Consider the following 55,741-nt stretch of genomic DNA (forward strand, 5'->3'; position numbering starts at 1 on the left):
CTACACGAGCGGTGTCGCATCTTCGCTCGTTGCCAATCCCAGCCTCGCCAACGTGGTCTTCGGATCGGGGCTGTTCGGGGACCAGCGCCTTCGCGACCTCGTCGGGCGCTACGTCACCACCGACTTGCTGGCGGCGGTGGCGAACGAGCATGCCAAGGGTCGACGTCTCCTGGTCATGACGACGAACCTCGACGCCAAGCGGGCCATGGTCTGGAACATGGGCACCATCGCCGCGAGCGGCGCCCCGAACGCCGCCGCCCTGTTCCGTGACGTGCTCACGGCGTCGGCCAGCGTGCCGGCGGTGTTCAAGCCGCAGCTTCTCGACGTGCAGGCCGAGGGACGCGTCCACCAGGAACTCCACGTCGACGGCGCCGTGGTCGCGCCGGTCTTCATCCTGCCCCAGGCGGCGCTCGTGGGCGACAGGATCCGTGGCGCCCCGGGGAAGGCGGACTTCTTCGTGCTCATGAACGGGCGGATCGATCCCGAGTTCGAAATCGTGCGGGCCGAGACCCTGCCCATCGTCCAGCAGACCCTCGCCACTGGGGCGCAGGCGCGCAGCTCGGCAAGCCTGGCGGCGGCCTACGCCTTCGCCGCCAGCCGCCGGGCTGGGTTCCACCTCGCCTACATCGACGGGTCGGCTCCCAGGCCGACGACGGTGGACGGCTTCGAGGTCTCGTACATGCGAAGCCTCTACGAGGCCGGCTTCGAGAAGGCGCGATCCGGGATCGCCTGGCGCAGCAGGGTTCCGCTGACCCCGCCCGGCGACGTCGCAAGCTCGGTCGGAGCGCCTCGGCGAGGCCCAGGATCAGGGTTCTGAAAGGGCCGATTTTCGGATCGCATCGTTCCGCGATGATTCGCGGTCGATGCCTCACAAAGGGTTCGCCGGACCCAACGCTCTCCTCACGCGAACCGATGTGTTCCAGGGATCACGGAGGATGAGGTCGTCGCCGTCTTCTCGGATTTCCTCACGGATGGACCGCACGGTCGCCCGAAGCGCCGTGAGGCAGGCGGCATCGCGCATGAGGATCTCGAATCCCGCAAGGCCCGCACCTCCCGGCTTTCGCGGTCCGGCCCCGGCGCTTCTCCAGATGTTGGCGGCGATCTGATGATGATACCCGCCCATGCCGTAGAAGCGTGCGCTCGGCACCAGTTCGTTGGTCTGGAAACCGAGGAGCGTCGCGTAGAACCGATCCGCCAGGGCGAGGTCGTCGACCTGGAGATGGACATGCCCGATGCAGCCGTCTGACGGCATCCCAGACCACGGACCGTCCTTGGCCCGCATCAGCTCTCGAAGGTCGAGCCGCTCGCTGCCCATTCGGACGAGGTCGTCGATGACCGTCCAGGTTTCGCTCGGCCGGTCCGCATAGACCTCGACGCCGTTCCCCTCCGGATCGCGGAGGTATACGGCCTCGCTCACGCGGTGGTCCGATGCGCCGTCGATGACGACCCCACCGCGCATCGCGTGATCCAACCATGCCCCGAGGTGCCTCCGCGACGGCAGCAGGAAGGCGGTATGGAAAGGGCCGGCGGAACCCGATGCCGGCGCATCGGCGTCAGGGTCGTGCGTCAGGGACAGAAGGGCCGGGCCCCCGGCGCCGAGGTGGAGCGTCGGCCCCTCGCGGTCCATCGGGGCGAGGCCGATGGTCTCCTCGTAGAAGCGACAGGTTCGGTCGAGGTCGCGGACGATGAGGTCGACGCGCCCGATCCGACCGGGTGCCTTGTCGAGGAGACTGGGTGATCCTTGGTCGTGGTCGGCGGTCTGGTCGGTCAGGGACATGGCATACGGCCCGGGTTGGATGTCGCAGGGGTCTTTCGAGGATCACGAGCGCGGTGCGATGGGCGCCCTGGTGGCGCGGCCCCACAGGACGAAGGCCGAGAGGGTCAGCAGCACGAGGTTGAGCGGCAGCACCGGGATCTCGCCACGCGAGACGTGGAAGGCCATCGCCAGGAGTTGCAGCACCATGCAGCAGAGCGCGGTGACGACCGTCATGCGAGGCAGGATGCGGGTCGCGGCCGGAAGGATAATCCCCAGCCCGCCCACGATGTCGACCATGCCGATCAGGCGGACGAACGCCTCGGGCAACTGCCCGGTCCAGGGCATCATCGCGGACAAGTCGGGGATCGGCGTCGTCAGCTTGGTGAAGCCCGCGAGGACGAACACGAGCGCGACTAAGCCCTGGGCTATCCAGAGACCGATGCGGAGGACCTTGCCGGAGGATTGGTTCGCGGGCTGCAACGAGGGGGAAAGCGTGTTGGACATCGTCGGGGACTCCGATTTGGGTGCTGAGCGCCCCACAACGTGCTAGGTCCCGATCATCGATGAAACCGGGATTGTTTCGATGATCCCCATCGGATCTGACGATGATGATAGATGCCCTCACGCTCGACCAGTTCCACGTCTTCGTGGCGGTGGTGGAGGCCGGCAGCTTCTCGGAGGCGGGGCGAAGGCTCAACCGCGCCCAATCCGCCATCACCTACGCGATCCAGAAACTGGAGGAACAGGTCGAGACCGAGCTCTTCGACCGAACCGTCTACAGGCCTACCTTGAGCCTCGCGGGTCTGGCGCTGTTGCCCCAGGCCCGCCGCATCCTCGATGATGTCGGCCGGTTCCGTATCCAGGCCCGGGAGATCAAGCGGGGGTTGGAGACCGACCTGCATCTCAGCCTCGGCGCCCTCGTGCCGATAAGGCTGCTCGCGCCGGCACTCGCTGCCTTCGCCGACGCCTATCCCAGCGTCCGACTCCGCATCAGCATCCAATCATTCTCGTTGGACGCGAGATACGGCGCGGGTTCGAAGGAATCCGCAGACATCCACATCGTGTTTGGTATGCTGCTCCCGGACACGATGGTGAAGCGGGTAATCGGGGCGATCACGCTCATCGACGTGGCTGCGCCGCTCCACCCCCTGGCGGCCATTACCGGCCCGCTGAGCGCCGACACGTTGCGCGACCACCTTCAGATCGTCCTGACGGAAGGAACGAAAGCCCCCGCCGACAAGGAGATCGGCGTTTCGGCGGTCAACACCTGGCGGGTGACGGACCTGGCGGCCAAGCACGCCCTGCTGCTGGCCGGCATCGGATGGGGCAGGCTCCCCGACGCACTCGTGGCGGATGACCTCGCCGCGGGCCGACTCGTACACATCCCCACGGATGACTATAACGACAACGGTGCGCTGCGCCACATCACGCTGGTCGCGGCCTACCGGCGGGACGAGCCCCTCGGTCCGGCGGGCCGCTGGCTTCTCGAAAGGCTGGGCGGTGACGAGGACGCGCAGCCGTCCAATGCCTGAAGGCATCGGCGGCTGCGCGTATCACCAGCGCTGACCGGGCGCCGGACCCGCGACCCGGCCGAACAGTTGGTCCGCTCGGGGGAAGCCCTGTCTTGAGCGGTAGTCTGGCCCCCACGCACAATCGCCTCGTCACGTCGGTGCTGGCCATGATCGTTCTGGAGTCGTCGGTCCGCGCGGCGAGCTTCAACTGCGCCCTGGCCTCGTCCGAGATGGAGACGCGGATGGTTGTAAGTTCGCGCGCAGGCCGGCACCTGCGAATTTCCCGGCGGCATGATCTGTGTGGGCATTCACCATCGACTTTCACAAAAGCCGAAGAGGGCTGTCCATCGATCCTAATGGGACACATCCTGCTGGAAGCGGGACCACCTCGTGAACCTTGGGGGGCTCCTGGCCTACATCGGGCATCGTCCCGGCCTGGCGTTGAGGGGGAACCATCAGAAGGCGTGGCTCGACGAACTCATGCATAGGCTCGCCATGGGCCTGCTCTGAGCGCCACGGGCGTCTCGCACGCGCGACCCCCTACTGCAGCGGAGTGAACGGGCTCATGGTGGCCACCGTTGGGGCCGGGAGCGGCACGTCGACGGAGCAGCGCAACCCTTCAGTGGCGAAGTCGAGGTCGAGTTTTCCGTCGAGCTCCCGCTCGATGCTCACTGCGATGAGCCTGGTGCCGAAACCGCGTCTCGTCGGCGGCGGCGACGGCGGACCCCCATCCTCGGCCCAGTCCAGCCGCAATCGCCTCGCACCGCCTTCGGACCTGACCACGCGCCAAGTCACGCGGATCTCGCCGTCCGGCACCGAGAGGGCTCCGTGCTTGGCGGCGTTGGTGACGAGCTCGTGCAACGTCATCCCGAGGGAGAGGACGTGGCGCGGCGGCAGGTCCACGTCGGGACCGTCCACGACGAAGGTCGCGTCGCCGCCGCGGTAGGGGCCGAGTTCGTTCTCAAGCACCGCGCGCAAGGGAGCGCCCGACCAGTCGTCCCGCGTCAGGAGGTCGTGGGTCTTCGACAGGGCGAGGATGCGCGCCTCAAGCCGCTCGCCTGGCGCCTCGCCGCCGCGCGTCGATTGCCGTGCCAGGGCCTGGACCGTGGCGAGGGTGTTCTTCACGCGATGGTTCAACTCGTGCAGCATCGTCACCTGACGCTCCTGCATCGCGCGACCGTTGCGGACCTCGTCGCGAAGGTCGGCCTCGTTGCGTTGAAGGCTTCCGGCCATCGCGTCGAGCTTGTTACCGAGGCGGCCGAACTCGTCGGCGCCGTCCAACCCGGTCCGGGCCGCGAGGTCTCCGGCCTGCCATTTCGATGCCGTCCGGAGCAGGCGGTCGAAGGGGCGGCGGATGAAGGCGCGCCCCGCCAGGAACGCGGCGGCGACGGCCAGAACCGCACCCAGCGCGATCAGCACCACGCCCCTGCGGGTGGCGGCGTCCACGTCCGCGAAGGCAATCTGCCGGTCGCGGCCGACCGTCACCCAGGCGGACGACGCCGCGCCGCCAGGCTTAGCATTGGCGAGGATGCGTTCGCGTCCGTCGATGCCGAAGTCGACGCGGACACCCTCGCCACGACTCATCACGATGCGCTGTCGATCCGGCGGCACCGGTTTTCCGACCCAACCACTCTCGTCGGGATAGCGGACCAGGATGATGCCGTCCTGGTCCGCCACCGTCACGGACGTGCTGGGAAGTCTCAGGTTGCGCCTGAGGTAACCGTCGAGCCACCCGAGGTCGACGGCGACGGCGAGCACGCCGACCGTGCGCCCCTCCGCGTCGGGCAGCGCTTGGGCGAAGTGCAGCGAGTCCCTGCGGGAGGCGTTGCCGCGGGCGTAGGTCCCCATCACGAACGTGCCCTCGGCGACGGCGCGACGCTGGTAGACCCGGTCTCGCACGGCGTAGGAGCCGGGCGCGGACCCGAGGCTGTTGCACACGACGGTCCCGTCCGGCCGGGTTAGCGCGAACACCGCGAATTGCGGATTGTCGCGCACGGCCCGGCGGAGGTACTCGGTGCAGCCCGAGGGCTCCATCGCCCGGACCGCCGGGTCCTGAGCCAGGAAGTTAAGGGCTTGGCGGGCAGACTCCGCGACCTGCGATAGATCCTCGGCGACGGTCCGGGCCGTCGCCATCGTATCGGCGCGCACGACCTCGTCGCGCGAGGTGCGCAAGGCGTGCTCGTTGTAGCCCTGGATCGCCAATGCGGGCGCGAGGGCAAGCAGCACGAGGAGCAGGATGCGGGTCGTCAGGGACATGGGGCGCCGGCCGCTTCCGGAAGGGTGAAGCGGAAGGTGGTGCCCTGGTCGGGAGAACTCACGACGGTCAATTCGCCGCCTTGGCGCTCCACGAGGTCGCGGCAGAGCAGGAGGCCCAGCCCGCTCCCGCGTTCGCCCGCCGTTCCGTTCGTCGTGCTGCGCCGGTCGAGCCGGAATAGGTCGGCCACCTTGCCGGCGGGCATGCCGACGCCGGTATCTGAAACCGTAATCTCGACACCGCTCTCGGTCGGCCGACCAGCGACCGTGATCGTCCCTCCAGGCAGCGTGAACTTGACCGCGTTGCTCACGAGGTTGCGCAGGACAGTAGCCAGCATGTCCCGCTGCGCGCGGACCGTGGTCCCCCGGCAGTCGATGGCCAGCGTCAGGCCCTTATCGGCGGCCGCCTCGGCGGCGCCCTGCATGACCTCCGCCGCCACCGTGCCGAGGGCGATGTCGGTGATCGTCACCGCCATCGTATCCATCTGCAGGCTCGCCCAGGAGAACAGGCTCTCCAGCAGCGCGTAGGCCTGCGTCGCGGCGTCGTTGATGCCCTTGGCACGACGCTCGATGGACGCATGGTCCCGCGTCGCCACCGCCTTCCCCAGGACCTCCGACAGTCCGAGCAGCGACTGGAACGGGTTGCGCAGGTCGTGGGCGATGATCGAGAACAGCAGGGTCTTCTGCCGGTTAAGGGTGTCGAGCTCCAGCGACTTCGCCTCGGCCTCGCGCCTAGCTTCGTCGAGCTTCGCCTGGAAGCCGCGGCGCGCCTCCGCATAGCGGATCGCCCGAGCCAGGCTCGACGGGGTCGCCTCCGCCTTGGCGAGGTAGTCGAGGGCGCCGGCCCGCATCAGCCGGAACGCGAGGTCCTCGTCCGCCTCGCCGGTCAGCATCAAGACGGCATGGCCCTCGCCCGGCAGGGCGAGGAGGGAGGCCAGCAAGTCGAAGGTGTCGACGTCCGGCAGGCGGTAGTCGAGCAGGATGCAATCGAACGCGCCCTCCCGCGCCAGCCGCAGCCCGGTCGTGCCGTCGGGCGCCTCGGTCAGGTCGTGCTTCAGCCCCGACTTCTTCAGGGCGCGGCGCACGGACGTCCGGTCGACGGCGTCGTCGTCGATCAGCAGGATGCGGGTGGGGGATTCCACGTGTCTGCCGAGCCCTATTGCGGGAACTCGACCACCTTCCAGAAGTGCTCCAGCATGGAGACCGCCTCCATGAAGGTGTTGGCCGGATCGCGCTTGACGATGTAGCCGGCCACGTTGTGCCCGTAGGCCCGCATGCGATCCTCGTCCGCCTTCGAGGTGGTGATCATGAACACCACGGCGGTGCGCAGGTCCTCGTCGGCCCGGATCTCCTCCAGGAACTCGATGCCGTTCATGCGCGGCATGTTGAGGTCGAGCAGGATGAGGTGGGGCTTCGGCAGCTTCTCCTTGCCGTTCTGGCCCCGCAGGTACTCCAGCGCCTCGATGCCATCGCGGGCGACGGTGATCGGGTTGCCGATCTTGCTCTTCTTGAAGGCGCGCTTCAGCCCTTGGACGTCGACCTCGTCGTCGTCGACCAGTAGCAGGTTAACCGTCGAACCCATCAGTCCCCCCCTTCGCGCCGTCCTTCGGCCACGTGAAATGCACCGAGAGGCCGCGCCCCTCCCGGCCTTCGTTCAGCCAGACCTTGCCACCCTGGCGCTCGACGAGTTTCCTGACGATGGCCAGACCCATGCCGCTGCCCTCGACCTCGTCGCGGGGCCTCAGGGTCTGGAACATGCCGAACACGCGCTCGCGGAACTGCTCCGGGATGCCGGCACCGTCGTCCGTGACCACGAACTCTACCATATCGCCCATCGGGTGCGCATCGACGCGGACGCGACCGCCCCCCGGATGGTCGTGATGCTTGATCGCGTTGCCGATCAGGTTCTGGAGCGCCTGGGTGAGCGGGGCCTTCGCCGCGTTCAGCGTCGGCAGGTCGTCGGCGGCGACGATCTCGAACCCGTCGGGTGGGCTCACCAGCACGGCGAGCTCGTCGACGAGGGCCTTGGTGTCGACCTGCGTGAAGGCCACGTCGGCTCGTCCGGCCCTTGAGTAGGCCAGCAGGTCGTCCAGCAGGCTCTCCAGGCGCCGGACCCGGCTTTTCAGGAGCTCCATGTTGGTCTGGACGTCGCCTGTCAGGGCACCTTCGAGGTCCTCCTCGATCCATCCGACGAGGTTCTCGATGCCGCGGAGCGGCGCCTTGAGGTCGTGCGAGGCGACGTAGGCGAACTGCTCCAGTTCCTCGTTCGTGCGGCGCAGGTCGCGGGCCTTGCCGGCCAGACGTGCCTCCATGCGCTTGCGGTCGGTGATGTCCGTGTTGGTCCCGTACCAGCGGATGACGCGCCCCTCCGCATCGCGAAACGGGTTGGCCAGCGAGAGGAACCAGCGGTACTCGCCGGTGGCGCTGCGGAGGGGGAAGGTGTCGTTCCAAGGCTCGCCGGCCTTGAAGGCGTGCGAGATCCGCTCGACGACCCGATCGACGTGATCGGGATGGTGGACGGCCTTCCAGCCCCATCCCTTCATGGAATCGATGGTCGTGCCCGTGTAGTCGTACCAGCGCTGATTGTACCAGAAGATGTCGCCGTTCGCGTCCGCGATCCAGGCCATCTGCGGCAGGGTGTCTGCGAGGTTGCGGAAGTCGGACGCGTCCGGAGCGGTCGGCGTCGGCGCCACGGCGTCTGTCATGGCGTTTCCCTTGTTTAGTGGCTCACCGGCGTCCGCTCGCGGTCGAACGTGTAGGGCACGTCTTTTCGCGTCCTCGGTGCCCTTGTCCACCCACGTCGGTGATCCGCATCAAGGGATCCACCGGAGGATCCCATCGCACGACGACCGCGCCTGTCTCGGCCGGCCCGGTGCACCAGGCGGCGGACAATGTCCCTCCTGGCTGCGCTGGGTTCGATAGCGCAAGTGCCGCTCCAGCCATGCGACGGAAACGCCGAGTGTCGGCGGCCTAGACCGGAACCGGATCACCCGGGAAGGCCGCGGCGACGCATGCGCCCTCGGGTCCGTCATTCGGCAGCCTCCGGGGCCGGGGCGAGGGTCCGTCCGGCGCGTCGCCGGCCGGCGAGCTCGACGGGCGGCAGGCCGACGATGTCGTAGGTGGCAGACGCGATGCCGATGCCCGCGGCGTCGAGGCCTACCAGCATCTCGCGGCTCATGGCGTCCTTGGCGCCTCGGATCTGGTGGGTGCCGAGGATGAAGCGGACGGTCAGCTCCAGCCAGTTGTCGGTGATGCGGAAGAACACGCGCGGCTCCAGGTCAATGGGCTCGACCCGGAAGCGGTTCTGCAGGTTCGCCTTGGCCTCGTCGGTCATGGCGTTCGTATCCAAGGCGTGCCGCTTCGCCGCCGCGAGCATGATCGCCTCGACCTTCGCCCGGTCGGCCTCGTAGGTGATCGGAATGGACATCTCCTCCCAGATGAACGGGAAGTCGCGGGTGTAGTTGAACACCGGTTCGGAGAAGATCTGCGCGTTGCTCACCGTGACGATGCGACCTGTGAACTGGCGGCTGCGCACCCACATGGCCGGGCTGCTGCCCTGCACCGCCGGCGGCTGGCCCATCTCCATGATCGTGGTCTGGATGAAGCCGAGGCGGAGCACGTCGCCGCGCACGCCACCCATGGTGATGCGGTCGCCCACCGTGAAGGTCGAGCCGCGCAGGATCACGAAGTAGCCTGCCAGCGAGGTGATAACCTGCTGAAGCGCGAACGCGAGACCGGCCGAGAGCAGGCCGAACGCCGTGGCGAGGCGGGCGGGGTCGTTGAACCAGATCGAGAGCAGGCCGAGGACCAACAGCACCGCCGCCAGGAGGCTGATGCCCTGGCGCGTCCAGAACTTGGTCTGGAGCGTGGAATGGTCGGTGCGGTTCAGGACCAGCCCGACGATGGCGCGCAGTCCGACGCTCCCACCGACGATCACGGCGATGAATATCAGGGAGAGCAAGAGCTTCCGCCCGTTTTCGGCATTCACGCCGACCCAGTCGATTCCCAGGAAATGCACGCGTTCGTCCTTCGTGTGGTCTAGGACGCGGTCGCGTCCGAGCCTGAATGTGACGGACCGCCATCGCGAAGTCCGGTCTACGGATGGGTGGGTGTCGTCGGCCGATCAGCTTGTCGGAGACGGCGTCAGCGCGACCGCCTCCATGGCACCGGCGTCGGCGATGGCCAGCTTGCCCCGTACGGTCAGGTCGCTGACGAAGGCGAACTGGTCGCGCATATCGAACGGGTAGGCGCGGAGCTTGTAGTGCGTGCCCCAGGGCTCTTCGTGCAGCACCACGCGGATCGATTTGCCGTAGTTCAGGTACGGGCTGGTCAACGCCACGTCCGTCAGCAAGGCGCGCACGAGGGCTCCGTCATGCCGGGGCAGCAGGTAGAAGTCGGCGACGCACTGCAGGGTCCCGGCGCCGTCGTTCGCGTTGGTGATCCGGTCGGTCCAGATCGTCGAGTGCGGAACCGTGACCGCGTTGTCGTCGGGTGTCTGGAGTAGGATCGCGCGCAGCCCGACGTTACGCACCTCGCCGTAGTCGGAGCCGACCTTGACCCAATCTCCCGGCCGGTAGGGCCGCTCGACCAGGGCCACAACCCCGGCGATCAGGCTGCTGACGTAATCCTTGAAGGCGAAGCCGATGGCGACGCTGGCCGCACCGGCGATGACGAGGAAGTTCTGCAGCGTGATGTTGAAGACGATGGGCACGATCCAGACGATGGCGAGCACCATCAGGAGCAATCGCGCGATGGGCACGGCCGCCAGGAGGTAGAGCCTCAATCGGCTCGGGCCGCGTTCGGCGAGGTAGGGGAAGGTGCTGCGCACCAGCCAGATCGCCGCCCATGTGCCGACGACGATGAGCCCGATCTCCCAGAATCGGATGTCCTGGAGGCTGTGGACGAGCTGCACGCCGCCGTCCTGGACGTCCTGTGCGGTGGCCATGTCGTTCAAACCCGTCCCACGGGAAATCCTGCCGCTTCGATGCCGTCCCGGATCGCCGGGTAGGCCGCCGCCCGGCAGCCGAACCGGTTGCCCTTACGTTCCAGGAAGCCCGCCCTGAGCAGGACGGGCACGACGTTCGGGTCCTCCACGCCTGGGAGGACAAGCAGCAGTTCCTCGCGGGTCAACGGCCCGTGTATCAGCAGCGCGTGCAAGGCATGGAGGGCGGTGCCGTCGTCCGTACCTGGGAGAAGGTACTCGTCGAGGGCGGCCACCCAGAGGGTCTGCTCGCTGGCATCGCCATCCGACATCGCGGCCTTCGCGTCCTCGGCGACGTCAGCGTCGTCACCCGTACGCAGGCTGCGCCGCCAGAGGTGCCAGGCGACCCAGGGTATGCCGAGGCTGCGCCCGGCCAACTTGCGCAGGTAGTCGTTGCGAAGCGTACCCGCCTCGTCGACCGCGAGCACGTCCTCGCCGTCGGCGGGCAGGCGGAACCGCATCGCCCCGGTGGCCTCGGAGGTCGAGAGCTGGACGAACCAGCCATGCAGGCGGACGGCGTCGAACGGCTTGATCGTCACGGCATCGGGCAGGAGGGCGTCGGCGCCGGCCGCCTTGGCGAGGAACGACCAGGCCCAGGCGTTGCAGCCGACGACCACCGGTCGATCCAGTCCGTCGATGGCCGCGAGGAGCGCGCGCACGGCCCTCAGGCCTTCCCGATGCCGCAGGAACCAGTCCTCCAGCCTGGGGATGACCAGGATCCCCGACCCGGTCATGTCCGGCAGGATGGGCTGATCGGCCGCGATGAGCGATTGCCGCGAGGGCGGCACGAGGACCTGGTGTCCCGCCTCCGATGCCCAGGTCTCGATGACCGCGTTCTCGTCGCAGGGCGGCAGCACCACCGTCAGGATGTGCGACGCGCCGGGCTGGCGATCCAGCCACCTGCCCACGGTCGCCCCGATCTCGGCGAGGACCGGGCCGCAGGCGGGGGGAGCAACGATCTCGTCGAGACGCTTCAGCGTCGCGCGGTGCAGCTTGTCGTCCGCGATGAAAGGCTCGGACTTTTCGCGGTGGAACAGGGCTATCAGCCGCCCGAGGTACCTCCGGGCGACCTCATCCCTGGGGACCGGTGGCGTCTGGGCATCGTCGAGTGGGATCAGGAACGCGGGGCCTTCAGTCTTCGACATCGGCGCGCGGCAGTCCACTCCAAGGTCGTCGACAACGTGAACCGCCCAGGTTCGTTGCCGGTGCCGCTGGCATTCACCGGTCACGAAGTAGGCACCTCCGGCCCGGAACTACGACCTGAAGGACGGCGAAGGGTAGGATGCTACCGAGGGCAAATGGCACATCCAACGCCCTTCACGGGACTGGGTGCCCTCGACGCCGGGTCCCCGACTACGGGCGCTGCCGCTATCGGTTGGTTGCCGGTGCATCCTCCGCTTGCAGGCCTCTAAGGGGAGCGTCGATGGTGCACATGACACCTGTCGCCGGATAGGAGAGATCCACCTCGCCGCCGAAGTTGCCGGCAAGTCCGCGCCCGATCAGCCTAGAACCGAAGCCGCTCCGTGTCGGCGCCTTCACGACGGGACCACCTTGCTCCAACCATCGCAGGGCGCAGTGCGGCTCGCCGCCATCCTCGCGAAGCGTCCACTCGACCGAGACCTTGCCCTGGGCGGTCGAAAGGGCCCCATACTTGGCCGCGTTGGTCGCGAGCTCATGCAGCATCAGCGAGAGGGACATCGCGGCCTTCGACCCGATGGTGAAGGTGGGTCCTTTGAGGACGAACCGCCCCGGATTGTCCCGGTGCGTCTGCAAGGCGCTCTCGATCAAAGTCTCGATAGGTGCCGACCCGATCTCTCCGCCAAGCAGGAGATCGTGCGACTTGCTGAGCGCGATCAGCCGACCGGCGAGGACGTCCTTGGCCGCATTCAGGTCGGTTGCAGTGCGCATGGTCTGGGTGGCGATGGACTGGACCATTGCCAGCATGTTCTTCATGCGGTGGCTCAGTTCGAGGTTCAGGGTTCGCTGACGTTCCTCCGCCTCGATCCGTGCCAAGGCCGCGCGGGTCCGGTCCGCGATGTTGTTGGCGAAACTGATCTCCTCGCCCGTCCAGGCGTATGGCTTGGCCTTCAACGCGAACAGCAGTGCGACGAACCGACCGTGCTCCATGAGCGGCAAGTTCAAAAGCGAACGCACGTGGATGGCCGCGAGGGCTTCCGCATCATTCGCCGTCCGGACGTCGTTTGCGACGTCGTCGATGATCACGGCACGGCCGGACTTCAGGTTCTCGATGTACGAGCCGTAGTCCCGGAACGAATGCACCCCGCCGATGCCCGGAATGCCCGGAGCGGTCCAGCCGTCACCGACGGCGATGGTTTCCCGGTCGTGGTCCACCGCCCCGTACCCGGCATGGGATAGCCCGAGGGTGCGGCCAAGGATCTCCGCAGCCACGCAGGCGATCTCCCCCGCATCGTCCGAATTGCGTAAGCGGTCGCCGAGCTCCGCCAGGGCCGCACGCCGGGTCTCGGCCTGCTTGCGGTCCGAGACGTCGATGAACATCGCGGCGAAACGATTCTCCGCTTCACGGTATGCGCGAACCTCGAACACGCGCCCGAGCTGCGGCACCGAAATCTCGAAGACCTCGGGAGTGCCGGTGTCGACCACCCGTGCGTAGGTTTCGATCAGCCAGTCGGGGATGTCGGGAATGGCCTCGCGCACGGTCCGGCCCACTGTCTCGACAGGGAGGCCAGACTGCGCGGCGAAGGCCGGGTTGATCTCCACGAACCGGTAGTCCGTGGCCTTCCCGTTCGCGTTGCGGATGATTTCGCCGCTAAAGAAGCCTTCCTGCATGCCCTCGAACAGGCCGCGCCAGCGCTTCTCGCTTTCGACGATGCGCTGCTCGGAGGCGCGCTGGGCGGTGACGTCGCGCGACACCACCAGAAGCCGCTCCGGCCGTCCATCAGCGCCGCGGATCGGTGTTACCTGCACGTCCCACCACTTCGCCGTGCCCTTGAGCGTTTCGGCCGGGGCCTGGAAATGGCCGGTGCCGCCGGCCAACGCCGCCCAGAATGCCGCCTTTGCGTCCATTTGGGCCCGTCCCTTCCAGAACCCGGTCCAGTCGCAACCCTTCACCTGGTTGAAGTCGTCGGCCTCCATAACGGCCAGCCCGCCCTCGTTCATGAAGGTCAGCCGTGCGTCGGGATCGAGCACCTTGATGCAGTCGGCCGAGGAGGACAGCACGCCGCGCATGAACGCGGCGTCCGCCTGCTCCTTGGCCGCGGCGTTCCGTTGCTCCGTGCGGTCGCGCAGGATCTTGAGGAAACCCTCGTGCCTGTCGTGCTCGTCCCTTAGGGGCATCATCTCGCCGTTGGCCCAGAACCGGCTGCCGTCCTTTCGAACATGCCAGCGCTCGTCGGCGCCCCGCCCGGACAGCAGGGCCAAGGCCATTTCCTGCTCTGGGACGCCGTTCGCGACGTCCTCGTCGGTGAAGAAGACATGGGCGGGCTTGCCACGCATCTCGGCCTCGTCCCAACCCAGGATGCGTTCGGCGCCCGGGGACCAGCTCGTCACTATGCCGGCGAGATCCAGTGAGACGATGGCGTAGTCGAGGGCGCTCTCAAGAATCGCCGTGTTGCGCCGGTCGGTCTCACGACGTTGGCGCAGGGACCGGCGTAGCTCCAGGGTCGTCATGACCTGATGCGCGAGGGTGCGAAGCACGAACGCTTGGGAGGGTGTCAGCTTGTTGGGCTTGGTATCGAGCACGCACAGCGCCCCGAGGGCGACGCCGTCGGCAGTTCGCAGCGGAGCTCCCGCATAGAAGCGGACTTCGGGTCCGCCGGTCACCAGGGGGTTGTCCGACGTACGCGCGTCGAGGGTCAGGTCCTCGATCTCGAACACGTCGTCCTGCTGCACGGTGTAGGCGCAGATCGATTGGGACAGCGGCGTCTCGTTCCGTCCGAAGCCGGTCTCGGCCTTGAACCATTGGCGTTCGCCGTCCAGGAGCGAGATCAGCGACACGGGCATACCGCAAGTTTCCGACGCCACCCTGACGATGTCGTCGAACTCGGTCTCGGCGGGCGTGTCGAGGATGTCGTAGCTCGCCAGTTCGTGCCGGCGAAGTCCATCGACCTGTTTGTTGCCTCCCGCCATGGCCCTCCAGCCGACTTCCGATGCTGTTGCGGCCTACTCCCGACCGAAAAGCGGTCTGCCGTTAAACGCCTCACCGCACAATGGTATTCGAAGGTTCTGGAGCGTCTCCGCGCGACGATGGCCGGATCGTTCGGGAGCGGTTCGTCCAGAGTGCTACGCCCCCGTAGGTGGTGGTTCTCGGCGCCAGCCCAAGACCGCCGCTACTTCTTGAGGGACTCGGGATGTTTTTCCGACGGCAACGTATTGCGGACGTGGTGCCGGACAACCGAGGGACTGAAGGGCTTCGCGATGAACGTCGCCCCGTCCGGCAGGTCTCCGCGTTCGGGTCGTACGTGGCCGGAGGCCACGACGATGGTGATGTGCGGCCACAACTCGGCGGTCCGACGCGCGAGGTCGAAACCGTCACCATCGCCCGGCATCTGCACGTCCGTGAACAGCAACTGCACCTTGCCGTGGTGCTCGTCGAGCACCCTGATCGCCTGGGCCACGTTCATCGCCTCCAGCACCGCGAAGCCCGCATCCTCCAGGATATCGGTAGCATCCATCAGGATCAGGGCGTCGTCGTCGACCACGAGGGCGAAGGGCGCATCGGAAGGGCCAGGCAGGGTCATCAAGGGGTAAGGCCAACCTCGTCCAGAGGTTGCCGGGTAACATAAGTTTGTTTTGGCGTCGCTTGCCGATTCACGGCGCACTGTCGTGGGGACCGAAGCCTCGACATGCTGCGCGGATACGAGCGGGTGAACGACAGGGTCTATCCCGACGGTACTGCGCACGTCGGCGAAAGCCGCTTTCCTGCATGCACGCTCATCGCATCGGCCGGGACATTTCAACTGGGATGCTCAAGAAGGGCAACTTATCGAGCTAACCTGTGTTGCGCTCTCATGTCGACGAAGCGCTCCATGAAAGCCACCGCCGTGCTCGTCGTCGAGGACGACGACCTCGTGCGCCTCTGCGCCGTCGAGATGCTTGAGGATGCGGGCTTCGTGATCGTCGAGGCACGCCATGCCGACGAGGCCTGGTTCATCCTTCACGAGCGTGCGGACATCGGAGCGCTCTTCACCGACGTCGACATGCCGGGCTCGATGTGCGGGGTGACCCTGGCCGGACGCGTACACGACGCCTGGCCCGACATCCGACTGGTCGTGACCTCGGGTCGGCACCGTCTGGCCCATGGGGATATCCCCGATCACGGCCTGTTCCTCCCCAAGCCCTACAGCGCGGACCAGGTCGTAGACGCGATCCACCAAGCTACCTGATGGGGTCAGCTTGACGGTACCTTTTCGCGTTGGGCGAGATTGGACTTCTTTCGGGCTGACACGCGATGAATCGGCCAGATCGGCTCGGGGCGAAATTTCCCGGATCGTTCCGGTAATCCCATCCCGAAGCCTGCCCTAGGTCACCGCAAAATCAAGAGGGGCCCCGAAGGGCCCCATGGGATCACATGCGGTGATGGCGATGACCATGGCCGTGGCGCATCATGTGACCGCGGTGATGATGGTGACGCATCATGTGGCCGCGGTGGTGGTGGTGACGCATGTGATGACCGCGGTGGCCATGCATGCCGTCCATGCGAACGTCGACGATGTTGGTGGTGGCATCGACGGCGCCGATCATGCCGGGGGCGGCCGAGGCGGGTGCGGAAATGCCGATGGCGCCGAGCGCGGCCAAGGCTGCAGCGGCGATCAGGGATTTCTTCTTGGGGGCTTCCTCGTGGGTTATTGGTGGCCTGGACCGGGTCGGGTACCCATCCGGCGTCATCGAGAAACGGCCATGCTTCCAGGACCGTTCCGCGGTGTGCGTACTCACAAGCCGGGCATGGATAAGGGAATGCCTTTCCGTGGAGCCGTCTCGGGAGGGGGCACGGCACGGCGTTGACGCAGGCACCCCGTGGCATTCCTCATGGCGGTCGCCGAGCGATTGCATCGTCGGCCATCCTTCATCCGGGCCGGGTGCGCGCCGAAGCAAGCTTCCGACGCGGTGCGGCGAACCGAGATCATGGCGCCCGCTAAATGACGTAGGTCACCACAATCGCGTCGTTGATGCAGGCGCTCATTGCGTTCGTCGAGGCGAGTTAATGGGACACAACATGCTGTTCAATGGGCCGCCCGGCTCCGGCAAGTCGATGCTCGCCGCGCGACTCCCCTCGATCCTGCCGCCGCTGACGCCGCGCGAGCTGCTTGCGGTCTCGATGATCCAGTCGGTGGCCGGCGAGCTGAAGGAGGGGCGGCTGTCCGACCGGCGTCCGTTCCGGCAGCCGCACCACTCGGCCTCGATGGCGGCTTTGGTCGGCGGCGGCATCAACGCCCGGCCCGGCGAGGCGTCCCTGGCGCATGGCGGCGTGCTGTTCCTCGACGAGCTGCCCGAGTTCACGCCGCAGGTTCTCGATTCGCTGCGCCAGCCGATGGAGACCGGCGAGATCATGATCGCGCGGGCCAACCACCGCATCACCTATCCGGCCCGCTTCCAGCTCGTCGCCGCGATGAACCCCTGCCGCTGCGGGCAAGCGCTGGAGCCGGGCTACGCCTGCCGGCGCGGGCCGAACGAGCGCTGCATGGCGCAGTACGGCGCCCGCATCTCGGGGCCGCTGCTCGATCGGATCGATCTGCGCATCGAGGTCGCCGCCGTCACCGCCGCCGACCTGATCCTGCCGCCGCCGGCTGAGGGCTCGCGCGAGACCGCCCTGCGGGTGGCCGCCGCGCGCGGGCGCCAGACCGCCCGCTACGACGCCGAGGGCTTGCCCGCGGGCACCACCAACGCCACCTGCCCCGCTACCCTGATCGAGCGGGTCGCCGCGCCGGACGCGGACGGCGCCGCGCTGATCCGCACGGCGGCCGAGAGCATGCGCCTCACCGCCCGCGGCTTCCACCGGACGCTCCGCGTCGCCCGTACCCTCGCCGACCTCGACGGCGAGCCGACGGTCCGCCGCCTGCACCTGGCGGAGGCGCTGTCCTATCGCGGGCGGGCGGAGAAGCCGGCGTCGTGAGGCCTAACCGTCGAGTTCGGCGTAGCGCCGGAAGATGCCCTGTTCGTTGAACGGGATGCGCCGCGGGCTGGCGAGATAGGCCGCGATCCGCGGGCGTCGGGCGACCGCTGCGTGGAGCGCGGCCACGCGCGGGTGGTCGGGGAGCTGCGCGGCCATGGCCTTCGGGAAGGCGTAGCGCAGGCCGTCGACGAGCTGAAACAGCGACAGGTCGGCGTAGCTCAAGCGCTCGCCCACGAGATGGGTGCCGCCGTTGCGCGACAGCACGTGCTCGAACCAGGCCAGGAATTCGGGGATGCGGTCGGCGCGAAAATGCGCGGCGCGGCGGGCGGCTTCCGCCTTCTGGTCCTCGTAGGCGAGGCCGACCGCGACCGGATGGTGGGTGTCGTGCGCCTCGGCCACCGTGTCGGCGATGGTGAGCTGGATCTGGTGGGTCCAGATCCGCTCGTCCTCGGTCGCGCCGACGAGGTCGAGCCGAGGGCCGAGATAGAGCAGGATCGCCGCCGTCTGCCCGACGACCCGGTCGCCGTCGCGCAGGAAGGGCGGGGCGAAGGCCGGGCGCGGCTCGTCGAGATCCTCGAGGATCCGCATCAGCGCCGGCAGGCCGAGTCCGTCGGTCTCTGGCTCGCGGGCGACGTCGACGTAAGCCGCGCCGGCCTCTTCGAGGGTGAGGCGCACGAATTCGCCGCGCCCCTGCAGCATCGGCCAGTAGTAGAGTTCGTAGGCCATCGCGGAAGCGCTACGCGAGACCGGTCACTCGCCCGGCGCCTCGTCCGCGACGGCCTTGTCGGCCGCGGGCTCGGCGCTGGCGACGGTCTTGCGCTCCAGCATCGGCTGGAGGCGAAGGGCGAGCTGCTGGTCGAGATGGCGCGCGTAGGCGCCCTTGAAGTACTTGGCGCCGGTGCCGCGGCCGAAGAGGCGGTCGTGCGTTGCGATCATCGCGTCGACCTCGGGGCGGCAGAGGAAGCCGATCACCCCCGCGGCCTGGAACCAGCGGCCGGCGCGGGCGTGGTTCATCGCGCCGGGGTTGGCCATCACCGTCTCGGCGAAGCAATCGGTCGCGGCCTGCTGCAACGGCGCCATCGCCGTGTCGGCATCGGGCTTCTGGCGTTCGCGCGCCGTGGCCGGCGCGAGGGCGAGAAGGAATGCGAGCACACCGAGCAGCGGGGTCTTCATCGCGCGGGAAGCCTCGAACGAGGGATCGATCGAGTGGAGTATTCCCCAGGGATCGTGTCGGGAACAGGGCCATCCACGCTGCGACGCGACCGCGCGCAGCGATCATGGATCACCGTCGCTTCCGAGTCACAGACGAGGTCGCCGGGACGGACGCGCGTTCGCCCGCGAAGGACGCGTTATCCGCGCCGTTCGGCGTTCCAGCGGCCGCTGCAGCCGGGGGCGCCGTCGGTCGACCACGTGCCGGCGCCGGTGCCCTGGCGGCCGAGGCGGCCGACGACGTTGGCGGTGGCCGACCCGTTGGAGATCGCGGCGCGCACGGCGCCGTTGCTCGCCACGCGCCCGCTGATCGAGAAGTCGCCGCCGGGATAGCTGGCCTGACCGCGCTCGATGCGCACCCCGTAGCGGTAGGCCCGGTCGCAGATGCCGGATTCGGTGATGACCTCGATGCTCCAGTTGCCGTCGTAGCGGTTCGGGATCTGGACCTTCTTCCGCGCCGCGTCGGCGGGGCTGAGGCCGCCGGCTGCGAGGATGAGGAGGGCGGCGGCCAGCGTCAGTGCTTTCATCGGATCCCGGTCGAGCGCGCGTGTCGCGAGGCCCGCACGCGCCGTTCGGGCGTGCGGGCCTGTCCGCATCGAAACACGCGACGGCCGGATCGGTTGCCGATTTCCAAACTCAGGCGCGGGCGGCCCGCCGCAGGGCGTCGTTGAGCAGGGCCAGGAGGTCGCCGCCGGCATGCAGGAAGTCGTGGACGCCCGCCGCCTGCAGCGGCTCGGCCAGCTCCGCCGCCGGCTTGCCGGCGAGGTAGGTCGTCCTGGCGCCGGCCGCCTTGAGGGCGGTCGCCGCGGCGACCGCGCGCGCCTCGTAGACCTTGTCCGAGGAGCACAGGCAGGCGAGCGCGGCGCCGGACGCCGTGAACGCCTCGGCGAGGCTCGCCTCGTCGGCGAACCCGTCGTTGCTCAGGGCCTCGATTCCGCCGGCGGCGAAGGCGTTGGCGGCGAAGGTCGAGCGGGCGTTGAACACCGCCACCGGGCCGAGGTTGGCCAGGAACACCTGCGGGCGCTTGCCGCCCTTGGCGAGGAGGCCGTCGGAGGCGTCGCGCAGCGCCTCGTAGGGCTCGGCCAGCCGCTGCGACGGAAGCGCGTCGCAGGCGACCGCGGCCCCGGTGCCGAAGCTCGCGGCCGGCGCGGGCGGCACGGGCGCCACGTCGAGCACCGCCACCGGCTTCTCGGCGAGGTACGGGAACTCGGTGGCGCCTGTCAGCGCCTCGCGCCGGGTCGCGACGTTCTTCGCGCGGGTCTCGCGGGTGGCCTCGATCCGGCGCTGGAGCTTGCCGACGCTGAGCGAGGCGACGATGCCGCCCTCGCGCTCGATCGCCTGGAACGCTTCCCAGCCGGCCTCGGCCAGCTGCGCGGTCAGGCTCTCGAAGCCGCCGGCGCCCGCCGCCGGGTCGGCGACGCGGGCGAGGTTCGATTCCTCGATCAGGACGATCTGGCTGTTGCGCGCCACCCGCCGGGCGAAGGCGTCGGGGAGGCCGAGCGCCTGGGTGTAGGGCAGGGCGGTGACGGCGTCCGCGCCGCCGAGGCCGGCGCCGGTCGCGGCCATCGCGGTCCGCAGGATGTTCACGAAGGGGTCGCGCCGGGTCATCATCCGCCACGCGGTCTCGGCGTGGAGCCGCAGCGGCTTCGGGTCGAGGCCGCAGGCCTGCTCGATGCGGGCCCAGAGCCGGCGCATCGCCCGGAACTTCGCGATGGTGAGGAACTCGTCGGCATCGGTCACGAGCAGGATGCCGACCGCGTCGCGGGCGCGTTCGAGCGTAATCCCTTCCGCCTCCAGCGCCCGGAGGTAGGCCACCGCCGTCGCGAGCACCGCGCCGAGCTCGGCCGCCTCGCCGGCACCGGCCTCGTGGTAGGGTCGTCCGTCGGCCAGGAGCGCGCGCCCGGCAAAGCCGGCTGCGTCGAACTCCTTCACCGCTCGGCCCAGCTTGGGCGCGATCTCGGACCACACCGCCCCGAGGGTGCCGGAGGCGGCGAGTGTGCCGACGGGATCGATGCCGAGGTCGATGTCGCAGGCCGACAGGTCCTCGCCGCGCGCCTTGGCGAGGTCGAGGACGAGGCGGGCGGCCTCCAGCCCGAGCGGGCCGGCGTCGACCCGCAGCCCGATCAGCGGCAGCATGACGCCGGAGAGCGCCGCCTCCAACTCCTCCACGGTGCGGGCGGTGAGGCCGTAGCCGTGGGCGGCGGGCGCGCCGGAGAACACCAAGGTCAGCGCGTCGGCGCCGCCTTCGAGGTCGGCCAACACCTGCCGGTTCGCCTGCTCGATCTCAGGGTGGTCGACGTGCTGGGCGATCCGCCACGGTCCGGGAGCGCGGACCGGCTGCGGCGCCGGCTCGGCCGCCTCGTAGAGCGGTTCGATGCGCAGGCCGTCCGCGGTCTTGGAGACGAGGCGCTTCTCGAAGTCGGCGCCCTTCAGAACGCCCTCGACGAGGCCGAGCCAGCGCGCGCGGGTCGCGGGCTCGAAGAGGTCGGCAAGCGGTCTGTCTTCCATCGCAGCGGGCCTTCAAACGGTGCCGGGATGCGGGTCTTTCGCCCGATCTCCCCATCCGTCTGCCCTCGCACGGCCCCGCTGGCGAGGCAATCGACCGGGATGCGCGTATTTTCTATCCAAAGATGATCAGGCCGGCGAACCCCGCCGAGCCGACGACGATGCGCCACCACGCGAACAGCCAGAACCCATGGCGGGAGACGTAGTCGAGCACCGTCCGCACGACGACCAGCGCCGAGACGAAGGCCACCACGAAGCCGATGGCGATCAGGCCGACGTCGTCGCTGCCGAGGTTCCTGTAGTTGTCGAGCAGGTCCTTGGCGAACGCGCCGGCCATGGTCGGCATCGCGAGGTAGAACGAGAACTCGGTGGCCGAACGCTTGTCGGCGCCCATCAGCATCGCGCCGACGATGGTGGCGCCGGAGCGCGACACGCCCGGGATCATCGCCAGGCACTGGAAGATGCCGATCTTCAGGTCCATCGGCAGGGTGAAGTCGTAGACGTCGGTCTTCTTCACCTCGAGCTCGGTGTCGTCGAGGACGAGCAGCACGAGCCCGCCCGCGACCAGCGTCGCGCAGACGATCCACGGATTGAACAGGTAGGCCTTGATCACCTTCGAGAACAGGCCGCCGACGATCGCCGCCGGCAGGAAGGCGACGAGGATGCCGAGGACGAACTGGCGCGCCTTCGGGTCGTTCGGCAGGGCGAAGGCGATGCCCAGGAGCCGGCGGAAGTACACCGCCAGGATCGCCAGGATCGCGCCGAGCTGGATCAGCACCTCGAAGGTGTTGTTGGGCGAGTGGAACCCGATGAAGTGCCCGACCAGCAGCTGGTGGCCGGTGGAGGAGACCGGGATGAACTCGGTCGCGCCCTCCACGACCGCGAGCACGACCGCCTTCGCGATGCTCATCGCATCCATCATCGCAGATCTCGCATCATCGCTCGCCTCGGCCGCGCACGAAGGCGACCGGCCTGGTGGGTTGGAATCGCCGCCCGGTGCGGCGGCGCGCCCACGGTTCGCCGATCAAGGTGAACGGGCGGTTACCGCGACCGGTGCGGCGTGTTAATGAGGCGGCAACGATCGGGCAATAACGATGCATCCAAGCCCGGTCCCGCGGGGTATCCCGTGCGGCGCGTCCCGCCGGCAGCCCCCCTCGTCCGACAACGGCCTCGATGGCGACGCTCTATCACTTTCCCTTCTGCGCCAACTCCCGCTTCATCCGCCTCGTCCTGGCCGAGATGGGCCTGGAGCCGAGCCTCGTCGAGGAGCGGCCCTGGGACAGGCGCGACGCGTTCCTGCTGATCAATCCGGCCGGCACCACGCCGGTGCTGATGGAGCAGGGCGGCCTCGTCGTGCCCGGCGGCGGCATCATCGCGGAATACCTCGACGAGACCCGCGGCCTCGGGCTCACCGGCCGCCGCTTGATGCCGGACCATCCGGCCGAGCGCGTCGAGGTGCGCCGGCTGATGGACTGGTTCCTGGTCAAGTTCGACGCCGAGGTGACGGGCTACCTCGTGACCGAGAAGATCGCCAAGCGCTTCATGACGAGCGCCACCGGCGGCGGCCCGCCGGACATGAACGCGATCCGCGCCGCCCGCACCAACGTGCGCTACCACCTCAAATACATCGGCTACCTCATGGCCCGCCGCCGCTGGATCGCCGGCGACCACCTGACCTACGCCGACCTTGCGGCCGCCGCGCACCTGAGCTGCGTCGACTACCTCGGCGACGTGCCGTGGGACGAGGACGAGACGGCGCGGGACTGGTACGCGCGGGTCAAGTCGCGGCCCTCCTTCCGGGCTCTGCTGGCCGACCGGGTCGCGGGCATGCCGCCGGCCGGGCATTACGCGGACCTGGATTTCTGAGCGACCGCCGCACCTTCGCCGGCGCCGAGCTGCGCCGCCTCGTCGAGGCCCGCGCCCGCCACCTCGGCTTCTGCGACGTGCAGGTCACCCGCCCGGAGGCGGTGCCGGTGTTGCCCGGCCGCCTCGCCGCATGGCTGGGCGAGGGCGCCCACGGCACGATGGACTGGATGCAGGACCGCGCCGACCAGCGCGCCTCACCCAAGACCTTGTGGCCGGGGGTGCGCAGCATCATCGTGCTGGCCACGAATTACGGCCCCGAAACCGATCCGCTCGACCTTCTGGCGAGGAAGGATCGCGGGGCGATCGCGGCCTACGCCCAGCGCCGCGACTATCACGACGTGGTGAAGGGGCGGCTGAAGGAACTCGGCGGCTACCTCTCGGCCAAGGGCGACGTGCGGGTGAAGGTGTTCTGCGACACCGCACCCGTGATGGAGAAGCCGCTCGCCGCCGCCGCCGGCCTCGGCTGGCAGGGCAAGCACACGGTGCTGCTGTCGCGCCGCCACGGCAACTGGCTGCTGCTCGGTGCGATCTACACCTCCGCCGAGCTGGAGCCGGATGCGCCCGAACCCGACCGGTGCGGCTCCTGCCGCGCCTGCCTCGACGTCTGCCCGACGAACGCCTTCCCGGCCCCCTACCGCTTGGATGCGCGGCGCTGCATCTCCTACCTGACGATCGAGCATGCCGGCCCGATCGCGCCGGAGTTCCGCAAGGCGATCGGCAACCGGGTGTTCGGCTGCGACGACTGCCTCGCGATCTGCCCCTGGAACAAGTTCGCCCACGCGGCGCGCGACGCGCGCATGGCGGCCGACCCCGCCTTCGACGCGCCGCCGCTCGCCGAACTCGCCGGCCTCGACGACGCCGCCTTCCGCACGCGGTTCGCCGGCACGCCGGTGAAGCGCACCGGCCGCGACCGCTTCCTGCGCAACGTCCTGATCGCGGTGGGCAACTCGGGCGATCCCGCGCTGGCCGCCTCCGCCGAGCGAAACTTGGGCGACGCGTCGGCGATCGTGCGCGGCATGGCGGTCTGGGCCTGCGGCGCGCTGCTCGGTCCCGCGGCCTGCCGCCCCCTTTACGAACGTCATGGGCTCGGCGAGACCGACCCGGACGTGCTGGCCGAATGGCGCGCTCTCTTGGACCCGCCGGAGGAGACCTGATCGATGACCCTCTTCGTGTTCGGCCTCGGCTTTTCTGCCCGGCGCTTCGCGGAGGCCGCCCGCGACCGCTTCCCGCAGATCTGCGCCACCGTGACCGACGCGGACAAGGCGCGGGCGCTCGAGGCCGAGACCGGGCTGTCGATGCGCGCCTTCGGCCCCGAGGCAGACGACCCGCGCATCCCCGCCGACCTCGCGGCGGCCGACGCGCTCCTCGTCTCCGTCCCGCCCGACCGCGACGGCGATCCGGTGCTGCGCCGTTTCCGCGACGACATCGCCCGGAGCCGGATCGGCTGGATCGGCTACCTCTCGACCATCGGCGTCTACGGCGACCACGACGGCGCCTGGATCGACGAGGCGACGCCGGCCACCCCGAAGAGCGCGCGCTCGCAGGGGCGGCTCGCCGTCGAGAACGCGTGGCTCGCGCTCGGGGCCGAGACCGGCAAGGCCGTGCAGGTGTTCCGGCTGTCGGGCATCTACGGCCCCGGCCGCAACCCGATCGTGAAGCTGCGGGACGGCCGGTCCCAGCGCATCGTGAAAGCGGGACAGGTCTTCAACCGCATCCACATCGACGACATCGCCGCGACGCTGCTGGCCTCCCTCGACCGCCCGCGCAACGGCGCGGTCTACAACGTCACCGACGACGAGCCGGCCGCGCCCCAGACCGTGACGGAATACGCAGCCAGGCTCACCGGCCTTCCCCTACCGCCTGAGGTCGACTTCGAGACCGCCGACCTCTCGCCGATGGCGCGTAGCTTCTACGGCGAGAACAAGCGCGTGCGGAACCGCCTGATCCGCGAGGAACTCGGCGTCGAACTCGCCTACCCCACCTACCGGGAGGGGCTGCAGGCGCTGAAGGACGAGGCGGCCGGCTGAGGGCGCCGCCCCGTCTTCACGATTTCCGCGGCGGCATGTGCGCGTCGAGCCAGGCGGTCAGCCAGGCGGCGACGTCGAGGCTGTTCCGGTCCTGCATCAGCATGTGCGAGTTGCCGGTCAGGCCGACGTCGGCCAGCAGCACCAGCTCGGCCTTGCCGCCGGCCTTGTTGGCGGCCTCGACGAAGGCGCGGCAGAGCTTGAGCCGCGGCGCCCAGCGCGGCGCCAACTCGACGTAGTCGCCCCACAGCACGAGGATCGGCAGGTCCCTGTAGGGCGCCATGTCGTCCTTGGCCGGATCGGGGCAGGCCGCCGGCTCGATCGCCACGAGGCCGCGGATGCCGGCGCGGTCGAGCGCCGCGGTCTGGAACGGGTAGATGCCCGATTGCGAGTGGCTGATCAGGATCGCGCCGTCCAACGTCTTCGCCAACTCGGACAGGGCGGGGACGGTCGGGTTCGGGGTCGGCAGGGTCGCGGCCCAGTCGGCGACCATCTGCTTCCAGAACTCGCCCTGCGCCTCCAGCGGGAACTGCATCCCGGGGAAGACCTCCGGGTATTTCGGGCCGAAGCGGAAGATCGCCCAGGCCGGTTCCTGGCCGGCCGAGACCACCGGCGGCAGCGTCTCCGGCGCGGCCTTGCCGGTCTTCACCGCATTGATCGCGGACGGGTCGACCGCAGAGCGGCCGCGGCCGGCCTGGTCGATCACGTAGGTGGGAAAGCCGGCGCGGACGAAGAACTCGTCCCAGCCCATGCGCCCGTCCGGCGTCGTCTCCCAGGTCTTGCCGGTAAGGCAGCAGCCGTGGATCAGGACGACCGCCGGACGCTTGGCCTCCACCGGGATTTGGTAGCGCACGTAGACCTGGTCGACGGCGATCGTGCCCGAGGGCGCGTAGGCCGGCAGCGTCGAGAGCGTGTCCGAGGCGACGCTGCGGCCGCCGACGAAGAAGCTGCCCTGCCGGGCGATGGTCAGCGGCCCCAAGGGCTCGGCGGCCGCCGCCCCGGTCATCAGGCCGCCCGCGAGGGCGACGGCGGCGAGCTGCCGGCGAAGCGGTTTTGAGGTTTCCTCGGACATGCGCTTCCCGGGCTTTTCCGCGACGCCATCTTCCTGCGCCGCGACCCGGAGCCTAGCACCGTCGCACCCGCCGGCATCAACCGGAGGGTGCAACGGCGAGACGATCAGGCCGAGAGTTCACGCTCGACGCGGGCGGCGGCCTCGGGCGGCACGTCGAGGGCCTCCGCCAGCATCTTGAGGAACTGGCGCTCCTGCATCGTGTCGAGGTCGATCGCCAGCGCCGCCGCGGCGTAGATCCGTGTGGCGGCTTCGGCATCGTCCACCGCGTCGGCGATCTCGTCGATCTCGGCCGGGTTGCCGAGCTCGCGCTCGAGCCAGGCGCGCCCGTCGCGGTCGATGCCGGCGGCCGCCACCGCCTCGTCGAGGCGGCGGCGCTCGGCCGCGTCGACCACGCCGTCGGCGACCGTCGCGGCCACCATCGCCCGCAGCATCAGGCGCGCCTCGTCCTCCGGCACGTCCTGGAAGGCCGCCGTCTCGGTCGCGTCCGCCTTGCCGCCGCGTAGCGACCGGTAGGCGAGGCCGCCGATCAGGGCGAGGCCGCCGAGCGCTGCGCCGGCGAGCGCGCCGCCGCGCGCCTTGACCAGGGCGTCGACGATCCCCTTGGCGTCGAGGGCTTTCTTCGGGGCGCCGGACGTCTTGGCATCCGGGGTTCTGTTCGAGTCGGGCATCGCGGGGTACCTCAGAAGGCGGGACAGGATCGGACCGGCAACCATCGGCCGGGGCCAAGGTTCATCCGCGTGTTTCGCCGCGCCGGTTGCCGGATGCGGGCGCGGCGGCGATATGGAGCGGCACCGGCGGTCTTCCGTCCCGAACCCGTCGCCGCATCCGAGAGGCCATGACGACAGCCGCCCGTTCCCGAGCCCCGAACCTGCCCCTACGGGACGCCGAGCGCGCCAGGCGCATCGCGGCGGCCGCGGCCTCGGCCCTGCGGCGCGAACTCGACACCTACCCGAAGCCCGGCCTCGTCAGCCGCATCGACAGCGGCAGCCATGCCGACATGGACGCCGCCACCTTCGCGGCGAGCACGGCGGCGATCGAGCCCTACCTCGCCGACCTCGCCGCCGCCGGCGCCCAGGGTGCGACGATGCCCGAGCTTCGGCGCATCGGGATCGCGGCGGAGGCGGCGATGCGCGCGGCGACCGGGGGCGTGAACACCCATCGCGGCGCGATCTTCGGCCTCGGCCTGCTCTGTGCGGCCGCGGGTTCGTTCTCCGGGGAGACCATCCCCGCCGGCGGGCTCGGCGACCGGGTCCGCCAGCGCTACGGCGCGGACATCCTCGACGGCCCGGTTCTGCTGCGCGCGCCCGGGGCCGAGGCCCGGCGCCGGCACGGGGTCGGCGGCGCGCCGCGCGAGGCGGCCTCCGGCTTCCCGAGCGTCTACGAGGTCGGCCTTCCGGCGCTGGCCCGTGGCCGGCGCCTGCGCCCGGACGACCCGGCGGCGGCGCACGTCGAGGCCTGCCTCGCGCTGATCGCGACGGTGGAGGACACCAACCTGCTCCACCGCGGCGGCGAGGCCGGCTACGCCTTCGCCCGCGACGCCGCCGCGGGCTTCGTCGCGGCCGGCGGCGTCGGGCAGACGGCGTGGCGCGAGGCGGCCGAAAGCCTCCACGACGCCTTCGTGGCTCAAAACCTCAGCCCCGGCGGCGCGGCCGACCTGCTGGCGATGACGCTGTTCGTGGATGCGATCGAGGCGCCGACCCCGTGACGCTGGCGATCCTCTGTTCGGGGCAGGGCGGCCAGCACCCGGGCATGTTCGACCTCACCGCCGGGCTGCCGGCGGCGCAGGCCGTGTTCGCGGCGGCCAAGCCGCTCCTCGGCGCCGACCCGCGCGACATCGCGCGGGCGGGCGGCGCGGTCCTCAACGAGAACCGCACCGGGCAGATCCTGTGCTGCGTCGCGGCGCTCGCCGGCTGGACCATCGTCGCGGCATCCGCCCCGGCGCGCCGCATCGTCGCCGGCTACAGCATCGGCGACCTCGCCGCCTGGGGCTGCGCCGGACGCTTCTCGGTCGAGACCGTGCTGGCGCTCGCCGCCGCCCGCGCCGAGGCGATGGATGCGGCCTCGGGCGTGGGGCACGGCCTCGCCGGCATCCGCGGCCTGCCGCAGGCGCGGATCGCGGACATGGCAAGCGCGCATGGCTGCCACCTCGCGATCCGCAACGCGCCCGACAGCGTCGTCGTCGGCGGGCCGGTCGATGCGTTGGAGGCCGTCTGCCGCGCGGCGCTCGCCGCCGGGGCGCAGCGCGCGGTGGTGCTGCCGGTGCGGACGCCGTCGCACACGCCGCTCCTCGCCGCCGCCGCCCTGCGCTTCGGCGGGATTTTGCGCGCGGCACCTCAGGAAAAGCCGCCGCGCCCCGGTTCGCGCCTCGTCGGCGGTCTCGACGGCACCGCGGTGTTCGACGCCGCCGCCGGGCTCGACAAGCTCGCGCGCCAGATCGCGCAGACGATCGACTGGGCGGCCTGCCTCGACAGCTGCCGGGAATACGGCGCCACCACCGTACTCGAACTCGGCCCCGGCCACGCGCTGGCGACCATGGCCGGCTCGGCGATCCCCGACGCGCGGGTGCGGGCGCTGGAGGATTTTCGCACCGCGGCGGGCGTGACGGAGTGGCTCGCCGGCTGAGGCGTCGTCAGCCGCGGCGTCGATCCGCCGGGCGCCAAGCTGTCGTATCCCCACGCTTCCGCGCATCCCCTCGCCCCGCGTGCGGGGAGAGGGCTTGGCCGAGCGAGGCGGCAGCCGAAGGTGAGGGGCGCCGACGGAGGAGCCTCGTCCTGCACCTCCCCCTCACCGTCGCTTCGGCTTCGCCTCCGCTTCCCGCAGGGACGACGAGGTCCCATCGGGCCTCTCCCCGCGTGCGGGGAGAGGGGGGCCAGCCTCAGCCCTCGTGCGAGGAGAACAACGGACCCGCTCGGTCGCTTCGGCTAGGGAAGGGCGTCCCGTTCGATCGGGACGCCCAAAACCCTCACGAATCGAGGGCGTCGGCCTCGTCGATGTCCACGAGGAAGACGATGTCGGCTTCGTCCTCGTCCTCCTCGCCCTCTTCGGTGGTCGCGTCGTTGGCGGCGGCGGCGTGGCGCGGGTCGTCCTCGAAGTCGCCTTCGCCGTCGTCCTCGGCCAGCGCGTCCTCGAAGATCTCGATCTCGTCCTCGTTGGCGGCGCGGATCTTGAGCTCCGAGGTGCCGTTCCAGAGCGGCGCGCCGTCGCTCGTCATCTTCTGGATGTCTTCCTTGAAGCCGTCGCAGGTGAAGAGGTCGCGCGCTGTCTCCTCGTCGCCGTTGATGACCGCCACGGCTTTGCCCTCGATCTCGAGCGTGAACATCGCTGACTTCCCTCTGATTACCGTGTTGCGAAAGGCCCGCATCCGGGCCGTTCGCGCCTGCGCCGCAAGAAAGCTCTGGAACTTCCGCGCACCGCTCTCAATCCGGTCGCGGGGATGCTGTAGGGGGGAACGGTACACCCGCCAACCCCGAATTATCGCGCCGTCCGAGCCCTTCGCGGTCCGCCTCCTGCTTGGGTCCGGTCGCTCTGGCCCGGCGACGGCGCGCGTCAGACCATACGCCTTCCACCACAAGCCTTGGCCGGCCCCAGTTTCAGGAAAGAAGGAATCCCGGATGCGGATCAGGCTCGGCTGCGAGATGCGCTACGCCTTCCCCTATCCCGTGCCGATGGTGGTGATGCTCAACCTGCATCCCTCCTGCGCCGACGCCCTCGAGGCCCCGGATGCGATCGTCACCCAGCCCGCGGTGCCGGTCGAGACGTACCGCGACAGCTTCGGCAACCTCTGCGGCCGCCTGATCGCGCCGGCCGGCGCCTTCACCATCGGCACCGACGGGATCGTCGCCGACGACGGGCTGCCGGACCCGATGGCGCCGGACGCCGCGCAGCACCGCGTCGAGGACCTGCCGGCCGAGACCCTGCTGTTCCTGCTGCCGAGCCGCTACTGCGAATCCGACCTGCTCGCCGACGAGGCCTGGCGGCTGTTCGGCGACACCCCGCCGGGGTGGGAGCGGGTGCAGGCGGTGTGCGACTTCGTCAACGCCCACCTCGCCTTCGGCTACGAGTTCGCCCACCGCGACCGCACGGCGCTCGACGCCTACCAGGGCGGGCGCGGGGTCTGCCGCGACTTCACCCACCTCGCGGTGGCGTTCTGCCGGGCGCTGAACCTGCCGACCCGCTACTGCACCGGCTACATCAGCTTCATCGGCGAGCCCGAGCCGCACCCGGCCGGCGACTTCTGCGCCTGGATGGAGGTCTACCTCGGCGGGCGCTGGCACGTGTTCGACCCGCGCAACAACGCGCCGCGCATCGGCCGGGTCATGGTCGCCTACGGGCGCGACGCCGCCGACGTGCCGCTGACCCACACCTTCGGCCCGAACCCGCTGGTCGGCTTCCGGGTCTGGGCCGACGCCGTCGCGGTCATCGACCACCTCGACGCGGAGGCCGCCGAAGCCCCCGAGGAGCCGCTGCCGCCGCAGACGATGACGACGCGGATGGAGTGAGGGGGCTTAAGCCCCGCTGCCGCCGCGCGAGATCGCGCGCTTGACCACGGCCTGAACCTCCGGGTTCGACAGGAACAGGTCGTGGTTGATCAGGCCGCCGCCGTAATCCGAGGCGTCGGCGACGCGCACGCCGAGCGCCTCCAGGCGCTCGCGGTCGGCGGCGCCGGCGCGGACGACGCCGCCGGCGATGGCGCCGGAGAGTTCCAGGGCGCGGTCGTTGGTCGACGAGATCACCGTGATCTTGTGCACGTCCGAACCGAGCTTGGCGACGCTGCCGGTGAACAGGTCGATGTCGATGTCGGGGGCGGCCAGCACCACCGCGCCGATCCGGTTCATCGCCGCCTCGCCGGCCTCGGCGCGCAGCATCCGCAGGGTCTCCAGGGTCAGCAGCGTGCCCATGGAGTGGGCGACGAGGTTGATCTTGCCGGCGCTCTGCGTGGAGGCGAGCGCCTTCAGCAGGTCCTCGAAGGCGTCGCGCGACCACAGCGCGCTCTCGCGGTCGTAGCCGTAATCGAAGGTCGCGGCGGCGGACGGCCAGGTGAACAGGCCGGACACGCCGCGGAAGCGGATGCCGTCGGAGAGCCGGGCCGCGCTGACGGCGGCGGATTCGAACGATTCGCGGTAGCCGTGGACGTAGATCAGCACGTCGCGCCCCAGCGCGGCCTCGGCGAAGGCGTTGGCGGCGCTGGGACCGGTCTCGACCTTCGGCACCGCTCCGATGGTCCAGTCGCCGGAGATCACCGACGAGACCTTGCCCAGCAGCGACCGGTCGGGCGGGGACAGCCGCACCTCGGCGAAGCTGAGGCCGCGGCCGCGCTCGGCGTTGAAGTAGGGGGGCTTGGGCGGGCTGCCGACGGGCTTGCGCGTGGTGGCGACCAGGAGCACCGGCATCACGTCGAGGGCCGATTGCCGCTCGGGCAGCACGACCGTGCCCGTCGAGAGGCTGTCCGTGATGCAACCGCCGAGGGACGGCGCCAGCACGGCGGTTCCAGCGAGGGCACCGAGGCGGACGAAGGCGCGGCGGGTCGGAGGCTGGCGCAGCATGATCTCGGGTCTGTCCGGCGCGATGGGAGACGGCGATGTGTCCGGCTCCGAGACCTAGCCTGTGCCGCAGGATCATGACCATGGCAGGGCACAAGCGTGACCGTTCGCCCGGTGGATTGCGGGCATCGGCCGTCTGGGGCCGGCGGAAACGCATTCTGAACGGAGGCGGCGTGCGGCGGTTGGGAGGGCAGGGGGGACGCCGAAGGATCGGAAAGGACTTGCCGTGTTCAGATCGCGAAACCCCCTCGGCCGCCAGGTCGTCGTCATCACCGGCGCCTCGAGCGGCATCGGCCTGGCCACCGCCCGCATGGCGGCCGAGCGCGGCGCCAAGGTGGTGCTGGCGGCCCGCAGCGGCGACGCGCTCGCCAGGATCGAGAGCGAGATCAAGGCGGCCGGCGGCCAGGCCATCCAGGTCGTGGCCGACGTCGGGGACCGGGCTGACGTCGACGCCATCGCCGAGGCCGCGATCGCCCGGTTCAGCCGGATCGACACCTGGGTCAACGATGCTGGCTTGTCGATCTTCGGGAAGCTCGAGGAGGTCGTCGATGCGGACAACAAGCGCCTGTTCGCCACGAACTTCTGGGGCGTGGTCAACGGATCGCTGGCGGCCGTTCCGCACCTGAAGCGCACGGGCGGCGTCCTGATCAACCTCGGCAGCGTCGCGTCCGACGTCGCGTTTCCGCTGCAGGGCATGTATTGCGCCAGCAAGCACGCCATCAAGGGCTTCACCGACGCCCTGCGCATCGAGCTGGAGGAGGAGGGCGCGGGCGTCGCGGTCACGCTGATCAAGCCGGCCGCGATCGACACGCCGTTCCCGCAGAACGCGAAGAACTACACCGACCGCGCGGTGAAGCTGCCGCCGCCGGTCTATCGCACCGAGGAGGTGGCCAACGCCATCGTCCACGCCGCCGTGCATCCGCAGCGCGACATCTATATCGGCGGCGGTGGCCGGCTGATGAGCGCGGCGCAACGGTTGGCACCGCGCGCCTTCGACCGGATCGGCCGCACCATGATCGCCCAGCAGCTGCGCGACGAGCCGGCGCGTGGCCGCGCGGGCGCCTTGCACCAAGCCGGGGGCGCCTCGCACGAGGCCGGAAGCACCGGGCGGACATCCGGCGACCATCCGGGCTACGTGATGCGCCGGAGCTTCTACACGCGCAGCACCCTGCACCCGCTCGCCTCGTCGATCGTGGCGGTGGGGGCGGTGCTGGCCGCGACCTCGGTGCTGGCCGGCAACCGCCGGCGCTGATCCGGCGACGCGGGAGGGGCGCGGCGACACGGGCCCGCGCCTCTCGACGAACGCCCTCGGTCCCGGCATGAAGGGCGGATGACGCCCGCCTCCCTCGACATCGATGCGCTCCGAACCCGGCTGCTCGCCGGCGACCGGGCCGCGCTCGCCCGCGCGATCACGCTCGCCGAATCGAAGCGGGCCGACCACCGGGCGCTGGCGCGGGACCTGATCGACGCGGTGCTGCCGCAGACCGGCCAAGCGATCCGCGTCGGCATCACCGGCGTGCCCGGCGTCGGCAAGTCGACGACGATCGACGCGCTGGGTGCCAACCTCACGGCCGCCGGCCACAAGGTGGCGGTGCTGGCGGTCGACCCGTCCTCGACGCGCACCGGCGGCTCGATCCTCGGCGACAAGACCCGGATGGCGCGTCTCGCGCTGGATCCCAACGCCTTCATCCGGCCCTCGCCCTCGTCGGGCACGCTCGGCGGCGTCGCCGCCAAGACCCGCGAGACCATGCTGCTCTGCGAGGCGGCCGGCTTCGACGTGATCCTGGTGGAGACGGTGGGCGTCGGCCAGTCCGAGACCGCGGTGGCGGACCTGACCGACTTCTTCCTCGTGCTGATGCTGCCCGGCGCCGGCGACGAGCTTCAGGGCATCAAGAAGGGCATCCTCGAACTCGCCGACATGATCGCGGTCAACAAGGCCGACGACGGCGAGGCCGAGCGGCGGGCGAACGCCGCAGCCGGCGAGTACCGCGCCGCGCTCCACATCCTCACCCCGGCCTCCGCCACCTGGACGCCGCCCGTGGTCACCATCTCGGGCTTCCACAACCTGCGCCTCGACGCGATGTGGGACCGGGTCGTCGACCATCGCCAGAAGCTCACCGCCACCGGCGAGATCGCGAAGAAGCGCCGGGAGCAGGATGTGAAGTGGATGTGGGCCCTCGTTCACGAACGCCTGCACCAGCGCCTCGTCGGCACGTCGGAGGTGCGCAAGGCGACCGCCGAGGCGGAAGGCCGCGTGGCGAAGGGCGAAGCCTCTCCGGCTGCGGGCGCCGCAATCATCGCCGAGCTGATCGGGCTTTGAGCCCAACAGCTTTGAGCGAAGCGCCGGTTCTCCTGATCACCGGGTTCGGCCCGTTTCCCGGCATGCCGCGCAACCCGAGCGCGGCGCTCGCCCGCCGTCTCGAACGGTCGAGCCGCCTCAGGCTCGCCCTCGCCCTCGGCCGCGCTCTGCGGGTGCGGGTGCTGGACACCACCTACGACGCGGTCGGCACGCAGCTGGTCCCGGAGCTGACGCAGGCACCCGCGGCGGTGCTGATGCTCGGCGTCGCCTCGCGGGCCAAGCGCATCCGCGTGGAGGCGCGGGCCTGCAACCGGGCGAGCCGGTTCTACCCGGATGCGTCGGGGCGCCCGTCCGCCAGCCTCACCCTCGATCCGGCCGGGCCGGCGGCGCGTCATGCCGTCGTCGCGCCCCAGGCCCTGGCGATCCTGCGCCGTCACGGGCTGGCGGTGGTCGGCTCGCGCGACGCCGGGCGTTACCTGTGCAACGCTAGCTACTTCCGCGCCCTGGCCGAGCCGTGCCCGGTGCTGTTCGTCCACATCCCCCCGGTGTCCTCGGTGAAGCGGCCCCGCGACGCGGTGCGCCCGCGGCGCGGCCGTCTCGATCCCGCGGCGCAGGCGCAGGCGTTGACCGAGGTGGCGCTGTTCCTCTGTGTTCGAGGACGGGCGGCCGCGCGGACGCGCTGATGCCGCCCGACACAGGCATATGCATCCACCGCGTCGCTCACCCCAGATCCTGCAGGTGGCGCGCGGCGATCACCGAGGCGGCGGTGCGGTTCTCGACGCCGAGCTTGGCGTAGATGCCCTCCAGGTGCTTCGTCACCGTACGCGGGCTCAAGCCTAAGATCTCGCCGATGTCGCGGCTCGACTTGCCACGCGAGAGCCAGAGCAGCACCTCCGCCTCGCGGCCGGTGACGCGGAGCCGGTCGCGCAGGCGTTCGAGGCCGGCGGCGGTGTCGTCGCGCGAGAGCCGGAGCAGGATCTCCTCGCCGGTCCGGCCGATGAAGCTGAGCACGTGGGCGCGGCCCTCGCGGTCGCGCAGACTCAAGGGGGCCGCCGCGCCGCCCTCCAGGGCGTCGCGCAGCCACGCGCGGCTCGTCGCGGGCAGGGCGAGCGCCGTGCCGGGGTCGGCCGCGAGGTCGCCCAGCAGGCGCGCGGCCTGCGGCGTGCACCACGCCACGGCGCCGGCCGCGTCCACGGCGAACAGTGTGCGGCCCGCGGTATCGAGGGCCGCACGCGCGCTCTGCGCCGCCCGCGCGCTCGCCAGATGCACGCGGATGCGCGCCAGGATCTCGTCGGGGGCGATCGGCTTGGTGACGTAGTCGACGCCGCCGGCGCCGAGCCCCTTCACGATGTGCTCGGTCTCGGTCAGCCCGGTCATGAAGATCACCGGCACGTGCGCAACGTGCGGTTTCGCCTTGAGGCGGCGGCAGGTCTCGAACCCGTCCATGCCGGGCATCATCGCGTCGAGCAGGATCACGTCGGGGGTGATCTCGTCGACCAGCGCCAGGGCGAGGTCGCCCGCCACCGCGACGAGGACGGTCGCCCCGGAGCGCTCGATCGCCTCGGTAAGGAAGTTCAAGGTGTCGGGGGAATCGTCGACGACCAGGACGATGTCGCGCTGCGGCTCAGCCATCGACGGCGGCTCCCTCCGACGCGACCGCGCGATCCGCCATGCCCTCCGCCATCGCCTGCAGCACGCTCAGGTAGCGCCGCATATCGAAATCGGCCACGAGGCCGCGCATCCGCGCGACGAACGCATCCGGCACGCTCGCATCCTGCGCCATCTCGGCGAGCTTGGCCTCGATGCCGCGGATGTGCCCGATCCGCCCAAGGCGCAGCAGGTCGCCGACCTGCTGCGGCGACGGCCCCGAGGCTTCCGCGGAGGGCGTCGCCGCCGGCTCGGGCTCCGCCTCCGGGGCGCCCGCCCATTCGAGGCCGAGGAGCTGCGTGACCCGTTCGAGGAAGTCGCGCAGGTCGAAGGGCTTTGCGATGATCGCGTCGTGCGGGGCGTCGTCGCCGCGGATCGGGCTGATCTCGTGGACGTTGGCCGACATCATCGCGATCCGCCCGGCGAACCCCGCCTCCCGCAGGCGCTTGGCGACCGCCCAGCCGGACAGTCCCGGCATCGCGATGTCGAGGAGCAGCAGGTCCGGGCGTTCGGCCTCGGCTGCGGCGAGGCAGGCGGGACCGTCGATCGCCTCGACCACGACGAACCCCTCCGGCTCCAGGATCTCGCGCATCAGCGCGCGGTGCCCGGCATCGTCGTCGGCGACCAGCACCGTCCGCCGCGCGCCGGCATAGGCGCGGGATGGGATCGCCGGCGGGACCGGGATCGGCGCGGCGCGGGTGATCGCGGACAGCATCAGGCGGAAGCGGAAGGTCGTGCCGCGGCCAAGTTCGCTCGTCACCGAGATCTCGCCGCCCATCACCTGCGCCAGCAGGTTGGCGATGGTGAGCCCGAGCCCGGTCCCCGGCGTGCCGGCGGCGGCCGGGGTCGTCCCGCGCTCGAACGGCTCGAAGATCCGCTCCAGGTCGGACTCGGGGATGCCAGGCCCGGTGTCGCGGATCGTGAACACGGCCACCTGGCTGCGGTAGCTCAGGTCGAGGGCGACGTGGCCGGCCTGGGTGAACTTGATCGCGTTGGAGAGCAGGTTCAGCAGCACCTGCCGCAGGCGCTTCTCGTCGGTGGCGACCACCGCGGGCAGGATCTCGGGCCGGGTGAAGCGGAAGTCGAGGCCGGCGCTCTGCGCCTGCAGCCGCACCATGTCGACGATCTGGTCGAGCACCTCGGCGATGCGGATCTCGTCGCGATGGATCTGCAGGCGGCCCGCCTCCATCCGCGAGATGTCGAGGAGGCCGTCGATCAGGCCCGAGAGGTGCTGGGCGCTGCGCCGGATCACCCGGATGCCGTTCTGGCGCGCTGGCGGGATCGCCGCGTCGCCCTCCAACAGCTGGGCGTAGCCGAGCACGGCGCTCAAGGGCGTGCGCAGCTCGTGGCTGATGCCGACGACGTAGCGGCTCTTGGCGAGGTTGGCGGCCTCCGCCGTCTCCTTGGCGGTCTGGAGCTTGGCGTCGGTGACCTTGTGCGCCTCGATCTCGGCCTCGAGCAGGGCGGTCTGGCGCCGCGTTTCGGCCTGCGCGACGCGGCGGCTCTCGTGCGCTAGCACGAACAGCCACGCGACCACGCCGAGGATGACGACGAGGATGAAGAACACGCTGGTCAGCGCGGCGCGCAGCGCCACGCGGTGCTCGGGATGCTCCAGCGTCGCCCCGGCGTGGACGATGCCGAGGATCAGCCCGACCACGGCCACCAGCGTCAGCATCAGGGCGAGGTAGCGCCCGAGCGGCGCGCCGATCCAGGCGGCGGTGCGCGCCGGCACGATCCGGCCGAGCACGGCCTGCGCCTGCGCCTCCAGCTTGCCGTGCGGCTTGCACAGGTCGCCGCAGCGGGCGTCCAGGGAGCAGCACAGCGAGCAGATCGGCCCGTCATAGGCCGGGCAATGGGCCATGTCCTCGCCCTCGAACGGCAGCTCGCAGACCCGGCAGACGATCTCGGGCCGCCCCCAATCCGCCTTCGGCGTCCGCGCCAGGTAGTAGCGCCCGCCTGTCGCCCAGGCGATCAACGGCGCCGCCGCGAACGCGACGCCGAGCGTCAAGAGCGGCGCGAAGGGCTGCAGCGCGCGCCCGAGCAGCCCTGCATGGGCGAAGGTGCCGGCGAGCAGCGCCAGCGTCATCGCGCCGGTGCCCACCGGGTTGATCGCGTAGAGGTGTGCGCGCTTGAACTCGATGCCCGGCGGCGACAGGCCGAGCGGCTTGTTGATCGCGAGGTCCGAGGCCAGCGCCCCGACCCAGGCCGAGACCACGACCGCGTAGAGCGGCAGCGTGCTGGCGATGGTCTTGTCGATGCCGAGCTCCATCAGCAGCAGCGCGATGGCGACGTTGAAGACGAGCCAAACCACCCGCCCCGGATGGCTGTGCGTCAGGCGCGAGAAGAAGTTCGACCATGCGATCGAGCCGGCATAGGCGTTGGTGAGGTTGATCTTGAGCTGGGAGACCACGACGAACGCGGTCATCAAGAAAAGCGCCGCCTCCCGCGAGGGCGTGACGTAGCCGAAGGCGATCCAGTACATCCGGGTCGGCTCGGCGGCGTTCTCCGTCGCGACGCCGTGCTCCATCGCCAGCACCGCGAGGAACGCGCCGAGGAGGATCTTGAGCATGCCCGGCACGATCCAGCCGGCGCCGGCCGCCAGCACCGCCGCCCACCAGCGCCGGTCGCGCGGTCCCTCGGGCGCCGGCACGAACCGCAGGAAGTCGACCTGCTCGCCGACCTGCGCCAGGAGCGCCAGAAGCACGCCGGCGGCGAGCCCGAAGCGGGCCGCGTCGAATCCCGCACCCGATCCGGGGGCCAGGCCCGGAAAGGCGAAGAGCGCATCGAGCGGGGCGTCGCCCTTCCAGGCGATGCAGGCGAGCGGCAGCAGGTTGAGGCCGACCCAGAGCGGCTGCGTCCCGATCTGGAACCGGCTGATCAGGCGGATGCCGTAGGCCACGAGCGGGATCACAACCGCGGCGCAGGCCAGATACCCGATCCATAGTGGCAGGCCGAAGCATAGCTGCAGCGCCAGCGCCATGATCGCGGCTTCGATGGCGAAGAACAGGAACGTGAAGCTCGCGTAGATCAGCGAGGTCACGGTCGAGCCGAGATAGCCGAAGCCGGCCCCGCGGGTGAGCAGGTCCATGTCGAGGCCGTAGCGGGCCGCGTAGATCGTGATCGGCGCAGCGGTGGCGAAGATCAGCACGCCGACGACGAGGACGGCGGCCAGCGTGTTCGAGAACCCGGTGGCCAGCATCAGCGTACCGCCGATCGCCTCCAGCGCCAGGAACGAGAGCGAGCCGAGCGCCGTCTGCGCCACCTGGAACGCCGACCAGCGCCGCGCCTTCTTGGCGGTGAAGCGCAGGGCGTAGTCCTCCAGCGTCTCGTCGGCGACGAGGCGGTTGTAGGCCCGCCGGATCGGGATGATGTGCTGGCGCCCGCTCATGGGGTGGTGGTCGGTCCCGAAACGTCCCCGGACGGCATGGCCCGCGGCGCGTGCGCCATCGATAGGCCGGATCGGCGCGGGATTCGCAAGAATCGTGCGCCGGCCCTGTCGTGCAATCGCTCGAAAGCGCTTGCCCTGTTCGACTTCGGCCTCAGTCGCCGGCGCCCGCCTCCGCGGGCTCAGGCTTTCGCTCAGCTCGACGCCTTTCAGGACCGAGGTCCTGAAAAGCCCGCTGCGCGGGGCGCTCTTCGCGCCCTGAACCCGCTGAACGCGGCTTCGAGCGATCACCCTGGCCGGCTGTACAGGCCCTGCATGCGGCCAGCATTGAATTCGCGGGCCCGCGACGGCATATCGCCCCCGCATTCGCGGTGGCGCCCGGTCCGATCCGGCCGGGCGGCGCCGGATCGTGTCTTGACGCGCTTCCCGACGCCGCGCCGACATCCGCGTCGTCGGGCAGCGCTCCTTTGAAAGCGGAGCGACGACTGTGAGCGAGACGGTGGAACGGCACGAATTCGGTGCCGAAGTCGGGCGGCTGTTGGACCTCGTGGTCCACGCCCTCTACTCCGACCGCGAGATCTTCCTGCGGGAGCTGGTGGCCAACGCCGCCGACGCGATGGACCGCCGCCGGTTCGAGGCCCTGACCTCGGCGGCGAGCGCCCTGCCGGCCGACGCGAAGGTGCGGATCACCCCCGACAAGGCGGCCCGCACGCTCACCGTCTCGGATGCCGGCATCGGCATGAGCAAGGACGACCTGGCCTCGAACCTCGGCACGATCGCGCGCTCCGGCACGCGGGCGTTCTCGCAGACGCTGGCCGACGCCAAGCCCCAGGACGGCAAGGAAGACGAGAAGCCGAGCCTGATCGGCCAGTTCGGCGTCGGCTTCTACTCGGCCTTTATGGTGGCCGACCGCGTCACGGTCACCTCGCGGCGCGCGGGCACCGAGGAGGCCTGGACCTGGGCCTCGGAGGGGCAGGGCAGCTACACCCTCGAGCCGGCGACCCGCGAGGAGCCCGGCACCACGATCGTGATGCACCTGAAGGAGGATGCCGACGAGTACCTCGAGAGCTACCGCCTCGATCATCTGGTCCGCAAATGGGCCGACTTCATCACCGTGCCGATCGCCATCGTCGAGGACGGCAAGGAGGAATCGGCCAACCAGGGCACGGCGCTCTGGCGCAAGGCGAAATCCGAGATCACGCCTGAGCAGTACGATGAGTTCTACCGCTCGGTCGGCATAAACTTCGACAAGCCGTGGGCGACGCTGCATTGGCGCGCGGAAGGCGCGCTCGAGTTCTCGGCGTTGCTGTTCGTGCCCGGGATGAAGCCGTTCCAGGCGGTGGAGGGCGAGCGCGAGAGCAAGGTGCGCCTGCACGTCCGGCGCATGTTCATCACCGACGACGCCAAGCTGCTGCCCTCGTGGCTGCGCTTCGTGCAGGGCGTGGTCGACACCGAGGACCTGCCGCTCAACGTCTCGCGCGAGATGCTGCAGACGACGCCGGCGCTGGCCAAGATCCGCCGCGCGGTCACCGGCCGCGTGCTCTCCGAGCTGACGAGCCGGTCCAAGGACGCCGAGGGCTACCAGGCCTTCTGGGAGAACTTCGGGCCGGTGGTGAAGGAAGGTATCTACGAGGACCACGAGCGCCGCGCCGAGATCGCGCCGCTGCTGCGTTTCAAGTCCTCCGCGGTGGAAGGCTGGACCGGGCTCGCCGACTACGTCTCGCGGATGAAGGACGGCCAGGAGGCGATCTACTACCTCGTCGCCGACGACGCCGACGCGCTCGCCCGCTCGCCCCAGCTCGAAGGCTTCCGCGCCCGCGGCCTCGAGGTGCTGCTGCTCTCCGACCACGTCGACGCGTTCTGGCCCGAGCAGCTCGCGCGCTTCGAGGAGAAGCCGCTGCGCTCGGTGACCCAGGGCGCCCTCGACCTGTCGAAGTTCTCCGGCGACGCGGAGGCCGGCGAGGCCCCGGCCGGCGTCGACGACCTCGTCGCCAAGATCAAGGCGGCCTTGTCCGACGACGTCTCGGACGTGCGCGCCACCGACCGCCTCGTCGACAGCGCCGTGGTGCTGGCGGCCGGCGGCAACGGACCCGACCTGCAGATGCAGCGCCTGCTGCGCCGCGCCGGCCGCGCGGCCGGCGGCGGCAAGCCGATCCTGGAGATCAACCCGCGCCACCCGCTGATCCGCGCGCTGGCCGAGGGCCCGGAGGACGCGATCGCGCCGGCGGCCGGCACCCTCCTCGACCTCGCCCGCATCCAGGACGGCGACACCCCGCGCGACCCGGTCGCCTTCGCCCAGGTCGTCGCGGCGGCGCTGGCCGGGAAGGCCTGAGCCGACCGACGATCGCGATCGAAAAAGCGCGATCGCGCTTGTGATCCGGCGGTGCTTCATGCTAGGCACCGCCGGTCTCGACGAGGCACCTCGCGGAGAGGTGGCAGAGCGGTTGATTGTACCGCACTCGAAATGCGGCATGGGTGCAAGCCCATCGGGGGTTCGAATCCCCCCCTCTCCGCCAAGTTTTCCTATCGCATTGTAATTATTAGCTTTTTTACCCGATCGGGGTGATCTGCCGTCGTAGTGGTACATATGGGTGGTATGTGTTTCGGCGTTCAACTTTGACCCCGTGAGGCGGGGGATCTGGAGTGGGCCCCTGATGGTAGGCACGATCAGGCGGCGGTTTTGACCGTCGGCCGGGCGTGTTGCTGCTCGAACTGCACGGGGCTCAGGTACCCGAGCGCCGAGTGCAGCCGTTTGGTATTGTAGATCTCGTCGATGAAGCGCGGTAGCTCGGCTGCCACATCGGCGAAGGTCTCGAACGCCATCGGGTACACCCCCTCGACCTTGAGCGTCTTCATGAAGCTCTCGGCCTTGGCGTTGTCGTAGGGGTTGCCGCGCCGGCCCATCGAACCGATGATTCCGTGCTTGACCAACACCTTCCGATAGGCCTCGGCAGCGTATTGACTGCCGCGGTCCGTGTGGTGGGTCAGTCCCGGTGCCGGTCGACGCCGCTCGATCGCCGCGCGCAGAGCCGCGAGGGTCAGGCGGGCGTCGATCGACCGGCCAAGCGCGTAGCCGACCACGCGGCGCGACCAGGCATCTAGGATGATCGCGACGTAGACGAAGCCGCCCATCACCGCGACGTAGGTCAGATCCGCGACCCAAAGTTGGTCTGGCCTATTCGGAACGGTGTCCCGGGCCAGGTTCGGGAAGATCGGGCTCTCGTGGTCGCTGTCGGTGGTCGTGACGTAGCGGCGGCAAACACGCGGCTGCAGGTCATGCGCGCGCATGAGGCGGCGGACCTTCTTGTGATTCACCCGCCATCCTTGCTGGCGCAGGGCCGCTTGGACGCGGCGCCAGTCGTAGGCTTCAAACGCATCACAGATCGCCGCCATGGCCTCGACAAGGGCGGTGTCGTCGGCAGCCCGCGTCGGAGCGTCGTAGTAGGTGGAGCGCGCCAGACCCATCAGCCGGCATCCCGCAGCGACGGAGAGGCTGCCGGGCCGGTGATCACGGACATAGGCCCGCTTCTCGGCGGTGGTCCCTGGCGCAGAGCCCCTTTTAAAAACTCGAGCTCAAGCGCCTGCCGGCCGACGAGCCGTTCGAGCGCGGCGATGCGTGCCTCGTAGGCTTGGATCGTGTCGGCGGCGGCCGCGTCATCGTCGAACGCGCCGGTCTCGTACTTCTGCACCCAGACCCGCACGAGGTTGCGCGAGAGGTCGTGGCGCTTGGCCAGGCCGTGCAGCGTCTCGCCGGACAGATACTCCTGCGCGACCTGACGCTTGAACGCGACGCTGTGGGAACGGTGTCGTGCCATGGTCTTCATCCTTCGAAGACCCGGCCATCCGGTCAATCAGCCCTGCCCAATCTGTCCACCATCAGGGGCCCACTCCAGAACCCATGGGCCCATTGGCGCAGTCCGATGGGCATGATGCGCCAGGGTTGGGCGATGAGCTTTTTGCCAGGCGTCACAGCCATGATCGATGATGTCGTCGTAGGATGGGAAGACCCGGTTTCCGAGCCAGTTGTCGCGAAGGAACTGCCAGAGGTTCTCGACCGGGTTGAGTTCGGGTGAGCGCGCCGGCAGGGGCAGGAAGGTGATGTTGTCGGGAACCGGCAGCTTCCTGGTGGTGTGCCAGCCGGCCTGGTCGAGCAGGAGCACGGCGTGGGCGCCAGGAGCGATGGTCGTTGCGATTTCTTCGAGGTGATGAGCCATGGCTGACGTGGTGCAGCGGGGCATGACCAAGCCTGCGCCGACGCCCCGGGCCGGGCAGATCGCCCCGAAGATGTAGGCCGAGGCCGTGCGCTGGTCCTTGGGGGCCGAGGGTCGCGTTCCGCGCTCGGCCCAGCGCCGGGTCAGGGTGTTCTTCTGGCCGACACGAGCCTCGTCGCAGAACCAGACCTCTATCGGCTTGCCGCCGACGGCCTGCGCGATGTCCGCCAGACGGTCGGGGAAGTCTTTTTAAAAACGGCCGCGGCGTCCGGATCCTGGGCGTGATGGCGCGGGCGGGCCGAGAGCTTGGCGAAGCCCATGGCTCGCAAGACCCGGCTCAAGGTCTGCTCGGAGACCGACACGCCGTGATCCTCGCACAGGATCTGGGCCAGATCGCACAACCGCCAGCGCACCACACCGTGTGCGGCTGGCGTCGGTCCCTGGTCGACCAGCGCCTTGAGGACATCGCGCTGATCGGCGTTCAGGCGCGGCCGAGCCCCGGGGGCCTTGCCGTCGACCAGCCCGTCCGGTCCATCGGCGTTGAAGGCCACGACCCGGTCGCGCACCGTTTGCAACCCGACCCCGCCGATCTCGGCCGCCTCCAAGCGCAGACCACCCGCGGCGATCACCGACAGCGCCAACAGGCGGCGGGTCTGCGCCGGATCACGCGAACCCTGGGCCAGACCGCGCAAGGCCTCGGCATCATAATCCGATCGCAGTGGCACCGGAGCAGCCATCACATCCTCCTCAGGCTCCAAACCTGAAAAGAGAATCACGACCTGGATCGCGATGCTACCTCACGTGAATCACGTTCAACGGGGCTTGGTATAAGGCCACTTTTAGTCAATCTCGGCCAAAAATCGAGTTTCTGAACGAAGTCGAGCCGCCGCCGGTATCCGGGAAGTCTGCCTTCAAAGAAGACCGCATTTCAGGCGGTGCCCCCACACCGCAAAGCCCTTCAAACGACGCCGCCAATCCCGATGCCAAGCTGTTCGGGACCGCGTAGCGAAGCACCGCTCCTATAGGGCGGCGGATCCGACAAAAGCCGGGGTGCCACGAGGCGGCGGCTGAGGGCCACGAGGGCGATTTCGGTTTCGATCCGCGCGAGCGGCGCCCCCATGCAGTAGTGAAGTCCGCCGCCGAAGCCAAAATGCTGGACGTCGTCACGGTCGGGATCGAAGCGGTCGGGGTCGGCGAAGCGGGCGGGGTCGCGGTTCGCGGCGGCAAACAGCAGGATGACGGGGGCACCCTTCGGAATGGTGTGTCCGGCGATCTCGATGGTGCCCAGCGCCTTGCGGGTTCGGAAGTGCACCGGCGGTTCGTAGCGGAGCAGTTCCTCGATGACCCGCGGGGCCCGCTCGGGGTCGGCCCGGAGCTTGTCCCATTCGTGGGGATGGCGCAGCAGCGTGAGCATGCCGTTGGTGATCAGGTTCACCGTCGTCTCGTGGCCCGCCACGAGCAGCAGGATCGCCGTCGAGATCAGATCGAAATCGCCCATGGCCGGCTTGCCATTGGGAGACGGTGCAGCCAGCGCGCTGAGCAGGTCCGGCGTGGGCCGCCGGCGCTTCTCGCGGATCAGCGCACGCATGTAGCCGGAGATGGCGTCGAAGGCGGCGGCCGTCCGGTGCCGGCTGGCCTCGTCGTGGCGGGTATCGGGCTCCAGCGCGGTGGCGAGTTGCGAAGCCCAGGACTGGAACTGCGGCTCGTCCTTCTCCGGCACTCCGAGCATGTCGCAGATCACGGCGACCGGCAGCGGGTAGGAGAAATCCTCCACGAGGCAGATCTCGTCGCGTCCCCGGCAATCCTCGATCAGCGCGTCGACGTCGCGCTCGACCCGCTGCCTCAGGGCCTGCACCCGCGTCACGGAGAATTCCCGCATGACGACGCCGCGCAGGGTGTCGTGATCGGGTGGATCGCGGAAGATCAGCGGGCGATGCGCGGTGACGATGCGATCCTTGATCGGGTTGAGCAGCCAGTCCTTGATCGGGTTTCCGGTCCGCGGCCGGCGCGAGGGCGGCAGATCCTCGGAACTGAGCCGCGGATCGAAGATCAGGCTGCGGATCGCCGCATGGGTGCTCACCACGACGCTGCCGTCGCTCTGGCGCGAGACAGGCTTCTCCCGCAGCCGCGCGTAGATCGGATAGGGATCGGCTCGGTTGGCCGGGTCCAGCACCTCGGCAAACAGCGTGTCCTCAGGCATGACGAGCCTCGTCGGAACGGGAGACATGTGAGCCGGAGACTTGTGACCCGGAGACATGTGAGCCGGAGGCTTGGCGCGGCGGCGGGAAGCCGGGGAGCCCGGAGACGATGCGATCCTGATCGCTCGCATCGCGGATCGGCGGGAAGGCGCCGCCGATCCGGATCGCCTCCGCATACGCGGGGAGCCACCGGGCCTGATCGAACGACACGGCACTGATGCTGCGCCCCTCGCGGCCGTAGACGGCGAGGAAGCGTCGCGAGGCGCGCGAGCCGTGAACGATCGCGACCGTATCCGCTCCCTCGCTGAGGCCGACGGCCTTGATGTTGATCCCGAATTGGCTCGACCAGAACGCCGGGAGATGGTCGTAGGGGCGTTGGTCGTCGGCCGTCGCCAGCATGTTGCGCGCCGCATGGCCGCCTTGCGCGACGGCGTTGCCCCAGTGCTCCACCGAGATCAGCCGATCCCCATAGAGGGAGATCGGCCATCGCGCCACGTCTCCGGCCGCGTAGATGTCCGGGCACGGCGCGCCATCGGCGTCCAGGGTTCGGCACGCAGCATCGCAGGTCAGGCCGCTGGCATCGGCCATCAGGCCGGCCGCCTTCAGCCACCCCGTCTCCCGGACGGCGCCGAGCGCGACGATGACCAGGTCGGCCTCGACGACATGCTCGTCCGAAAGATGGGCGCGAACCACCCGGCCGGTCGCGTCGCCCTCGAAGCGCAGCACCTGTGCGTTCGGACGATACGTGACGCCGGCATCCTTGAGACAGTCCGCGATCACGCCGCCGACCCACGTACCGAGGGAGCGGGCGAGCGGGGTCAGGTTTGGATCGATCAGGGTGACCGGCAATCCCAGGCTGCGGCAGCAGGAGGCCGCCTCGCAACCGATCAGGCCGGCGCCGACGATGAGGATGCGAGACGGACCCGCGACCAGGGCTGCACGCAGGCGCGCGGCGTCGTCACGGCCGCGCAGGGTGAAGATGTTGCCGAGCGTGCCGCCGGACTCCACCGGCCAGGGGCGGGCCCGCGCGCCGGTCGTGACGAGCAGCTTGTCGTAGGCAAGCACCGCCCCGTCCGCGAGGCCGATCGTGTGCGCGCGACGATCGAGGTCGATCACGGCCTGACCCAGCATCCAGCGCGCGTCGAGGTCTGCGCGTTGCGGAAGCTCGGTCGCGTCCGCGGCCAGTTCGCCGGAGAGGACGTGTTTCGACAGAGGCGGCCGGTCGTAGGGGCGGTGCGGTTCGTCGCCGACGATCGTGATGCGGCCTCGATAACCGTTGAGGCGCAAGGCTTCCGCGCCGTGGAGGCCGGCGAGCGACGCGCCCACGACGATCATGCCGGGCGTGTCGACGCCGCTCACTGGGTCACTCCAGGCTCGGCCTGCATGCGTATGGCGCGGACGGGGCAGGCATGGACGGCGCGTTCGATCTCGCCCCGACGGGCGCGGGGGGGCGCCGGATCGTAGAACAGGATCTCATGGCCCCGCACGTCGAAGACTCCCGGCGCCGCAAAGCAGCATTGCGCATAGCCCTGACAACGGTTCAGGTCGACCACGACGCGCAAGGGGACTTCCGCATCATCGATGGTCTGAGGAACGAGCGTCATCGGGTTGGGTCGCTGATCGTCAAATGCCAAGGAAAGGGCCGTCCTGATCGTCGGCCTGCGGAATCAGTTTAGCAGCGGATCCCATGGGCAGGCCGGTCGTCACAGCCAGGACGAGCGTGGCGGCAAATGCAGTCAGCCCAGGTCTCCGTAGCATAGCGTAGGCGGACCGATTTGCACCCGATTCACGTCTGGCGCTGCGGCAGATCGGCGTTGTCGTCATGCTGCGATCCCCCTGACGGCGCGCCCGCCGCGAACGACATCGTCGATCCCCGAAAGAACGGCCTGTCTCGAATCGAGGCGGGCGAAGTCCTGAGCCACGGCCTCGGCACGCATGCGGAAACGCCGTTGCGCGAGAACCGTGCCGATCGCGTCGCGAAGCGCGTCGACGGTCGGAGCGTTGGCGGCCAGGTTGAGGCCGGCGCCCGACCACTCGATGCGCGCGCCGATCTCCGCCTTGTCCTCGGTCAGCCCGGACGAGACGATCGGCACGCCGGCTGCGAGGGCCTGCGAGACGCTGCCGTAACCGCCATTCGTCACGAGGACGGCGACGTCGGACAGCATCGCGTCGAACGGAAGAAAGGGGGCGATGCGGGCGTTGCTCGGGATCGGCCCGCGAAGGGCCTCGACCGGGCGCCCTCCCGTGGTCGCGACGACGAGGAGGTCGTCGCGGTCCGCCAGCGCCGCCAAGGTCGGCTCGATCAGTTCGCCGAAATCGGCGTTGGCGAGGGTGCCTTGCGTGACCAGAACCACGGGCTTGCCGAGGTCGCGGGTCGCCCACCAATCCGGAAGCGGCACGTCGGCGTTCGTCACCGGCAGCAGGCCGGTGAAACGCAGGTTGGGCGGCAGCGTCCCGAAATCGTACTCGAAGCCCGGCACGGTCTGCTGGAGGAACAGGTCCGGCAGCGTGGCGATGGAATGAGGCAGCGCGGCCGGCAGAGCCGGTACGCCGAGGCGCGCGAGTTGATCGTTCGCGTAGACGCGCACGGGATCGGCGAAGGCTGCGTCCATGCCGGCCTTGAGGACCGCGTAACGGGCCTGCTCGGCGCAATCCTTCGCCGGCGGCAGGCCGAGGCCGACGGGCGCCTCGTCGGGCCTGTCGAGGAACAGGAAACTCACGTTCAGGACGACGATCGGCGGGCGCGGCTTGGAATCGAGCAACAGGGGCAGCACGCCGAGGAACATGCTTCCCGCGACGACGACATCGGGCTGCTCGTCGTCGATCAGCCGACGCAGGGCGTCCGTCTGGTGCGGGATGGGATCGATGAAGCGTCGCGCGAATTCCAGCCGATAACGCTCCGGGCCCGCCGGCAGATCGATCGCGCGATATTCGGCGGCATGGTCGTCGTCGATGGGCGAAAACCGTAGGCCCGCGGCCTCGACCTTTTTCCGGAATCGTTCGGCCGTCGTCATGACGACCACGTCCCCGCGTGCGGCCAGAAGTCGGCCGACCGCGAGCAGCGGATTGACGTGCCCGGTCAAGGCCGTGGCTGCGATCAGCACCTTCATGGCGGTGCGTCCCTTAAAAATTCGATTGCGATGCAGTGACTACGCTGCACTGCACCCAACGGTTACGTGCCCTAACCGCGACCAAGTGTGCCAGCACACGCGGCTCCGTGGTTGCGATGGCGCGGGCGATCGTCGACGACACCGATTCCACGCAGGCCCGGTTCGTGATCGATCGGTCCCAGCAGGCGGCGGGCCTCACGGATGCTGGGGCCGCGGCCTCGAATGCCTTTGGCGAGTTCGTGGAGGAACTCCAGCGCGAGATCAGCGCGGCAGGGGCGGCGAGCAACGCGCTCGGCAATCTGTCGCGGACATGGATGCCTCACGCTTCGGCACCGCAATTGCGGGCCTGCGATGATCGAGGCTTCCGTCCGGCAGGTGCAGCGACGTCCACCGGAACCAACGACAAAATAAGGGCCCTTGAATCCTACCGGTTCTACTCCGCCACTCCCTCGCCCGAGAGCCGCGATAGGCAGCCGAGGATGGTCGAACCTAACATACTCGGCGTCATCGCTCCCGCTTCACCGCAACGAGTCAATACCAGTCATGAATAGGGGGTCAGCCTTGGATCTACGTCGTACAAAGAGGATGACGTCTGGAACGATTAATGGACTGCGAGGCCGACGCGCCGGGTGCCTCAGCCAGCCGCCGTACAATCTCAACGGCAAACCGAGGATCTCTTAACTCGACGCCACGACCAGCCGACCCCGTCACCGGCATCAACCACTCACTGAGCCAGTTGCCCCACGCTCAGGATCGCGCCCATCACCGAGACGATGAGGCCGCCGATCAGGCCGCCGATGGCGATCGTGACCAGCGGCGTGATCAGGGCGAGGAGGCGGTCGATGCGCTGGCGGGTCTGGGTCTCGTGCATCTCGGCGGCGTGGATCAGGACGCTGCCGAGGCGGTTCACCTGCTCGCCGCTGGCGATGAGGTTGAGCGTGGACGGCGCGTAGGCTTTCAGGCTGGAGAGGCCGGAGGCGAGGGTGCCGCCCTCGGTGAGGCGGCGGCCTGCCTCGTCCAGCGCCTGCCGGAAGATCCGGTTGTTTGCGAGCGGGCGCGTCGCCGCCACCGCATCCGGGATCGGGACCTCCGCCTGCAGCAGCGTCCCGAGGACACGGCAGATCCGGCCGAGCTCGACCCCGACCACGATGCTGCGCAGCAACGGCAGCCGCAGGGCGAGCCGGCTGCGGCCTGCGGCGAAACCGGGCTTGCGCCAGGTCTGCGCGAGGCCGAGGGCGAGCGCGGCGGTGCCGGCGAGGAGGAACGGCCAGCCGGCCGAGAGGCCGGCGCCGAGGGCGCCCGCGGCGCGGATCGCGAAGGGCGGCTCGCGGCCGCTGCCCTCGAACAGCGGCGCCAGCGCGGGCACCAGCACGCCGACGATCATGACGAGGGTGCCGATCGCCATCAGCACGAGCAGCGCCGGGTAGATCAGTGCGGAGGAGAGGTGGCGGCGCACGGCGTCGCGGCGCTCGATCGAGGCGGTGAGCGAGGCCAGCACGTCGACGAGGGTGCCGGTCGCCTCGCCCGCGCGCAGGATGTCGACCATGTCGGCCGGGAAGGCTTGAGGATGGGACGCCATCGCCCGTGACAGCGAGGCTCCGCCGACCACCCGCTCGAGCACGTCGGCGATGATCGGCTTCAACGCCCCCGACGCCTGCCGCTCGACCAGGCGCAGCGCCCGGTCCACGGTCAGCCCCGCGGCGACGAGGGTTCCGAACTCCTTCAGGAAGGCGATGCGGGCCGCGTCGTTCACCCGGTCGCGGCCGAGCAGGTCCCGGCGCCAGAACGGGATCGCCTCGGCCGCGGCCTCGATGGCGAAGACCTGGAGGCCGTCCAGCCGCAGCTGCGCCACCGCCCGCTGGCGGCTCTCGGCCTCGACCCGGCCGCTGCGCGCGCGGCCGTCTGCGGCGTAGGCCTTGTACGCGAACGCCGCCATCAGACCGATCCTTCCAGCACGCGCCCGATCTCGTCGAGAGTCGTCTCGCCGGCGATCACGCGGGCGCGCCCGGTCTCGGCGAGGCTCGCCATTCCCGCCTCATGCGCCGCGGCGGCGATGGCCTGCTCGCCGGCCGACGCGGTGATGAGGCCGCGCAGGCGGCCGTCGAGGGGCATGATCTCGGACACGACCATGCGGCCGCGATAACCGGTGCCGGTGCACGCCTCGCAGCCGCAGGCGCGCTTCAGGCTGAGCGGCGTGCCGGGCGCGACGCGTAGGCGCAGACGCTCCTGGTCGGTCGCCGGCTCGTCGCGGGCGCAGGCCGGGCAGAGCCGGCGGACCAGGCGCTGGGCGACCACGCCGTTCAGCACCGCGGCGAGCAGGTAGGGCTCGACGCCCATGTCCATCAGCCGGGTGACGGTGGCCGGCGCGGAGTTGGTGTGGAGCGTCGAGACGACGAGGTGGCCGGTCAACGCCGCCTGGACCGCGATGCGGGCGGTCTCGCCGTCGCGGATCTCGCCGATCATCACCACGTCCGGGTCCTGGCGCAGGATCGAGCGCAACGCCGCGGCGAAGTCGAGGCCGATGCCGGGATGGGCCTGGACCTGGTTGACGCCGGCCATCCGATACTCGACCGGGTCCTCGACGGTGACGACCTTGAGATGGGGCCCGTTGATGCGCCGCAGGGCCGCGTAGAGCGTGGTGGTCTTGCCGGAACCGGTCGGCCCGGTGACGAGGACGAGGCCGTTGGGGCGGCTCGTCATCGCCCCGATGCGGGCGATCGCCGGCGCGTCGAAGCCGAGGGAGGTGAAGTCCTCGACCCGGCGCGAACCGTCGAGCACGCGCAGGACCACGCTTTCGCCGTGGGCGGTTGGCAGGGTCGAGACGCGGATGTCCACGTCCTGGCCGCGGTCCGGCGCCTTCATGCGCCCGTCCTGGGGCAGGCGGCGCTCGGCGATGTTGAGGCCGGCCTGGATCTTGATGCGCGTGGTCAGGGCGAGCTGCACCGACTTGGCGAGCCGCTCGGCCTCCACCAGCACGCCGTCGACGCGGTAGCGGACGCGCATGTCCGCTTCCTCCGCCTCCAGGTGGATGTCCGAGGCCGAGAGCTCGAACGCCTTGCGCACGAGGCGCGCGGCGAGGCGGACGATCGGCGCCTGGCTCGCCACGTCCTGCAGCCGCGTGAGGTCGTCTTCGCCGCCGTCCTCCTGGTCGGCGCCGGGCACGTCGCCGTAGACTGCGCGATGCGAGCGCTCGAAGGCGCTCGGGCCCACGAGCCGGCGCTCGACCAGGCGGTCGGTCAGGTGCTCGAGCGCGGCCGTCGTCTCCGCGTCGAAGGCGTCGACGATGGCGACGACGAGACGGTCGGGCTCCGCCAGCAGCGGCAGCACCCGGGCGCGGGCGCAGTAGTCGGCGCCGATCGCCTCCGGCAGGACCGGGCTCGGCGGCAGCTCGTCGTCGCGCAGGATCGCGAGTCCGGTGGCGTCCGAGAGGGCGGTGACGAGGGTGGTCTCGTGGAGGAGGCCGAGTTCGATCAGCAGGGCCGGCACCGAGCGGCGGCCGGGCAGGTCGAGGGCCGCCCGCGCGCGATCGAGGCCGCCCGCATCGAGGACCCCGCTCTCGGCGAGGCCTTCGACGAAGGCCCGCGCCGCATCGCCCCGGTCGCGCTCGGGGGCGCGCCGGTCCGGCCGCGCCCGCACGGGCCGGCTCTTCGATCCCCAGACGTCCAGCATCGCCACGGCACCCCGGCGTACCGGATCCCGCACCGCGGCAGGCAGGTCGCACCGCGGCAGGCAGGTCGGCATCGCGCTTAAGCGAATGGAAACACCGCAGGCTTAACATTTCTTGCAGCGGACGCTTCGTGCCGCGCAGCGGGACGAGCCGTTTGAACCTCTCAGGCGTCTTCCGGCCCGATCTGGGCCTGCGCGCGCGGCTCCGCGGCTCCGCCCTGCGCCCGAGCCTCGACGAGGCGTCGCGTCTGCTCGGTCTCACCGACCCGCGCCTCGACCGGGAACCCGGCCTCCTGACGATCGGCCTCGGCGTGCCGGGCACCACGGCGCTGACGGTGATCGACCAGCGCGGCGAGACGCCCCGGACCTATCACCTCGACGCCGAGGCGGAGGACCTCGCGGAGCGGCTTGCGGCGATCCGCGGCGGCCGGCCGGGCCTGAACGTCCGCATCCGGGTCGACCCCGCCTCCTGCTTCATCCGCACCCTGACCCTGCCGAGCGCGGCGCTGCCGCGGATGCGCGCCGTCCTCGCCCAGGAACTCGAGGCGGCGACGCCGTTCCGCAGCGAGGCCGTGCACGGCGACTGGTACGTGGAGGGCGAGGATGCGGAGACCGCCACGCTCCGCGTGCGCCACGTCGTCCTGAAGCGCGCCCGCCTCGCGCCGCTGCTCGGCACCCTCGACCGGGCCGGCCTGCAGCTCGATGCGATCGTCGTCGGGGCGGCCGAGGACCGCACCATGCCCCTCGACCTGCTCAGTGACGGGCACCGCGCCTTGCCCGGCTTCCTGCGCGGGGCCGGCGCCGGCAACCTCGCCCTGGTCGGCGGGGCGCTGTTGCTGATGGTCGTCGCCTTCCTGTCGCTCCGCGCGCAGCAGGAGGCGACGCTCGCCGGCCTCGACGAGGCGTTCCTGGCCGCCCGCCGCGCGGCCGGGCCGTCGGCGAAGCCGCTGGTCCAGGCGGGCACCGCCGCGATCCTGGCCGAGCGCGGTCCTCCGCTCGCGCGAACCTGGGACGCCATCGCCGCCGCCCTGCCGGACGCCGCCTCGGCGCAGAGCCTGCGCATCGATGCCGAGGGCGTCGTCCTGACCCTCGTCGCGCCGGACGAGGCCGCGGTGCTGGGTGCGCTCGGCAGCGTTTCGGGCTTCGGCACGCCGGCCTTGCGCGAGGCGACGCCGTTCCAGGGCGGGCGATGGCTCGTCGTCGCGCTGCCGCGGATGCCAGGCCGGAAGCAGCCATGAGCCCGACCCTCGCCCACCTGACCGCCCGCCCCGTGCTGGCCGCGCTCGCCGGGGGCGGCTTGCTGCTCGCCCTCGCCGTCGGGCCGGTGCTCGACGCCTGGGAGACGGCCGACCGGATCGCGGCGAGCCGCGACGCGCTCGTCCGCGCCTGCGAGGCGGCGGCCCGGCCGCCGGTCCCGGTGCCGCTCGTCGGCAACGGCGCCGACGCCCTGCTCGGGGCCTTTCGCGGCCGCCTCGACGCGCTCGTCGCCGAGCGTGCCGCGGTGATCGACCGGGCCGAGCTCGAAGCGGACCCGGCCCGTCCGGCGCTGCCGCGCCTGCGTGCGTCCCTGCGCGGGACGGCGGACGCGCTGCAAGGCCTGCTCGACGCGCTTGAGACGCAAGCCCCGCTCGTCGCCGTCGAGGAGGCCGAAATCCGCGTCGAGCGTCCGGCCGACCCCGACCTCGAACGCCCGACCGGGCTGCGCCTCGCCCTCACCGTGCGCGGTGTGCTCCTGCCGGAGCCGGGAAGCACCGCGCCGGGAGGCACGCCGTGACCAGTCCCACCGCCTTCCTCACCGAGACGAGCGGCGGCCCGCGCCTGCTGTTCGCGCTCGCGGCTGCGGCCGCCGCGGCCGCCTACGCCTGGCCGGTCACGCTTCCGCCGCCGGGGCCGTCGCCGATCCCGCAGCAGACCACGCCGGCGGGGGCGGCGGCCCTGGCCCGGCCGCTGTTCGATCCGGGCCGGCGCCCCTGGACCGCCCGAGGCAGTCGCGATGCGGTGCTGGCGAGCGATCCGCCCCGGCCGATCCTCACCCTGCGCGGCATCCGGCGCGACGGCGGTCCCAGGCGCGCGCTGATCGACGACGGCGGCGGCGAACCCGCCTGGCTCGGGCAGGGCGAGGGGCGCAACGGCTGGCAGGTGGTCGAGGTCGGGCCGGACCGCGTGAAGCTGGTCCAGGACGGCGTCACCTACGCGACGGAGTTCATGGGCACGCCCGCGATCCTGCGCCCGAAGCGCAAGGCGGCATCCGAGGCCGCTCCGGCGCTACGGCCCTGACGGGCCGCCCGGGTCGGGCCGACCTCTCAGTCGAGCATCCGGCGCAGAACGCCCTGGCTGCCGTTGGGCGTGATCGCCATGGGCGGCGGGGCGGGCACCGGACGGACCGGCATCATCGCGCGGAACTGGTCGCGGAAATCCTGGGCGATGCGGTCCGCCTCGACCGTGCCGCGGATCACCTTCGGCCGGATGAACACGATCAGCTCCGTCCGCACCCGCGTGTCGACGCGGTTGCGGAAGGCCGGCCCGAACTGCGGCATGTCGCCGAGCACCGGCACGCTCTCATTGGTGATCTGCGCCTTTTCCTGGACGAGACCGCCGATGGCGAGGCTGTGGCCGTCGTTCACCGCCACGCTCGTCGCCACCTTGCGCTGGCGGATGGTCGGCGAGTTGATCGACGAGGTCGTCGTCGGCACCACGTCGCTGACCTCCTGGTTGATGTCGAGCACCACGAGGCCGTTCTTGTTCACTCGCGGCGTGACCGAGAGGATCACGCCGGTGTCCTTCATCTCGATCTCGTTGAGGATCGGGGCGTTGGTGGAGAGCGCGCTCTGGCCGCTCTGCTTGACGATCGGCACCTGGTCGCCGACCTGAAGCTTTGCGGTGCGGTTGTCGAGCACGGTGATGTTGGGCGACGAGATCACGTTGACCCGCGTCACGCCTTCGAGCGCGTTCAGCACGACGTTGAAGTCGCTGGCGTTCAAGAGGTAGTTGAAGCCTGTCACCCCGCGGGTCGCCGCGCCGAGCAGGGCCGCGGTGCCGCCGGTGGCGGCGGCCGCCCCCACGGTCGCGGCCTGGGCGAGGTTGAACTGCGCGCCCCGGTTCTTGAGGAACCACTGCACGCCGAACCGCAGCTCGTCGTTCAGGGTCACCTCGGCGATCACCGTCTCCAAGAGCACCTGGGTCGGCATCGCATCGAGGCGGCCGAGAATCCTGAGGATCTTGTCGTACTGGTTGCGCGTCGCCGAGATCACGAGGCTGTTGTTCGCCTCGTCGGCGACGATGCCGACGACGTCGCGCCGCCCGTTGCGGCCCATCCCCATGTCGGCCCCGTAGCCGCCACCGTAGGCGGACGCTCCGGCTCCGTAACCCGCGCCCGCCCCGTAACCCGCGCCAGCGCCGCCCGCGATAGCCGGCGCAC

47 protein-coding genes, 1 tRNA gene and 4 pseudogenes are annotated in these 55,741 nt (G+C 70.2%); 19 read left to right on the forward strand and 33 right to left on the reverse strand.

Going from position 1 to position 55,741, the window contains the following annotated elements; genetic code table 11:
- On the forward strand, positions 1 to 817 hold an 817-nt coding region (locus FV226_RS13270; RefSeq protein WP_147763273.1), incomplete at its 5' end, for a patatin-like phospholipase family protein.
- A gap of 51 nt (positions 818 to 868) precedes the next feature.
- Here the strand turns inward: FV226_RS13270 and FV226_RS13275 are convergent.
- The gene (locus FV226_RS13275) at positions 869 to 1,777 is read right to left on the reverse strand and encodes a VOC family protein (RefSeq protein WP_147763274.1); all 909 of its coding nucleotides are present in this window, start codon (positions 1,775 to 1,777) and stop codon (positions 869 to 871) included.
- A 42-nt stretch (positions 1,778 to 1,819) separates the two neighbouring features.
- Positions 1,820 to 2,260, reverse strand: coding sequence for a DoxX family protein (locus FV226_RS13280; RefSeq protein WP_147763275.1), 441 nt, complete (start codon positions 2,258 to 2,260; stop codon positions 1,820 to 1,822).
- Positions 2,261 to 2,361: 101 nt separating this feature from the next.
- On the opposite strand from FV226_RS13280, the gene FV226_RS13285 reads away from it, so the two are divergent.
- Complete coding sequence (locus tag FV226_RS13285) at positions 2,362 to 3,288, forward strand: LysR family transcriptional regulator (RefSeq protein ID WP_147763276.1); 927 nt, start codon at positions 2,362 to 2,364, stop codon at positions 3,286 to 3,288.
- Positions 3,289 to 3,807: 519 nt separating this feature from the next.
- Here the strand turns inward: FV226_RS13285 and FV226_RS13290 are convergent.
- From FV226_RS13290 to FV226_RS13330, 9 genes are all read right to left on the reverse strand, one after another.
- A complete protein-coding gene (locus tag FV226_RS13290) occupies positions 3,808 to 5,523 on the reverse strand; it encodes an HWE histidine kinase domain-containing protein (RefSeq protein ID WP_147763277.1) in 1,716 nt (571 codons plus the stop codon).
- Positions 5,514 to 6,662, reverse strand: coding sequence for a hybrid sensor histidine kinase/response regulator (locus tag FV226_RS13295; protein ID WP_147763278.1), 1,149 nt, complete (start codon positions 6,660 to 6,662; stop codon positions 5,514 to 5,516). The genes FV226_RS13290 and FV226_RS13295 overlap by 10 nt, the downstream gene beginning before the upstream one ends.
- Before the next feature lie 14 nt (positions 6,663 to 6,676).
- Entirely contained in the window at positions 6,677 to 7,102 is a 426-nt protein-coding gene (locus tag FV226_RS13300) for a response regulator (protein WP_018042937.1), read from the reverse strand.
- Positions 7,086 to 8,225: a PAS domain-containing sensor histidine kinase gene (locus FV226_RS13305; protein WP_147763279.1), complete on the reverse strand. Its 1,140-nt coding sequence runs from the start codon at positions 8,223 to 8,225 to the stop codon at positions 7,086 to 7,088. Before FV226_RS13305 ends, FV226_RS13300 begins: the two co-directional genes overlap by 17 nt.
- Before the next feature lie 323 nt (positions 8,226 to 8,548).
- A complete protein-coding gene (locus tag FV226_RS13310; RefSeq protein WP_147763280.1) occupies positions 8,549 to 9,538 on the reverse strand; it encodes a mechanosensitive ion channel domain-containing protein in 990 nt (329 codons plus the stop codon).
- A gap of 105 nt (positions 9,539 to 9,643) precedes the next feature.
- The gene (locus FV226_RS13315; RefSeq protein ID WP_246691597.1) at positions 9,644 to 10,465 is read right to left on the reverse strand and encodes a mechanosensitive ion channel domain-containing protein; all 822 of its coding nucleotides are present in this window, start codon (positions 10,463 to 10,465) and stop codon (positions 9,644 to 9,646) included.
- A 5-nt stretch (positions 10,466 to 10,470) separates the two neighbouring features.
- Entirely contained in the window at positions 10,471 to 11,646 is a 1,176-nt protein-coding gene (locus tag FV226_RS13320) for a hypothetical protein (RefSeq protein WP_147763282.1), read from the reverse strand.
- A gap of 223 nt (positions 11,647 to 11,869) precedes the next feature.
- Positions 11,870 to 14,608 (reverse strand): PAS domain-containing protein, encoded by a 2,739-nt coding sequence (locus tag FV226_RS13325; RefSeq protein WP_147763283.1) that lies wholly within the window; start codon positions 14,606 to 14,608, stop codon positions 11,870 to 11,872.
- A 200-nt stretch (positions 14,609 to 14,808) separates the two neighbouring features.
- Positions 14,809 to 15,180, reverse strand: a complete 372-nt coding sequence (locus FV226_RS13330; protein ID WP_043764502.1) for a response regulator — start codon at positions 15,178 to 15,180, stop codon at positions 14,809 to 14,811.
- A 309-nt stretch (positions 15,181 to 15,489) separates the two neighbouring features.
- Here FV226_RS13330 and FV226_RS13335 point away from each other — a divergent pair, with 309 nt between their 5' ends.
- Positions 15,490 to 15,864 carry a response regulator gene (locus FV226_RS13335; RefSeq protein WP_147763312.1) on the forward strand — a complete coding sequence of 125 codons (375 nt, stop codon included), beginning with the start codon at positions 15,490 to 15,492 and terminating at the stop codon, positions 15,862 to 15,864.
- Positions 15,865 to 16,045: 181 nt separating this feature from the next.
- Here FV226_RS13335 and FV226_RS13340 read toward each other — a convergent pair whose 3' ends face one another.
- Positions 16,046 to 16,531 (reverse strand): hypothetical protein, encoded by a 486-nt coding sequence (locus tag FV226_RS13340; protein WP_147763284.1) that lies wholly within the window; start codon positions 16,529 to 16,531, stop codon positions 16,046 to 16,048.
- A 154-nt stretch (positions 16,532 to 16,685) separates the two neighbouring features.
- Between FV226_RS13340 and FV226_RS13345 the strand changes: the two are divergent.
- A pseudogene (locus FV226_RS13345) lies at positions 16,686 to 17,591 on the forward strand (ATP-binding protein); the annotation flags it as partial.
- A gap of 3 nt (positions 17,592 to 17,594) precedes the next feature.
- Here FV226_RS13345 and FV226_RS13350 read toward each other — a convergent pair.
- The 5 genes from FV226_RS13350 to FV226_RS13370 all read right to left on the reverse strand — a co-directional run bounded on the left by FV226_RS13350 (position 17,595) and on the right by FV226_RS13370 (position 22,224).
- Positions 17,595 to 18,317 (reverse strand): glutathione S-transferase, encoded by a 723-nt coding sequence (locus tag FV226_RS13350; RefSeq protein WP_147763286.1) that lies wholly within the window; start codon positions 18,315 to 18,317, stop codon positions 17,595 to 17,597.
- A gap of 24 nt (positions 18,318 to 18,341) precedes the next feature.
- Positions 18,342 to 18,764 (reverse strand): hypothetical protein, encoded by a 423-nt coding sequence (locus FV226_RS13355; RefSeq protein WP_147763287.1) that lies wholly within the window; start codon positions 18,762 to 18,764, stop codon positions 18,342 to 18,344.
- 176 nt (positions 18,765 to 18,940) lie between these two features.
- Entirely contained in the window at positions 18,941 to 19,327 is a 387-nt protein-coding gene (locus FV226_RS13360) for a hypothetical protein (protein WP_147763288.1), read from the reverse strand.
- A gap of 109 nt (positions 19,328 to 19,436) precedes the next feature.
- Positions 19,437 to 21,308, reverse strand: a complete 1,872-nt coding sequence (locus FV226_RS13365) for a methylmalonyl-CoA mutase subunit beta (RefSeq protein ID WP_147763289.1) — start codon at positions 21,306 to 21,308, stop codon at positions 19,437 to 19,439.
- 112 nt (positions 21,309 to 21,420) lie between these two features.
- Positions 21,421 to 22,224, reverse strand: coding sequence for an undecaprenyl-diphosphate phosphatase (locus tag FV226_RS13370; protein WP_147763313.1), 804 nt, complete (start codon positions 22,222 to 22,224; stop codon positions 21,421 to 21,423).
- Positions 22,225 to 22,478: 254 nt separating this feature from the next.
- Between FV226_RS13370 and FV226_RS13375 the strand changes: the two genes are divergently transcribed.
- Genes FV226_RS13375 through FV226_RS13385 form a run of 3 tightly spaced genes read left to right on the forward strand, consistent with a single transcriptional unit; the run spans position 22,479 to position 25,198 of the window.
- Positions 22,479 to 23,171, forward strand: coding sequence for a glutathione S-transferase family protein (locus FV226_RS13375; RefSeq protein ID WP_147750396.1), 693 nt, complete (start codon positions 22,479 to 22,481; stop codon positions 23,169 to 23,171).
- 29 nt (positions 23,172 to 23,200) lie between these two features.
- The gene (queG, locus tag FV226_RS13380; protein ID WP_147763314.1) at positions 23,201 to 24,325 is read left to right on the forward strand and encodes a tRNA epoxyqueuosine(34) reductase QueG; all 1,125 of its coding nucleotides are present in this window, start codon (positions 23,201 to 23,203) and stop codon (positions 24,323 to 24,325) included.
- 3 nt (positions 24,326 to 24,328) lie between these two features.
- Positions 24,329 to 25,198: an SDR family oxidoreductase gene (locus tag FV226_RS13385; RefSeq protein ID WP_147763290.1), complete on the forward strand. Its 870-nt coding sequence runs from the start codon at positions 24,329 to 24,331 to the stop codon at positions 25,196 to 25,198.
- A gap of 16 nt (positions 25,199 to 25,214) precedes the next feature.
- On the opposite strand, the gene FV226_RS13390 is transcribed toward FV226_RS13385, so the two are convergent.
- Together FV226_RS13390 and FV226_RS13395 are read right to left on the reverse strand one after the other, a co-directional pair.
- A complete protein-coding gene (locus FV226_RS13390) occupies positions 25,215 to 26,267 on the reverse strand; it encodes an esterase (RefSeq protein WP_147763291.1) in 1,053 nt (350 codons plus the stop codon).
- A 104-nt stretch (positions 26,268 to 26,371) separates the two neighbouring features.
- Entirely contained in the window at positions 26,372 to 26,935 is a 564-nt protein-coding gene (locus FV226_RS13395) for a DUF533 domain-containing protein (RefSeq protein WP_147763292.1), read from the reverse strand.
- 167 nt (positions 26,936 to 27,102) lie between these two features.
- Here FV226_RS13395 and mdcB point away from each other — a divergent pair, with 167 nt between their 5' ends.
- Both mdcB and FV226_RS13405 read left to right on the forward strand, forming a co-directional pair.
- Positions 27,103 to 27,972: a triphosphoribosyl-dephospho-CoA synthase MdcB gene (gene mdcB, locus FV226_RS13400; protein WP_147763293.1), complete on the forward strand. Its 870-nt coding sequence runs from the start codon at positions 27,103 to 27,105 to the stop codon at positions 27,970 to 27,972.
- Positions 27,969 to 28,889 carry an acyltransferase domain-containing protein gene (locus FV226_RS13405; protein WP_147763294.1) on the forward strand — a complete coding sequence of 307 codons (921 nt, stop codon included), beginning with the start codon at positions 27,969 to 27,971 and terminating at the stop codon, positions 28,887 to 28,889. The genes mdcB and FV226_RS13405 overlap by 4 nt, the downstream gene beginning before the upstream one ends.
- Positions 28,890 to 29,229: 340 nt before the next feature.
- Here FV226_RS13405 and FV226_RS13410 read toward each other — a convergent pair whose 3' ends face one another.
- The gene (locus FV226_RS13410; protein WP_147763295.1) at positions 29,230 to 29,586 is read right to left on the reverse strand and encodes a hypothetical protein; all 357 of its coding nucleotides are present in this window, start codon (positions 29,584 to 29,586) and stop codon (positions 29,230 to 29,232) included.
- A gap of 292 nt (positions 29,587 to 29,878) precedes the next feature.
- Here FV226_RS13410 and FV226_RS13415 point away from each other — a divergent pair, with 292 nt between their 5' ends.
- Positions 29,879 to 30,766, forward strand: a complete 888-nt coding sequence (locus FV226_RS13415) for a transglutaminase family protein (RefSeq protein ID WP_147763296.1) — start codon at positions 29,879 to 29,881, stop codon at positions 30,764 to 30,766.
- A 6-nt stretch (positions 30,767 to 30,772) separates the two neighbouring features.
- Here FV226_RS13415 and FV226_RS13420 read toward each other — a convergent pair whose 3' ends face one another.
- Positions 30,773 to 31,810 carry an alpha/beta hydrolase gene (locus FV226_RS13420; RefSeq protein WP_147763297.1) on the reverse strand — a complete coding sequence of 346 codons (1,038 nt, stop codon included), beginning with the start codon at positions 31,808 to 31,810 and terminating at the stop codon, positions 30,773 to 30,775.
- Between the two features lie 223 nt (positions 31,811 to 32,033).
- On the opposite strand from FV226_RS13420, the gene FV226_RS13425 reads away from it, so the two are divergent.
- The 3 genes from FV226_RS13425 (at position 32,034) to FV226_RS13435 (ending at position 34,789) form a co-directional block, all read left to right on the forward strand.
- Positions 32,034 to 33,059 (forward strand): SDR family oxidoreductase, encoded by a 1,026-nt coding sequence (locus FV226_RS13425; RefSeq protein WP_147763298.1) that lies wholly within the window; start codon positions 32,034 to 32,036, stop codon positions 33,057 to 33,059.
- A 78-nt stretch (positions 33,060 to 33,137) separates the two neighbouring features.
- The gene (meaB, locus tag FV226_RS13430) at positions 33,138 to 34,127 is read left to right on the forward strand and encodes a methylmalonyl Co-A mutase-associated GTPase MeaB (RefSeq protein WP_147754263.1); all 990 of its coding nucleotides are present in this window, start codon (positions 33,138 to 33,140) and stop codon (positions 34,125 to 34,127) included.
- 11 nt (positions 34,128 to 34,138) lie between these two features.
- On the forward strand, positions 34,139 to 34,789 hold the full coding sequence (locus FV226_RS13435; protein WP_281406041.1) for a peptidase C15: 651 nt from the start codon (positions 34,139 to 34,141) through the stop codon (positions 34,787 to 34,789).
- A gap of 37 nt (positions 34,790 to 34,826) precedes the next feature.
- Here the strand turns inward: FV226_RS13435 and FV226_RS13440 are convergent, their stop codons facing one another.
- The gene (locus tag FV226_RS13440) at positions 34,827 to 35,738 is read right to left on the reverse strand and encodes a response regulator transcription factor (RefSeq protein ID WP_147763299.1); all 912 of its coding nucleotides are present in this window, start codon (positions 35,736 to 35,738) and stop codon (positions 34,827 to 34,829) included.
- Positions 35,731 to 39,141 (reverse strand): ATP-binding protein, encoded by a 3,411-nt coding sequence (locus FV226_RS13445; RefSeq protein WP_147763300.1) that lies wholly within the window; start codon positions 39,139 to 39,141, stop codon positions 35,731 to 35,733. Before FV226_RS13445 ends, FV226_RS13440 begins: the two co-directional genes overlap by 8 nt.
- 484 nt (positions 39,142 to 39,625) lie before the next feature.
- Here FV226_RS13445 and htpG point away from each other — a divergent pair, with 484 nt between their 5' ends.
- Positions 39,626 to 41,470: a molecular chaperone HtpG gene (gene htpG / locus FV226_RS13450; RefSeq protein ID WP_147763301.1), complete on the forward strand. Its 1,845-nt coding sequence runs from the start codon at positions 39,626 to 39,628 to the stop codon at positions 41,468 to 41,470.
- 94 nt (positions 41,471 to 41,564) lie between these two features.
- Positions 41,565 to 41,654: transfer RNA gene (locus FV226_RS13455), tRNA-Ser, on the forward strand.
- A gap of 151 nt (positions 41,655 to 41,805) precedes the next feature.
- Here FV226_RS13455 and FV226_RS13460 read toward each other — a convergent pair.
- From FV226_RS13460 to FV226_RS13490, 7 genes and pseudogenes are all read right to left on the reverse strand, one after another.
- Positions 41,806 to 42,642 (reverse strand): annotated as a pseudogene (locus tag FV226_RS13460) (IS3 family transposase); the annotation flags it as partial.
- Positions 42,603 to 42,953 carry a transposase gene (locus tag FV226_RS13465; RefSeq protein ID WP_147763303.1) on the reverse strand — a complete coding sequence of 117 codons (351 nt, stop codon included), beginning with the start codon at positions 42,951 to 42,953 and terminating at the stop codon, positions 42,603 to 42,605. The pseudogene FV226_RS13460 and the gene FV226_RS13465, both read right to left, overlap by 40 nt.
- A 32-nt stretch (positions 42,954 to 42,985) precedes the next feature.
- Positions 42,986 to 44,125: pseudogene (locus FV226_RS13470) on the reverse strand (IS630 family transposase).
- Positions 44,126 to 44,307: 182 nt separating this feature from the next.
- Positions 44,308 to 45,549 (reverse strand): cytochrome P450, encoded by a 1,242-nt coding sequence (locus tag FV226_RS13475; RefSeq protein WP_147763304.1) that lies wholly within the window; start codon positions 45,547 to 45,549, stop codon positions 44,308 to 44,310.
- Positions 45,542 to 46,882, reverse strand: coding sequence for an FAD/NAD(P)-binding oxidoreductase (locus tag FV226_RS13480; protein ID WP_147763316.1), 1,341 nt, complete (start codon positions 46,880 to 46,882; stop codon positions 45,542 to 45,544). Before FV226_RS13480 ends, FV226_RS13475 begins: the two co-directional genes overlap by 8 nt.
- Positions 46,883 to 46,902: 20 nt before the next feature.
- Entirely contained in the window at positions 46,903 to 47,109 is a 207-nt protein-coding gene (locus tag FV226_RS13485) for a ferredoxin (protein ID WP_147752084.1), read from the reverse strand.
- 258 nt (positions 47,110 to 47,367) lie between these two features.
- Positions 47,368 to 48,657: a nucleotide disphospho-sugar-binding domain-containing protein gene (locus tag FV226_RS13490; protein WP_147763305.1), complete on the reverse strand. Its 1,290-nt coding sequence runs from the start codon at positions 48,655 to 48,657 to the stop codon at positions 47,368 to 47,370.
- A 116-nt stretch (positions 48,658 to 48,773) separates the two neighbouring features.
- On the opposite strand from FV226_RS13490, the gene FV226_RS13495 reads away from it, so the two are divergent.
- Positions 48,774 to 49,208, forward strand: coding sequence for a hypothetical protein (locus FV226_RS13495; protein ID WP_147763306.1), 435 nt, complete (start codon positions 48,774 to 48,776; stop codon positions 49,206 to 49,208).
- 173 nt (positions 49,209 to 49,381) lie between these two features.
- Here FV226_RS13495 and FV226_RS13500 read toward each other — a convergent pair whose 3' ends face one another.
- On the reverse strand, positions 49,382 to 50,593 hold the full coding sequence (locus tag FV226_RS13500; RefSeq protein WP_147763307.1) for a type II secretion system F family protein: 1,212 nt from the start codon (positions 50,591 to 50,593) through the stop codon (positions 49,382 to 49,384).
- Complete coding sequence (locus tag FV226_RS13505) at positions 50,593 to 52,326, reverse strand: GspE/PulE family protein (protein ID WP_147763308.1); 1,734 nt, start codon at positions 52,324 to 52,326, stop codon at positions 50,593 to 50,595. The genes FV226_RS13500 and FV226_RS13505 overlap by 1 nt, the downstream gene beginning before the upstream one ends.
- A 152-nt stretch (positions 52,327 to 52,478) precedes the next feature.
- On the opposite strand from FV226_RS13505, the gene FV226_RS13510 reads away from it, so the two are divergent.
- From FV226_RS13510 to FV226_RS13520, 3 genes are read left to right on the forward strand one after another with little or no spacing between them, the layout of a single operon-like run.
- Complete coding sequence (locus tag FV226_RS13510) at positions 52,479 to 53,561, forward strand: hypothetical protein (RefSeq protein WP_147763309.1); 1,083 nt, start codon at positions 52,479 to 52,481, stop codon at positions 53,559 to 53,561.
- Positions 53,558 to 54,097, forward strand: a complete 540-nt coding sequence (locus tag FV226_RS13515; RefSeq protein WP_187278756.1) for a GspMb/PilO family protein — start codon at positions 53,558 to 53,560, stop codon at positions 54,095 to 54,097. The genes FV226_RS13510 and FV226_RS13515 overlap by 4 nt, the downstream gene beginning before the upstream one ends.
- On the forward strand, positions 54,094 to 54,600 hold the full coding sequence (locus FV226_RS13520) for a hypothetical protein (RefSeq protein WP_147763311.1): 507 nt from the start codon (positions 54,094 to 54,096) through the stop codon (positions 54,598 to 54,600). Before FV226_RS13515 ends, FV226_RS13520 begins: the two co-directional genes overlap by 4 nt.
- A gap of 26 nt (positions 54,601 to 54,626) precedes the next feature.
- On the opposite strand, the pseudogene FV226_RS13525 reads toward FV226_RS13520, so the two are convergent.
- A pseudogene (locus tag FV226_RS13525) lies at positions 54,627 to 55,741 on the reverse strand (type II secretion system protein GspD); the annotation flags it as partial.

Source organism: Methylobacterium sp. WL12 (assembly GCF_008039475.1).
GTDB classification, from domain to species: Bacteria; Pseudomonadota; Alphaproteobacteria; order Rhizobiales; family Beijerinckiaceae; genus Methylobacterium; species Methylobacterium cerastii.

Excerpts from the sequence above, each read along its gene's own strand:
- FV226_RS13275 (WP_147763274.1), bottom strand. The coding sequence starts at position 1,777 with ATGTCCCTGACCGACCAGACCGCCGACCACGACCAAGGATCACCCAGT.
- FV226_RS13280 (WP_147763275.1), bottom strand. The coding sequence starts at position 2,260 with ATGTCCAACACGCTTTCCCCCTCGTTGCAGCCCGCGAACCAATCCTCC.
- FV226_RS13285 (WP_147763276.1), top strand. The coding sequence starts at position 2,362 with ATGATGATAGATGCCCTCACGCTCGACCAGTTCCACGTCTTCGTGGCG.
- FV226_RS13290 (WP_147763277.1), bottom strand. The coding sequence starts at position 5,523 with ATGTCCCTGACGACCCGCATCCTGCTCCTCGTGCTGCTTGCCCTCGCG.
- FV226_RS13300 (WP_018042937.1), bottom strand. The coding sequence starts at position 7,102 with ATGGGTTCGACGGTTAACCTGCTACTGGTCGACGACGACGAGGTCGAC.
- FV226_RS13305 (WP_147763279.1), bottom strand. The coding sequence starts at position 8,225 with ATGACAGACGCCGTGGCGCCGACGCCGACCGCTCCGGACGCGTCCGAC.
- FV226_RS13315 (WP_246691597.1), bottom strand. The coding sequence starts at position 10,465 with ATGGCCACCGCACAGGACGTCCAGGACGGCGGCGTGCAGCTCGTCCAC.
- FV226_RS13320 (WP_147763282.1), bottom strand. The coding sequence starts at position 11,646 with ATGTCGAAGACTGAAGGCCCCGCGTTCCTGATCCCACTCGACGATGCC.
- FV226_RS13325 (WP_147763283.1), bottom strand. The coding sequence starts at position 14,608 with ATGGCGGGAGGCAACAAACAGGTCGATGGACTTCGCCGGCACGAACTG.
- FV226_RS13335 (WP_147763312.1), top strand. The coding sequence starts at position 15,490 with ATGTCGACGAAGCGCTCCATGAAAGCCACCGCCGTGCTCGTCGTCGAG.
- FV226_RS13340 (WP_147763284.1), bottom strand. The coding sequence starts at position 16,531 with ATGCAATCGCTCGGCGACCGCCATGAGGAATGCCACGGGGTGCCTGCG.
- FV226_RS13350 (WP_147763286.1), bottom strand. The coding sequence starts at position 18,317 with ATGGCCTACGAACTCTACTACTGGCCGATGCTGCAGGGGCGCGGCGAA.
- FV226_RS13355 (WP_147763287.1), bottom strand. The coding sequence starts at position 18,764 with ATGAAGACCCCGCTGCTCGGTGTGCTCGCATTCCTTCTCGCCCTCGCG.
- FV226_RS13360 (WP_147763288.1), bottom strand. The coding sequence starts at position 19,327 with ATGAAAGCACTGACGCTGGCCGCCGCCCTCCTCATCCTCGCAGCCGGC.
- FV226_RS13365 (WP_147763289.1), bottom strand. The coding sequence starts at position 21,308 with ATGGAAGACAGACCGCTTGCCGACCTCTTCGAGCCCGCGACCCGCGCG.
- FV226_RS13370 (WP_147763313.1), bottom strand. The coding sequence starts at position 22,224 with ATGGATGCGATGAGCATCGCGAAGGCGGTCGTGCTCGCGGTCGTGGAG.
- FV226_RS13375 (WP_147750396.1), top strand. The coding sequence starts at position 22,479 with ATGGCGACGCTCTATCACTTTCCCTTCTGCGCCAACTCCCGCTTCATC.
- FV226_RS13385 (WP_147763290.1), top strand. The coding sequence starts at position 24,329 with ATGACCCTCTTCGTGTTCGGCCTCGGCTTTTCTGCCCGGCGCTTCGCG.
- FV226_RS13390 (WP_147763291.1), bottom strand. The coding sequence starts at position 26,267 with ATGTCCGAGGAAACCTCAAAACCGCTTCGCCGGCAGCTCGCCGCCGTC.
- FV226_RS13395 (WP_147763292.1), bottom strand. The coding sequence starts at position 26,935 with ATGCCCGACTCGAACAGAACCCCGGATGCCAAGACGTCCGGCGCCCCG.
- mdcB (WP_147763293.1), top strand. The coding sequence starts at position 27,103 with ATGACGACAGCCGCCCGTTCCCGAGCCCCGAACCTGCCCCTACGGGAC.
- FV226_RS13410 (WP_147763295.1), bottom strand. The coding sequence starts at position 29,586 with ATGTTCACGCTCGAGATCGAGGGCAAAGCCGTGGCGGTCATCAACGGC.
- FV226_RS13415 (WP_147763296.1), top strand. The coding sequence starts at position 29,879 with ATGCGGATCAGGCTCGGCTGCGAGATGCGCTACGCCTTCCCCTATCCC.
- FV226_RS13420 (WP_147763297.1), bottom strand. The coding sequence starts at position 31,810 with ATGCTGCGCCAGCCTCCGACCCGCCGCGCCTTCGTCCGCCTCGGTGCC.
- meaB (WP_147754263.1), top strand. The coding sequence starts at position 33,138 with ATGACGCCCGCCTCCCTCGACATCGATGCGCTCCGAACCCGGCTGCTC.
- FV226_RS13440 (WP_147763299.1), bottom strand. The coding sequence starts at position 35,738 with ATGGCTGAGCCGCAGCGCGACATCGTCCTGGTCGTCGACGATTCCCCC.
- FV226_RS13445 (WP_147763300.1), bottom strand. The coding sequence starts at position 39,141 with ATGAGCGGGCGCCAGCACATCATCCCGATCCGGCGGGCCTACAACCGC.
- FV226_RS13465 (WP_147763303.1), bottom strand. The coding sequence starts at position 42,953 with ATGGCACGACACCGTTCCCACAGCGTCGCGTTCAAGCGTCAGGTCGCG.
- FV226_RS13475 (WP_147763304.1), bottom strand. The coding sequence starts at position 45,549 with ATGCCTGAGGACACGCTGTTTGCCGAGGTGCTGGACCCGGCCAACCGA.
- FV226_RS13480 (WP_147763316.1), bottom strand. The coding sequence starts at position 46,882 with ATGATCGTCGTGGGCGCGTCGCTCGCCGGCCTCCACGGCGCGGAAGCC.
- FV226_RS13490 (WP_147763305.1), bottom strand. The coding sequence starts at position 48,657 with ATGAAGGTGCTGATCGCAGCCACGGCCTTGACCGGGCACGTCAATCCG.
- FV226_RS13495 (WP_147763306.1), top strand. The coding sequence starts at position 48,774 with ATGGCGCGGGCGATCGTCGACGACACCGATTCCACGCAGGCCCGGTTC.
- FV226_RS13500 (WP_147763307.1), bottom strand. The coding sequence starts at position 50,593 with ATGGCGGCGTTCGCGTACAAGGCCTACGCCGCAGACGGCCGCGCGCGC.
- FV226_RS13505 (WP_147763308.1), bottom strand. The coding sequence starts at position 52,326 with ATGCTGGACGTCTGGGGATCGAAGAGCCGGCCCGTGCGGGCGCGGCCG.
- FV226_RS13515 (WP_187278756.1), top strand. The coding sequence starts at position 53,558 with ATGAGCCCGACCCTCGCCCACCTGACCGCCCGCCCCGTGCTGGCCGCG.